This is a genomic window from Natronococcus sp. JC468, from assembly GCF_012163165.1.
GTDB lineage: Archaea > Halobacteriota > Halobacteria > Halobacteriales > Natrialbaceae > Natronococcus > Natronococcus jeotgali.
Genome location: NZ_JAAVUO010000017.1, coordinates 1 through 55,470, shown reverse-complemented (window position 1 = coordinate 55,470; position 55,470 = coordinate 1). Strand labels below are relative to the sequence as shown.

Annotated in this window: 58 protein-coding genes and 1 tRNA gene (1 of these 59 only partly in view); 32 read left to right on the top strand and 27 right to left on the bottom strand. The window is 67.0% G+C overall.

Features of this window, described 5'->3' with window-relative positions; translation table 11 throughout:
- Positions 1-116, bottom strand: partial view of a DUF555 domain-containing protein gene (locus GWG54_RS11775; protein WP_167937958.1) — the beginning only. The gene continues 340 nt to the left of window position 1, outside the view; the window shows 116 of its 456 coding nt (coding positions 1-116); its start codon is at positions 114-116; its stop codon lies off the left edge, out of view.
- A 117-nt stretch (positions 117-233) separates the two neighbouring features.
- Between GWG54_RS11775 and GWG54_RS11770 the strand changes: the two genes are divergently transcribed.
- Positions 234-1,115: a DNA-3-methyladenine glycosylase gene (locus GWG54_RS11770; RefSeq protein ID WP_167937957.1), complete on the top strand. Its 882-nt coding sequence runs from the start codon at positions 234-236 to the stop codon at positions 1,113-1,115.
- A gap of 46 nt (positions 1,116-1,161) precedes the next feature.
- Here the strand turns inward: GWG54_RS11770 and GWG54_RS11765 are convergent, their stop codons facing one another.
- Positions 1,162-1,407 carry a hypothetical protein gene (locus GWG54_RS11765; protein ID WP_167937956.1) on the bottom strand — a complete coding sequence of 82 codons (246 nt, stop codon included), beginning with the start codon at positions 1,405-1,407 and terminating at the stop codon, positions 1,162-1,164.
- Between the two features lie 95 nt (positions 1,408-1,502).
- Here GWG54_RS11765 and GWG54_RS11760 point away from each other — a divergent pair, with 95 nt between their 5' ends.
- Positions 1,503-1,781 carry an acylphosphatase gene (locus GWG54_RS11760; RefSeq protein ID WP_167937955.1) on the top strand — a complete coding sequence of 93 codons (279 nt, stop codon included), beginning with the start codon at positions 1,503-1,505 and terminating at the stop codon, positions 1,779-1,781.
- Here the strand turns inward: GWG54_RS11760 and GWG54_RS11755 are convergent, their stop codons facing one another.
- Complete coding sequence (locus tag GWG54_RS11755) at positions 1,782-2,294, bottom strand: hypothetical protein (protein ID WP_167937954.1); 513 nt, start codon at positions 2,292-2,294, stop codon at positions 1,782-1,784.
- Positions 2,295-2,369: 75 nt separating this feature from the next.
- Between GWG54_RS11755 and GWG54_RS11750 the strand changes: the two genes are divergently transcribed.
- Positions 2,370-3,800, top strand: coding sequence for an NAD(P)H-hydrate dehydratase (locus tag GWG54_RS11750; RefSeq protein WP_167937980.1), 1,431 nt, complete (start codon positions 2,370-2,372; stop codon positions 3,798-3,800).
- Entirely contained in the window at positions 3,793-4,332 is a 540-nt protein-coding gene (gene moaC, locus GWG54_RS11745) for a cyclic pyranopterin monophosphate synthase MoaC (RefSeq protein WP_167937953.1), read from the top strand. Before GWG54_RS11750 ends, moaC begins: the two co-directional genes overlap by 8 nt.
- A gap of 23 nt (positions 4,333-4,355) precedes the next feature.
- On the opposite strand, the gene GWG54_RS11740 is transcribed toward moaC, so the two are convergent.
- The 6 genes from GWG54_RS11740 to GWG54_RS11715 all read right to left on the bottom strand — a co-directional run bounded on the left by GWG54_RS11740 (position 4,356) and on the right by GWG54_RS11715 (position 9,436).
- A complete protein-coding gene (locus tag GWG54_RS11740) occupies positions 4,356-5,525 on the bottom strand; it encodes a S8 family peptidase (protein ID WP_167937952.1) in 1,170 nt (389 codons plus the stop codon).
- A 269-nt stretch (positions 5,526-5,794) separates the two neighbouring features.
- Positions 5,795-6,538, bottom strand: a complete 744-nt coding sequence (locus tag GWG54_RS11735; RefSeq protein WP_167937951.1) for a beta-ketoacyl-ACP reductase — start codon at positions 6,536-6,538, stop codon at positions 5,795-5,797.
- A gap of 126 nt (positions 6,539-6,664) precedes the next feature.
- Positions 6,665-8,050, bottom strand: coding sequence for a class III poly(R)-hydroxyalkanoic acid synthase subunit PhaC (gene phaC, locus GWG54_RS11730; protein WP_167937950.1), 1,386 nt, complete (start codon positions 8,048-8,050; stop codon positions 6,665-6,667).
- Complete coding sequence (locus GWG54_RS11725; protein WP_167937949.1) at positions 8,047-8,592, bottom strand: poly(R)-hydroxyalkanoic acid synthase subunit PhaE; 546 nt, start codon at positions 8,590-8,592, stop codon at positions 8,047-8,049. The genes phaC and GWG54_RS11725 overlap by 4 nt, the downstream gene beginning before the upstream one ends.
- A 41-nt stretch (positions 8,593-8,633) precedes the next feature.
- Entirely contained in the window at positions 8,634-9,119 is a 486-nt protein-coding gene (locus GWG54_RS11720; RefSeq protein WP_049893168.1) for a hypothetical protein, read from the bottom strand.
- Positions 9,116-9,436 (bottom strand): AbrB/MazE/SpoVT family DNA-binding domain-containing protein, encoded by a 321-nt coding sequence (locus tag GWG54_RS11715; protein ID WP_008426166.1) that lies wholly within the window; start codon positions 9,434-9,436, stop codon positions 9,116-9,118. The genes GWG54_RS11720 and GWG54_RS11715 overlap by 4 nt, the downstream gene beginning before the upstream one ends.
- Positions 9,437-9,669: 233 nt before the next feature.
- On the opposite strand from GWG54_RS11715, the gene GWG54_RS11710 reads away from it, so the two are divergent.
- The 7 genes from GWG54_RS11710 (at position 9,670) to cdd (ending at position 17,243) form a co-directional block, all read left to right on the top strand.
- Complete coding sequence (locus GWG54_RS11710; protein ID WP_167937948.1) at positions 9,670-10,299, top strand: MaoC family dehydratase; 630 nt, start codon at positions 9,670-9,672, stop codon at positions 10,297-10,299.
- A 47-nt stretch (positions 10,300-10,346) separates the two neighbouring features.
- Complete coding sequence (locus GWG54_RS11705) at positions 10,347-11,714, top strand: phosphomannomutase (protein ID WP_167937947.1); 1,368 nt, start codon at positions 10,347-10,349, stop codon at positions 11,712-11,714.
- Positions 11,715-11,835: 121 nt separating this feature from the next.
- Positions 11,836-12,888 (top strand): BMP family protein, encoded by a 1,053-nt coding sequence (locus GWG54_RS11700; protein ID WP_167937946.1) that lies wholly within the window; start codon positions 11,836-11,838, stop codon positions 12,886-12,888.
- Between the two features lie 7 nt (positions 12,889-12,895).
- Positions 12,896-14,503, top strand: a complete 1,608-nt coding sequence (locus GWG54_RS11695; protein WP_167937945.1) for an ABC transporter ATP-binding protein — start codon at positions 12,896-12,898, stop codon at positions 14,501-14,503.
- Positions 14,503-15,726: an ABC transporter permease gene (locus GWG54_RS11690; RefSeq protein WP_167937944.1), complete on the top strand. Its 1,224-nt coding sequence runs from the start codon at positions 14,503-14,505 to the stop codon at positions 15,724-15,726. The genes GWG54_RS11695 and GWG54_RS11690 overlap by 1 nt, the downstream gene beginning before the upstream one ends.
- Positions 15,719-16,786, top strand: coding sequence for an ABC transporter permease (locus GWG54_RS11685; RefSeq protein ID WP_167937943.1), 1,068 nt, complete (start codon positions 15,719-15,721; stop codon positions 16,784-16,786). Before GWG54_RS11690 ends, GWG54_RS11685 begins: the two co-directional genes overlap by 8 nt.
- A gap of 55 nt (positions 16,787-16,841) precedes the next feature.
- Positions 16,842-17,243, top strand: a complete 402-nt coding sequence (cdd, locus tag GWG54_RS11680) for a cytidine deaminase (RefSeq protein WP_167937942.1) — start codon at positions 16,842-16,844, stop codon at positions 17,241-17,243.
- 11 nt (positions 17,244-17,254) lie between these two features.
- Here cdd and GWG54_RS11675 read toward each other — a convergent pair whose 3' ends face one another.
- Complete coding sequence (locus tag GWG54_RS11675; RefSeq protein ID WP_167937941.1) at positions 17,255-17,686, bottom strand: DUF488 family protein; 432 nt, start codon at positions 17,684-17,686, stop codon at positions 17,255-17,257.
- Positions 17,687-17,744: 58 nt separating this feature from the next.
- Here GWG54_RS11675 and GWG54_RS11670 point away from each other — a divergent pair, with 58 nt between their 5' ends.
- The gene (locus GWG54_RS11670; protein WP_167937940.1) at positions 17,745-18,569 is read left to right on the top strand and encodes a nucleoside phosphorylase; all 825 of its coding nucleotides are present in this window, start codon (positions 17,745-17,747) and stop codon (positions 18,567-18,569) included.
- A gap of 24 nt (positions 18,570-18,593) precedes the next feature.
- Here the strand turns inward: GWG54_RS11670 and GWG54_RS11665 are convergent, their stop codons facing one another.
- The 4 genes from GWG54_RS11665 to GWG54_RS11650 form a co-directional block, all read right to left on the bottom strand.
- On the bottom strand, positions 18,594-19,358 hold the full coding sequence (locus GWG54_RS11665) for a mechanosensitive ion channel family protein (RefSeq protein WP_167937939.1): 765 nt from the start codon (positions 19,356-19,358) through the stop codon (positions 18,594-18,596).
- A 1-nt stretch (position 19,359) separates the two neighbouring features.
- Positions 19,360-20,172, bottom strand: coding sequence for a diadenylate cyclase DacZ (gene dacZ, locus GWG54_RS11660; protein WP_167937938.1), 813 nt, complete (start codon positions 20,170-20,172; stop codon positions 19,360-19,362).
- 284 nt (positions 20,173-20,456) lie between these two features.
- Positions 20,457-20,541, bottom strand: a tRNA-Leu gene (locus GWG54_RS11655).
- A gap of 46 nt (positions 20,542-20,587) precedes the next feature.
- Positions 20,588-20,761, bottom strand: coding sequence for a hypothetical protein (locus GWG54_RS11650; protein ID WP_167937937.1), 174 nt, complete (start codon positions 20,759-20,761; stop codon positions 20,588-20,590).
- Between the two features lie 252 nt (positions 20,762-21,013).
- Between GWG54_RS11650 and GWG54_RS11645 the strand changes: the two genes are divergently transcribed.
- Entirely contained in the window at positions 21,014-21,322 is a 309-nt protein-coding gene (locus GWG54_RS11645) for a transcription initiation factor IIB family protein (RefSeq protein WP_167937936.1), read from the top strand.
- Positions 21,323-21,441: 119 nt separating this feature from the next.
- Here GWG54_RS11645 and GWG54_RS11640 read toward each other — a convergent pair whose 3' ends face one another.
- Positions 21,442-21,927: a phosphopantetheine adenylyltransferase gene (locus GWG54_RS11640; protein ID WP_167937935.1), complete on the bottom strand. Its 486-nt coding sequence runs from the start codon at positions 21,925-21,927 to the stop codon at positions 21,442-21,444.
- A 127-nt stretch (positions 21,928-22,054) separates the two neighbouring features.
- On the opposite strand from GWG54_RS11640, the gene GWG54_RS11635 reads away from it, so the two are divergent.
- The 3 genes from GWG54_RS11635 (at position 22,055) to GWG54_RS11625 (ending at position 26,284) form a co-directional block, all read left to right on the top strand.
- Positions 22,055-24,310: an NADP-dependent malic enzyme gene (locus tag GWG54_RS11635; RefSeq protein ID WP_167937934.1), complete on the top strand. Its 2,256-nt coding sequence runs from the start codon at positions 22,055-22,057 to the stop codon at positions 24,308-24,310.
- Between the two features lie 108 nt (positions 24,311-24,418).
- Positions 24,419-25,840, top strand: coding sequence for a PQQ-binding-like beta-propeller repeat protein (locus tag GWG54_RS11630; protein ID WP_167937933.1), 1,422 nt, complete (start codon positions 24,419-24,421; stop codon positions 25,838-25,840).
- 72 nt (positions 25,841-25,912) lie between these two features.
- The gene (locus GWG54_RS11625) at positions 25,913-26,284 is read left to right on the top strand and encodes a 30S ribosomal protein S8e (protein ID WP_167937932.1); all 372 of its coding nucleotides are present in this window, start codon (positions 25,913-25,915) and stop codon (positions 26,282-26,284) included.
- 39 nt (positions 26,285-26,323) lie between these two features.
- Here the strand turns inward: GWG54_RS11625 and GWG54_RS11620 are convergent, their stop codons facing one another.
- The gene (locus GWG54_RS11620) at positions 26,324-26,545 is read right to left on the bottom strand and encodes a hypothetical protein (protein WP_167937905.1); all 222 of its coding nucleotides are present in this window, start codon (positions 26,543-26,545) and stop codon (positions 26,324-26,326) included.
- A 383-nt stretch (positions 26,546-26,928) separates the two neighbouring features.
- Here GWG54_RS11620 and pstB point away from each other — a divergent pair, with 383 nt between their 5' ends.
- From pstB to phoU, 6 genes are all read left to right on the top strand, one after another.
- Complete coding sequence (gene pstB, locus GWG54_RS11615; RefSeq protein ID WP_394352926.1) at positions 26,929-27,807, top strand: phosphate ABC transporter ATP-binding protein PstB; 879 nt, start codon at positions 26,929-26,931, stop codon at positions 27,805-27,807.
- Between the two features lie 293 nt (positions 27,808-28,100).
- Positions 28,101-29,075 carry a PstS family phosphate ABC transporter substrate-binding protein gene (locus GWG54_RS11610; RefSeq protein WP_167937930.1) on the top strand — a complete coding sequence of 325 codons (975 nt, stop codon included), beginning with the start codon at positions 28,101-28,103 and terminating at the stop codon, positions 29,073-29,075.
- The gene (gene pstC, locus GWG54_RS11605) at positions 29,072-29,995 is read left to right on the top strand and encodes a phosphate ABC transporter permease subunit PstC (RefSeq protein ID WP_167937929.1); all 924 of its coding nucleotides are present in this window, start codon (positions 29,072-29,074) and stop codon (positions 29,993-29,995) included. The genes GWG54_RS11610 and pstC overlap by 4 nt, the downstream gene beginning before the upstream one ends.
- On the top strand, positions 29,995-30,885 hold the full coding sequence (gene pstA / locus GWG54_RS11600; protein WP_167937928.1) for a phosphate ABC transporter permease PstA: 891 nt from the start codon (positions 29,995-29,997) through the stop codon (positions 30,883-30,885). Before pstC ends, pstA begins: the two co-directional genes overlap by 1 nt.
- 83 nt (positions 30,886-30,968) lie before the next feature.
- Positions 30,969-31,973, top strand: a complete 1,005-nt coding sequence (locus GWG54_RS11595) for an LLM class flavin-dependent oxidoreductase (protein WP_167937927.1) — start codon at positions 30,969-30,971, stop codon at positions 31,971-31,973.
- 82 nt (positions 31,974-32,055) lie between these two features.
- On the top strand, positions 32,056-32,727 hold the full coding sequence (phoU, locus tag GWG54_RS11590; protein ID WP_167937926.1) for a phosphate signaling complex protein PhoU: 672 nt from the start codon (positions 32,056-32,058) through the stop codon (positions 32,725-32,727).
- Here the strand turns inward: phoU and GWG54_RS11585 are convergent.
- The 6 genes from GWG54_RS11585 to GWG54_RS11560 all read right to left on the bottom strand — a co-directional run bounded on the left by GWG54_RS11585 (position 32,717) and on the right by GWG54_RS11560 (position 40,262).
- Complete coding sequence (locus GWG54_RS11585; RefSeq protein ID WP_167937925.1) at positions 32,717-33,103, bottom strand: hypothetical protein; 387 nt, start codon at positions 33,101-33,103, stop codon at positions 32,717-32,719. The two genes, phoU and GWG54_RS11585, sit on opposite strands and share 11 nt — an antisense overlap.
- A complete protein-coding gene (locus GWG54_RS11580; RefSeq protein ID WP_167937924.1) occupies positions 33,103-34,794 on the bottom strand; it encodes an FAD-dependent monooxygenase in 1,692 nt (563 codons plus the stop codon). Before GWG54_RS11580 ends, GWG54_RS11585 begins: the two co-directional genes overlap by 1 nt.
- Positions 34,791-36,446, bottom strand: a complete 1,656-nt coding sequence (locus GWG54_RS11575; RefSeq protein WP_167937923.1) for an electron transfer flavoprotein subunit alpha/FixB family protein — start codon at positions 36,444-36,446, stop codon at positions 34,791-34,793. Before GWG54_RS11575 ends, GWG54_RS11580 begins: the two co-directional genes overlap by 4 nt.
- Before the next feature lie 2 nt (positions 36,447-36,448).
- Positions 36,449-37,312 carry an electron transfer flavoprotein subunit beta/FixA family protein gene (locus GWG54_RS11570; protein WP_167937922.1) on the bottom strand — a complete coding sequence of 288 codons (864 nt, stop codon included), beginning with the start codon at positions 37,310-37,312 and terminating at the stop codon, positions 36,449-36,451.
- A gap of 256 nt (positions 37,313-37,568) precedes the next feature.
- Positions 37,569-38,432, bottom strand: a complete 864-nt coding sequence (locus GWG54_RS11565; protein ID WP_167937921.1) for an acyltransferase — start codon at positions 38,430-38,432, stop codon at positions 37,569-37,571.
- Between the two features lie 147 nt (positions 38,433-38,579).
- On the bottom strand, positions 38,580-40,262 hold the full coding sequence (locus GWG54_RS11560) for an alpha-glucosidase (protein ID WP_167937920.1): 1,683 nt from the start codon (positions 40,260-40,262) through the stop codon (positions 38,580-38,582).
- A gap of 268 nt (positions 40,263-40,530) precedes the next feature.
- Between GWG54_RS11560 and GWG54_RS11555 the strand changes: the two genes are divergently transcribed.
- The 8 genes from GWG54_RS11555 (at position 40,531) to GWG54_RS11520 (ending at position 48,150) form a co-directional block, all read left to right on the top strand.
- Positions 40,531-42,384, top strand: coding sequence for an ABC transporter substrate-binding protein (locus tag GWG54_RS11555; protein WP_167937919.1), 1,854 nt, complete (start codon positions 40,531-40,533; stop codon positions 42,382-42,384).
- An 18-nt stretch (positions 42,385-42,402) separates the two neighbouring features.
- Positions 42,403-43,410 (top strand): ABC transporter permease, encoded by a 1,008-nt coding sequence (locus GWG54_RS11550; RefSeq protein WP_167937918.1) that lies wholly within the window; start codon positions 42,403-42,405, stop codon positions 43,408-43,410.
- On the top strand, positions 43,397-44,383 hold the full coding sequence (locus GWG54_RS21275) for an ABC transporter permease (protein WP_312854280.1): 987 nt from the start codon (positions 43,397-43,399) through the stop codon (positions 44,381-44,383). The genes GWG54_RS11550 and GWG54_RS21275 overlap by 14 nt, the downstream gene beginning before the upstream one ends.
- A complete protein-coding gene (locus GWG54_RS21270; RefSeq protein WP_167937916.1) occupies positions 44,383-45,486 on the top strand; it encodes an ABC transporter ATP-binding protein in 1,104 nt (367 codons plus the stop codon). Before GWG54_RS21275 ends, GWG54_RS21270 begins: the two co-directional genes overlap by 1 nt.
- On the top strand, positions 45,483-46,577 hold the full coding sequence (locus tag GWG54_RS21265) for an ABC transporter ATP-binding protein (RefSeq protein WP_167937915.1): 1,095 nt from the start codon (positions 45,483-45,485) through the stop codon (positions 46,575-46,577). The genes GWG54_RS21270 and GWG54_RS21265 overlap by 4 nt, the downstream gene beginning before the upstream one ends.
- Positions 46,578-46,605: 28 nt before the next feature.
- Entirely contained in the window at positions 46,606-47,670 is a 1,065-nt protein-coding gene (locus GWG54_RS11530; protein WP_167937914.1) for a TrmB family transcriptional regulator sugar-binding domain-containing protein, read from the top strand.
- Positions 47,667-47,855, top strand: a complete 189-nt coding sequence (locus tag GWG54_RS11525; RefSeq protein ID WP_167937913.1) for a hypothetical protein — start codon at positions 47,667-47,669, stop codon at positions 47,853-47,855. Before GWG54_RS11530 ends, GWG54_RS11525 begins: the two co-directional genes overlap by 4 nt.
- Before the next feature lie 91 nt (positions 47,856-47,946).
- Complete coding sequence (locus GWG54_RS11520; protein WP_015320669.1) at positions 47,947-48,150, top strand: DUF5800 family protein; 204 nt, start codon at positions 47,947-47,949, stop codon at positions 48,148-48,150.
- Between the two features lie 62 nt (positions 48,151-48,212).
- Here GWG54_RS11520 and GWG54_RS11515 read toward each other — a convergent pair whose 3' ends face one another.
- Complete coding sequence (locus GWG54_RS11515) at positions 48,213-48,767, bottom strand: hypothetical protein (protein WP_167937912.1); 555 nt, start codon at positions 48,765-48,767, stop codon at positions 48,213-48,215.
- A 100-nt stretch (positions 48,768-48,867) separates the two neighbouring features.
- On the opposite strand from GWG54_RS11515, the gene GWG54_RS11510 reads away from it, so the two are divergent.
- Both GWG54_RS11510 and GWG54_RS11505 read left to right on the top strand, forming a co-directional pair.
- Positions 48,868-49,221 carry a DUF192 domain-containing protein gene (locus tag GWG54_RS11510; RefSeq protein WP_167937911.1) on the top strand — a complete coding sequence of 118 codons (354 nt, stop codon included), beginning with the start codon at positions 48,868-48,870 and terminating at the stop codon, positions 49,219-49,221.
- Positions 49,222-49,405: 184 nt separating this feature from the next.
- The gene (locus tag GWG54_RS11505; RefSeq protein WP_167937910.1) at positions 49,406-50,932 is read left to right on the top strand and encodes a (R)-citramalate synthase; all 1,527 of its coding nucleotides are present in this window, start codon (positions 49,406-49,408) and stop codon (positions 50,930-50,932) included.
- A 47-nt stretch (positions 50,933-50,979) separates the two neighbouring features.
- Here GWG54_RS11505 and GWG54_RS11500 read toward each other — a convergent pair whose 3' ends face one another.
- The 4 genes from GWG54_RS11500 to GWG54_RS11485 form a co-directional block, all read right to left on the bottom strand.
- On the bottom strand, positions 50,980-51,177 hold the full coding sequence (locus GWG54_RS11500) for a hypothetical protein (protein ID WP_167937909.1): 198 nt from the start codon (positions 51,175-51,177) through the stop codon (positions 50,980-50,982).
- Between the two features lie 76 nt (positions 51,178-51,253).
- On the bottom strand, positions 51,254-52,666 hold the full coding sequence (locus GWG54_RS11495) for a 4Fe-4S ferredoxin N-terminal domain-containing protein (RefSeq protein ID WP_167937908.1): 1,413 nt from the start codon (positions 52,664-52,666) through the stop codon (positions 51,254-51,256).
- A gap of 282 nt (positions 52,667-52,948) precedes the next feature.
- Positions 52,949-53,272 carry a multidrug efflux SMR transporter gene (locus GWG54_RS11490; protein ID WP_167937907.1) on the bottom strand — a complete coding sequence of 108 codons (324 nt, stop codon included), beginning with the start codon at positions 53,270-53,272 and terminating at the stop codon, positions 52,949-52,951.
- A 317-nt stretch (positions 53,273-53,589) separates the two neighbouring features.
- Positions 53,590-55,470 (bottom strand): LUD domain-containing protein (locus tag GWG54_RS11485; protein ID WP_167937906.1); only part of this gene is annotated, 1,881 nt, incomplete at its 5' end.

The window sequence follows — 55,470 nt, the reverse complement described above, 5'->3', positions numbered from 1 at the left end:
TTCAGGTCAGGGTTCAACATCTCGCCGGTCTTCGAGATGGCGATACGGATCGCCTCGTCTTCCGTCTCGACGTCGAACACCGGAACGGCAGCCTCGACGACAACCCTGCAGTCCATACGAAAACGTACCGTCGCCTACAGTATCAAGGTTCGCCCCGAGCTCCGTCCCGGCGCGTGGGTCCCGTCGTGGCGGGTCCGAAAGCCCCAAGCCCGCGCTCCCGAAGGGTGGGACAGATGTACTCCGGCGAAGTCGATCTCGAGGCGCTGTCCGGCGGACTCGACCTGTACCGCACCCTCGAGAGCGGACAGACCTACCTCTGGCGGCGAACGGACGGGGCGATGTACGGCGGCGCGCCGGCTCCCGACGAGTGGTACTACACCGTCGTCGACGGTGCCGTCGTTCGCGTCCGAAGCCGGAACGGCGTCCTCGAGTGGGAGTCGTCGACCGAGGCCGGCCCGCTCGTGCGCCGGCTGCTCCGTCTCGAGGACGACCTCGAGGCGATCGTCGCGGCCGCACCCGACGATCCGCTGTTAGACGAGGCCTACGCGACCCACCGCGGGATGCGGCTGGTCGACGACCCGCCGTTCGGAACGCTGATCTCGTTCATCTGCTCGGCCCAGATGCGGGTCGATCGCATCCACGGGATGGTCTCGGCGCTGGCCCGCCAGTACGGCGAGCCCGTCGCGTTCGACGGCGCAACGTACCGCGCGTTTCCGACGCCGGAGCGGCTCGCGGCGGCCACCGAGGACGAACTGCGCGAACTGGGGCTGGGGTACCGCGCCCCCTACGTCGTTCGCACCGCGGAGATGGTCGCCGACGGCGAGGCCCACCCCGCCGAGGCTCGCGAGCTCGAGTACGAAGACGCCCGAGAGTTCCTGAAGCGGTTCGTCGGCGTCGGCGACAAGGTCGCCGACTGCGTGTTGCTGTTCTCGCTGGGATTCGATCAGGCCGTTCCGCTCGATACGTGGCTCAAGACGGCGATCGAGGAACACTACCCCGACTGCGACCGGGGGTCGTACGCGGCGACCTCGCGGGCGCTTCGCGAGCGCTTCGGCGGCGAGTACGCGGGCTACGCCCAGACGTACGTCTTCCACCACCTGCGGACGCAGGACTGATTCGAGTTATCCGTTCACAACGGTTCATTACTCGTTTTCTCTCTCCTCACTCGTAATCTTCTCGCCCGGTAATCGCCCAGTACGCCTGTGAAACGATCGTGATCGCGAAGACGACGGACAGTCCCGCGGCGACGTACAGCGCGATCGTCTCCCCCAGCAGGTACCACGTCAGCGCCCAGGCCGCGAGGACGAACAGGATCGCCCCGACCAGCAGCTCGAGCAGCTCCCGAACGGTCGCACGGCTCGTCGAGACGTCGAGATACTCCTCCTCGAAGCGTTCGATAGGACCCATCTGTCGGTGGGTTGTCGCTCGGGGATGCTTTCAGTGTCGCTTCGTCCCGCGAGCGGACGGCTGGATTTTTCCCGGTCGCCGACGATCCTCCGGATATGACGGACCGAACGCGCGCACACGTCTACGTCTCCGGTACGGTACAGGGCGTCTACTACCGCGCGACCACCCGGGACACGGCCCGCGAGGAGGGCGTCGACGGCTGGGTCAAGAACCTCGAGGACGGGCGGGTCGAGGCGGCGTTCGAGGGCCCCGAGGACGCGGTCGAGTCGATGGTCGAGTTCTGCCACGAGGGCAGCCCCGCGGCCGACGTCGAGGATGTCGCCGTCGAGTACGAGCCGCCCCAGGGCGAAGACGGGTTCGAGATCCGGTACTAGTCAGTCCTCGGCGCGGACGTCCGGGGAGTCGCGGTACTCCTCGAGCCACGGCGGCTCCTCGGTGTGAGCCCAGGTGGCCCACTCGGCCTTCTCGCCGGCGTAGTACGCCCGGTAAGCGCCGACGGGGTCGCCGGGCCGTCTGTACTCCTCGGGCATCGCCTGCGGGCGCGGCGTCGGCTCGTCGGACGGAAAGTCGATCCCGTCGGGGTCGATCCGTTCGATAACCGTCCAGCTGGCGTGGTCGTCGTCCTTCTCGTAGCGCTCGACGAACTCGGCGTTGAGCGCCGCGGCGTGTTCGCGCAGCCGCAGCCAGTTCGCCCGGGACTCGGTCGCCCACACCGTGACGGGGTGGCCGGCGTGGGTCGGGGCGTAGAGAAACTCCCGCTCGTAGCTGTTCTCGCGGGCCGCGGTACACAGCACCTGCGCGGCCTCGAGCAGCAGCTTGTTGACGTGCTCGTCGCAGTGGTAGCGGGCGGCGAGCCGGGGGTCCTCGTCGAGCCAGAAGACGTTCACGGCCGAGGTTGGGACGCGACCCGATTGAGCGTTTCGTCCGCAATCTTCAACGGCGCCCCCCTCGAATCCGGGGTCATGATCACGGGCGAACGGATGGCCGCCGTCGACGAGAACGCCGCAGCGCTCGGCGTCTCGCAGAAACAGCTGATGGAATCCAGCGGGAACGCGGTCGCGCGAGCGGTCCGCGAGGTCGCCGAGCCGGGCTCGAGCGTCGCCGTCGTCGCCGGGCGCGGAAACAACGGCGGGGACGCGTTCGTCGCGGCCCGCTTTCTCGAGCGTGGGTACGACGTCACCACGCTCCTGCTCGGACGCGCCGAGCGCATCGGCACCGAGATCGCCCGCGAGAACTGGGACGCCCTGCAGAACGCGGGCTACGAGACCCGGGAGATCGCGGACTCGAGCGAGTTCGAGCTCCCCGACTGCGACGTCGTCGTGGACGCGATGCTCGGCACCGGGATAAGCGGCGAGCTCCGCGAGCCCGCCGCGACCGCGGCCGAGGCGATCAACGCGGCCGACGCGACCGTCGTGGCCGTCGACGTCCCCTCCGGGTTCGATGCGAACGGGGGCGCGGTCGCCGACAACGCTGTCGAGGCGGATCGGGTCGTCACCTTCCACGACGCGAAACCCGGCCTCGCCGAACTCGACTGTGAGCTCGCGGTCGCCGATATCGGCATCCCCGCCGCGGCCGAGCGCGACGTCGGTCCCGGCGATATTTCGCTTGCACGACCCGACGGGCGCGAGGGACGACCCTACGTCATCGGGGGCGGTCCCTACACGGGCGCGCCGGCGCTTGCCGCCCAGGCCGCGCTGCGGGCCGGCGCGGAACTCTCCTTCGTCGCCGCGCCCGAATCGGTCGCCGGCGAGATCCAGAGCTACGCCGAGGACCTCATCGTCCAGCCCTACGAGAGCGAGATCCTCACGCCCGACGTGGCCGAGGACCTCCTCGAGACCGCCGCGGAGTACGACAACGTCGTCGTCATCGGTCCCGGACTGGGCACCGACGAGGGGACCCTCGAGGCCGCGCGGCGGTTCCTCTCGGGGTACGACGGCCGGGCGGTCGTCGACGCCGACGCCCTCGAGGTCGTCCCGGAGATCGAGACCGACGCGACGCTGGTCTGTACGCCGAACCGCGGCGAACTCGCCCGCATGGGCGGGCCCGACACCGACGACCTCGCCGCCGTCGCCGACGAGATCGAGGACTTCGCCGCGGAACTGGGCCACCTCGTGCTCGCGAAGGGCGAAAACGACGTGATCACCGACGGCGAGCGAACGCGGATCAGTCGCTCGGGGACGGTCGGGATGAAAGTCGGTGGAACCGGTGACACGCTCGCGGGAATCGTCGCCGCGCTGCTCGAGGGCGCCAAACCGATGGACGCCGCCGCGGCGGGCGCCCACGTCAACGGGCTCGCGGGCGAACGCCTCGCCGAGCGCCACGAGCACGGCTTCCTGGCGTCGGAACTGCTCGAGGAGCTTCCCCCGACGCTGTGGGGTGGTGACGATGAGTGACGATCCGTCCCCCGCGGAGGGATCGAACCCGGATCCGCGAAGCGGCGACGATTCGGGCGCCGAGGAACTCACGCACACCACCGAGGAGGGCGAGGTGCAGATGGTCGACGTCGGCGACAAACCCGACAGCGAGCGCCGGGCGGTCGCGGTCGGCGAGATCCGCCTGCAGCCCTCGACCGTGGAGGCGATCCGCGAGGACGAGATCGGCAAGGGCGACGTCCTCGCGACGGCCCGCATCGGCGCCGTCCAGGCGGTCAAACACACCTGGGAGACGATCCCGATGTGCCACCAGATCCCGATCACGAACGTCGACACCGACTTCGAACTGCGCGAGGATCGGGTCGAACTCGAGGTGAGCGTCGAGACCACCGGAAAGACGGGCTGCGAGATGGAGGCCCTCGAGGGCGTCACGACCGGCCTGAACGTCGTCTGGGACATGGTCAAGGCCGTCGAGAAGGACGCCGAGGGACAGTATCCCGACACCGGGATCGAAAACGTCCGAGTGCTCGCGAAGGAGAAACGAACTCGCTGAGTGCCCCGCGGGCGTCGCGGCGCCTAGACGTCCAGCGCGGCGGCGACGTCGAGGAGCCCGTGGCCCTGTTCGGTCTCCTCGAGGCCGATGTCCGCCGCCGTCTCCTGGAGCCTGGCTCGAGCCTCCTCGTTGGTGTAGCCGTTGGCCATGAGCTGTCCCGCCGCACCGGCGACGTGCGGACAGGCCATCGACGTTCCGGAGAGGGTGTCGTAGCCGCCGGCGACCGTCGAGTAGATTCCCTCTCCCGGTGCGGCGATGTCGATCTCGGGGCCTGTCGACGAGAACGCCGCGATCTCGTCGGATTCGGTCGTCGCGCTGACCGCGATCACGTTCGGTTCCGCGGCCGGATAGCTCACGCAGTCGGTGCACTCGCCGTCGTTGCCCGCGGCTGCGACGACGAGGACGCCGTTGTCGTGGGCGTACGCGCAGGCGTCGGAGACGAGATCGGACTGGGCCCCGCCCAGACTCAGGCTCGCGACGTCCCAGCCCTGCTCGGCCGTGTGCTCGATTCCGGCGGCGATGTCCGAGTTCGTGCCGCTGCCGAGACAGTCGAGGACCTTGACTGGATGGAGGGTCGATCGGGTCGCGACGCCGACGACGCCGGTGCCGTCGTCCGGCGCGACGGCCGTTCCGGCGCAGTGCGTGCCGTGGTCGTTGTCGTCGTCCCACGACCGGTTACAGTCGTTTCCGTTACCGCCGAACAGGCAGGCGAACCCGCCGCAGTCGGTGAACGCTGCTCCCTCGCCGAGTACGTCCTGCAGCGCCTCGTGGGTCGAATCGATACCCGTGTCGATGATCGCGACGTCCGCTCCCGATCCGCCCTCGCCGGCGTCGTGTGCTACCGGCGCGTCGACGCGGTCGACGCCCCAGGGCGTAGTTTGCTCGAACGCGTGCATCTCGCCGTTTCGCTCGACGTATCGGACGTTCGGGTTCCGCCGGAGGCCGTTCAGGGCCCGTTCCGGGACGGTGATCGTCATCGCGTCGAACGCGAACTCCCGCCGGACGTCGGTCGCCGCCTCCGCCGCGGCGTTGCGACCGCGGTCGTTCTCGAACCCGACGTTGACCTCGCGCCTCTCGCCGGAATCGGCCGTCGCGACGCCCGCGAGTCCGACGCCGGCGACGGCGCCGGAAGTCGCCCGAAGGATCGATCGACGGCTCGTTCTCGAGTAATCGGCTTCGTTATTTTGCACCATTCAAATATCATTATACTATAATATACTATAATATTTTTCATAATAAAATAAATAACTTGAAACTCAAAGGCATCGAACAGAGCCCGAAATTTTCGAGCCGAACTGATCTGTAAACCGCGAACCGCCGCGTTCGTCCGCGATCCGGTTCGGGAAGTCGACGCCAGGTCGCTCGAAGCGCGTTCTCCCCGCCGGCGGCCGGGAGGAGGTGCCGCTGTCGGCTCCCGCCGAGCCGCGGAGTCGGATCGGAAAAACGGGACGCTACGGCGGGTTCAGAGGTCCATTCCGCCGTTGACGTCGATCACCTCGCCCGTAATGTACGACGACTCCCTGCTCGCGAGGAAGCGAACGACGGCGGCGATGTCCTCGACCTCCGCCAGGCGTTCGAGGGGGATCCCCGAGATGATCCGCTCGAGAACGTGGTCCGGAACGCTCTCGACCATGTCGGTCCGGGTAAAGCCGGGCGCGACGCAGTTGGCCGTCGAACCGCCCTGGGCGAACTCGAGGGCGATCGTCCGGGTAAAGCCGAACATGCCGCTTTTCGCGGTCGCGTAGTTGGCCTGGCCGAAGTTGCCCTGTTTGCCGACGACGCTCGAGATGTTGATCAGTCGCCCCTCGTCGGCGTTCCAGATGTCGTCGTAGAACGTCTGGGTGCAGTTGAACATCCCGCCGAGGTTGACGTCCATCACCCGATCCCACTCCGCGCGGGACATCTCGGTGAACTGTTTGTCGGCGGTGATGCCGGCGTTGTTCACGAGGACGTCGGCCGGGCCGAACGCCTCGTGGCAAACGTCGCGCATGTGCTCGACGTCCTCGGGGACCGAGACGTCGGCCTGGGCCGCGACGGCTCGCCCGCCCGCGTCCTCGATCGCGTCGATGGCCTCGTGTGCGGCCCCCTCCGACGACCGGTAGTTGATGACGACGTTCGCCCCCTCCTCGCCGAGGTGTTCCGCGATCCCGCGCCCGATCCCTCGCGCCGAGCCCGTAATGACACAGGTACGTCCCTCCATGGACATCGTTAGTACACACTGTGCTACCGATGGTTATATAATGACATGCTTGTTTCAAAATTTCCACCTCGGATAAAAGTGGGGACGTCGAATCCCGGGGACTCGACGCGAATCCGCGAGCGCCGACGGGCGTTACCGCTGGGCGGCCTGGTCGATCCAGTCCTCGAGGCGGGCGACGGCGATGTCGGTCTCGTCGGCGAGCTCGTCGGGGTCGGCGTCGGCGAGTTCCTCGAAGGAGGTGATGCCGACCGCAGCGAGGTCGTTCGCGTAGGACTGGCCGACGCCGTCGAGTTCGGTCAGGTCGTCGACCTCCGTCTCCTCGAGGGCTTCCTCCGAGAACTCGTCGAGGCCGGTCTCGTCGCCTTCGACGTCCTCGGCCAGCCCCGCATCGGGCTCGTCGGGTTCGGGCGTCTCCGGCTCGGCCTCGGTCTCGACCGTCGAGCGGGCCTCGAACCAGTCGCAGACGTCGGGCCAGAGCTCGGCGTGGCTCCGGGAAGAGACCGACATTCCGATGTGGCCGGTCGCGAACTCCATGACCTCGGTGTCGTCGGAGCCGACGGCCTCGTTGAACGGTTTCGAGGCTCCCGGCGGGATGAGGTGGTCGTACTCTGCGACGATCTGGAGGACGGGCATGTCGATGTCCGAGACGTCGATTTCCTCCCCGCCCAGCTCGAGTTCGTTCGCGACGAGCTTGTTCTCCTGGTAGATGTCGCGGATGAACTCCTCGTAGGCCTTCCCCGCGACGTCGATCCCCTCGTCGAGCCAGCGCTCCATCCGGCCGAAGTTCTCGACGAAGTCCTCGTCCTCCATGTTGTCGTAGAAGCGGACGTACTTCGTCACGTTGTTGGCGACGGGATCCATCAGCGCGAAGCCGACGTCTAAGAACTCCGCGGGGACGTTGTCGAAGGTCTCGGTAACTTTCTCGGGGTCGTAGTAGTCCTCGGCGCCCCACAGCTCGAGGACGCCGCCGTCGCCCGCAAAGCAGAGGCCGGCGGCCATCAGGGCGAGGTTCTCGACCTTCTCGGGGTGCTGGGCGGCGTACATCGCCGACATCGTCCCGCCCATACAGTAGCCGAGCACGTTGATCGCGTCCTGGCCCGAGCGCTCGCGGACGACGTCGACGCAGTTGTCGATATAGCGGTTGACGTAGTCGTCGAGCCCGAGCTGGCGGTCGAGCTTCGAGGGCTCGCCCCAGTCGATCAGGTAGACGTCGAAGCCGGCCTCGAGCAGCGTCTGGACGACCGAGCGATCCGGCTGCAGGTCGAGGATGTAGGGCTTGTTGATCAGCGCGTAGACGATGAGGATCGGGATGTCGTGTTGCTCCTCGGTCTTCGGTTCGTAGTGGAGCAACTCGAGCTTGTTCTCCTCGTAGACGACCTCGCTGGGGGTCTGGCCGACCTCGATGTTCTCGACGGTCTCGGTTCGGTCGGGCGCGACCTGCGTTTTCTCGGCGAGGTCGGCGGCGCCCTCCCAGGCCTGGCGTTGCATCTCCAGGGCGGTCGCGTACGGGTTCTTCATTGCTCCTCGAGGTGCTCGAGAACGCGGTCGAGTTTCTCCTCGACGGCGTGCTGGCGGCGCTCGAGCTCCACCAGGCGGTCGCCGACCTCGACGACGTCGCTCTCGGTCGGGAAGCCAAGCGAGTGCAGCGTCTCCTCGGCGACCTCGTCGGCCTCCTGCTGGAGCTCGAGGACGTCGCCGACGGTCTCGCCGGTCATCTTCGCGAAGGCGGTCGTCGACATGACCTCCTTGAACGCCTCGTTCGCGGTGTTGAGCCAGACGTCGCGGAACTCATCGAGCTCGACGTCCTCGCCCTCGAGCTGGTCGTTCATCCGTTCGACCATCTGCTGGGAGGCGTTCATCCAGGCCTCGTAGGCGCGGGCGTAGCCCTCCACGCCCTCGGAGAGCTCGGCGTCGTCGCTCATCTCGCCGACCGTCTCGGCCCAGCTCTCGACGAATCGAGCCTGGGCCTCGACGTTGTTCTCGAAGGCCTCGAGGAACTGCTCATTCCACTGTTCGGCGAACGCGTTCCAGTTCTGTGACTGCGGCGGTGTGTCTGTCATTGTGTGGGAAGAGGGGGCGTGTGATCAAAAGGCTGTGGTCGTTACGCCGAGACGTCGAACTCCTCGGCGACGGCGTCGACGTTCTCGGTCATCGCCGACGCGTTCTCCTCGGCCTGCTGGTGGGCCTCGAGGACGGCCTCGAAGCTGGTGTCGACGACCTCGGCGTAGCTGGCGGCGAACTCGTCGTAGGCGGCCTCGGACTCCTGGAGGGCCTCGGCGACGGCCGACAGCGACTCCTGCTGGGCGTCGGTCATCGCGTCGACGTTCTCCTCGAACTGCGCGCGGAACTCCTCGAGGTCGGGGCCGTCCTCGGGCAGCGACGCCTCGACAGCGTCGAAGTAGGCCGCGACGGCGCCCTTGGTGAACTCGGCGTTGGTCTCGACGGCCGAGCTCGAGGACTCGACGGCGTCGACGACGGCGCCGAAGGAGGTTTTCTGGGCCTCGAGGGCGTCGTGGGTGAGCTGCTGGCTCTGTTCGATGGCGGTGCGCTGTGCGGTAAACATGGCGGTGAGTGGGTTCTGTGTCATTGGTCTTCCTCGCGGTTTCGCTTGACGGGAACGACGATCGTCTGGACGATATCGCCCTCCTCGATGTCGAGGGCTTCCCGTTCGGGTTCGGGAATGCTGATCCGACCGCCGCTCTGGACCCGCGCCTTGAACGTCGCCGTCCCCATGTTCATCGGCCCGAAGCTCGAGGCGCTCTCGAGGGGGTTCGCGGAGCCGGCTTCCAACAGCTGCTTCAGCATCTCCTGCTGGGATTCGGCGACCTGTTCGCCGGCGCTTTGCATCTGCTCGGCGAACATCGACGGCGGAAACCAGGGCGATCGGTCGGAGTCGTCCGTCATCACTGGTGTCAACGCGCTCCGGCCTCATAAGCGTTTCCGCTCTGTACCATCGAATGCCATTGAGTGGTTTCAGCTGCATATTAGGGGTTATCGTCGCCCCGTCGTGTGATTTTCCGATCGAGCCCGCGCCGCGGTCGTTCGAAAGCGTCGGTTACCGCCCCGTCGCCTCCGCGGATAACCCCGCATTGTGCGACCAAAGAGGTATAATGGCCTCGTCCCTATAGCGGGAGTAGATGTCCCACCAGAACGCCGGCGAGAACGGGTTTGGCGCCCTGGCCAACGCCTGGTCCACCGCGACCCGATCGGTCCTCCGGAGCGCGACCGCGGCCAACCGCGCGGCGATCGCCGCGATGGATTCAACCGGAACCGAATCGAACGGCGAGCACGCCGACGCCTCGATCCCCTCGCTCGAGTACGCCGATCCCGACTGGACGTTCGAGCGCAGCGTCGAGGATCCGACGGCGCTCGGTCCGGGCGACCACGTCACCTTCGAGAAGGCCCTCTCCGACGAGGACGTCCGGGCGTTCGCCGAGATCAGCGGCGACACGAACCGCCTCCATCTCGACGACGAGTTCGCCGCCGAGACCCGCTTCGGCGGCCGCATCGTCCACGGCACGCTCGTCTCGGGGCTGATCAGCGCCGCGCTGGCTCGGCTGCCGGGGCTGACGATCTACCTCTCCCAGGATCTGGAGTTCGCCGGCCCGGTCGGAGTCGGCGACCGCGTCTCGGCCCGCGTCGAGATCGTCGAGGACCTGGGCAACGAGCAGTACCGCCTCGAGACGGTTGTCCGCGACGAGGACGACGACGAAACCGTCGTCGACGGCGAGGCCGTCGTCCTGATCGACGACCTCCCCGAGGCCTAGCGCGCCCCTTCGAGGCGAATAAGTAGCTCCTCGCGGAACGGCCCATCATGACACTGTTCGGGACCGCGGGGATCCGGGGCCCAGTCGAGGACGTATCGCCAACGCTTGCGCTCTCGGTCGGTCAGGCCGCGGGCGAGCCCGGCACCGCGTTCGTCGTCGGACGCGACGGACGGGAGACGGGGCCGGCGCTGGCCGCGGCGATGGAGGCCGGCCTCGAGAGCGCCGGTGCCGACGTCCGTCGGGTCGGCCGCGTGCCGACGCCGGCGCTGGCGTTCGCGTCGCAGGGACGACGCGGCGTGATGCTCACCGCGAGTCACAACCCGCCGAGCGACAACGGGATCAAACTGTTCGCCGACGGCGTCGAGTACGACAGCGACGCCGAGGCGCTGATCGACGAGCAGGTCGGCGCCGACGAGTCGGGGCTGGCCGCCTGGGAGGAGTGGGGTCGCTCCGAGCGGGCCGACGTCCTCGGCGAGTACCGCGACGCCGTCGCGGACTACGTCCGAACCCGCTTCGAGAGCGAGGCCCCGCTTTCGGGGCTGTCGATCGCGGTCGACTGCGGAAACGGCGTCGGCGCGCTGGCGACGCCGCAGGTGCTCGACGCCCTCGGCGCCGAGGTCGTCGGCGTCAACGCCAACGTCGACGGCCACTTCTCCGGCCGAGAGAGCAAACCGACCCCCGAGACGCTGACGGAGTTCAGCGACTTCCTCGCCGCGGGCTCGTTCGACCTCGGGCTCGCTCACGACGGGGACGCGGATCGGCTCGTCGTCCTCGAGCCCGACGGCTCGGTCGTCCACGAGGACACCGTCCTCGCGGTCGCGGCCGAACACTACGCGGGGGAAAGCGACGTCGAGGACCCAGTCGTCGTCACGACGCCCAACGCCTCGGCCCGGATCGACGAGCGGGTTCGCGAAGCGGGCGGACGCGTCGAGCGGGTCCGTCTGGGCGCGCTCCACGAGGGAATCGCCCGGGAGCGCAAGCGAGCGGGCGAGGACGCCGCGGTCGTCTTTGCGGCCGAACCCTGGAAGCACATCCACGTCCCCTTCGGCGGCTGGATCGACGGGGTCGCCAGCGCCGCCGTCGTCGCCGCGCTCGCCGCCGAGGCCGGGGACGTCGCGAGCCTCCGGGCGCCGGTCACGGAGCGTCCCTACCGGAAGGTCAGCGTCGACTGTCCGGATCGACTCAAGGCCGACGCGATGGCCCGCCTCGAGTCCGAGCTCCCCGCGGCGTTTCCCGAAGCGAGCGTCGACACCGACTACGGCGTCCGCCTCGAGTTCGCGGACGCCTCGTGGCTGCTCGTTCGCCCCAGCGGCACCGAGCCCTACGTCCGGCTCTACGCCGAGAGCGACACCGTCGACGAGCTGATCGACGACGCGGAGACCGTCATCGAGCGGGCGATCGAGACGTCGCGATAGCGTCCCGATCGTCCGCCGGCCCGCGTCGGCGTAGTGGCCGGAATCTGATATAACGCGTATCTGGTCGGTGTAGCAGGCGAATCCACATCATTTAACCCGGTATCGTGCACTACCCGGTACTATGGCACGAGACAGACGGCGCTTCTTGCACGCTGCGGGCGCGGCGGGGCTCGCGACGATTGCCGGCTGCGTCGGCGGATTCGGCGAGGGGGGAAGCGAGACGGATGCCGCCGTGGGGATGGTGTACGCGACCGGTGGAACGGGCGACGACTCGTTCAACGACATGGCCCAGCAGGGGGTTCAACAGGCCGACGAGGAGTTCGACATCACCTACGACGAGGCCGAACCCGAATCCGTCGGCGAGTTCGAGGGTGCACAGCGGGACTTCGCCGCGTCGGGGGACTACGACCTGGTTAGTTGCATCGGCTTCGCGCAGGCGGACGCGCTCTCCGGGAACGCCGAGGAGTATCCGGACCAGGACTTCATTATCGTCGACGCGGCCGTCGAGTCGGACAACGTCCGCAGCTACAACTTCGACGAGCCCGCGGGCTCGTTTCTGGTCGGGACCCTGTCGGCGCTGCTGACTGGCACCGAGTTCGCGGCGGGCAACGGCGAGACCAACCCCGACGAGTCCGTCGTCGGGTTCGTCGGCGGCGAGGAGTCGCCGCTGATCGAGTCGTTCCAGGCCGGCTTCGAGGCCGGCGTCGAGCACGTCGACTCGAGCGTCGAGGTCCTCTCGAGCTACGTCGGCGACTTCAACGACACCGCGAGCGGTCAGGAGACGGCCCGCTCGATGTACAACGACGGCGCGGACATCGTCTTCCACGCGGCGGGTCGAACCGGCGTCGGCGTCTTCCAGGCCGCCGACGCCGAGGGGCGGTTCGCGATCGGCGTCGACGACGACCAGTCCGTGAGCCAGGAGGACTACGCCGACGTCATCCTGGCGAGCATGGTCAAACGCGTCGACGAGGCGGTGTTCACCGCGATCGAGTCCGTCATCGACGACGAGTTCGAGGGCGGCGAGACCGAACGGCTCGGCCTCGAGGAAGACGGCGTCGAGACCGTCTACGGGCAGTCGATCGGCGATCAGATCCCAGACGAGATCACAGAGGAAGTCGAGACGACCAGACAGGCGATCATCGACGGCGAGATCGAGGTCCCACAGGAACTGTGAGTTTCGCATGAACGATTCGGGGAACGACCGAAACCCACGATCGCAGCGGGACCTCGCGGTCCACCTCGACGGGATCACGAAGCGGTTCCCCGGCGTCGTCGCGAACGACGACGTCGACCTCCGCGTCGAACGCGGGAGCGTTCACGCGCTGTTGGGCGAGAACGGCGCGGGAAAGACGACGCTGATGAACGTTCTCTACGGGCTCTACGAGCCCACCGAGGGTCAAGTCGTCGTCGACGGCCAGGAGCGAGCGTTCGACAGGCCGCGGGACGCGATCGACGCCGGCGTCGGAATGATCCACCAGCACTTCATGCTGGTCGACCCGATGACCGTCGCCGAGAACATCGCGATGGGCAACGAACCCCGGAAGTGGGGCGGACTGGCGGTCGACCGCGACCGCATCGATCGGGAGATCGCCGACCTCTGCGATCGGTACGGGTTCGACGTCGATCCGTCGGCGACGATCGAGGAGCTAAGCGTCGGCGCCCAGCAACGCGTCGAGATCCTGAAGGCGCTGTACCGCGGTGCCGACGTGCTCATCCTCGACGAACCGACGGCCGTGCTCACACCCCAGGAAGTCGAGGACCTCTACGGCGTCCTCGAGGAGCTGACCGAGCAGGGGAAGACGATCATCTTCATCACCCACAAGCTCGGCGAGGCGATGCACGCGGCCGACCGAATCACCATCCTCCGGGACGGCTCGTCTGTCGGCACGGTCGATCCGGCGGGGACGACCCGCGAGGAGCTCGCCGAACTGATGGTCGGCCGCGAGGTGTTGCTCGAGACCGGCGGCGAGCCCGTCGAGACCGGACGCCCCATCCTCGAGGCCGCGAACGTGGTCGTCGAGGACGACCGCGGCGTCGAACTCGTCTCGGGGATCGACCTCGAGGTTCGCGCCGGCGAAATCCTCGGCGTCGCGGGCGTCGACGGCAACGGTCAAAGCGAACTGATCGAAGCGATCACGGGGCTTCGGACGCCCGACGCGGGGCGAGTTTCCTTCGACGAGACGGACGTCTCAGCGTGGTCCCGGCGCCGGCGCATCGAGGCCGGAATGGCCCACATCCCGGAGGACCGCCACGAGCAGGGACTGGTCATGCCGTTCGACCTCGTCGAGAACGCCGTGCTGGGCAGCCAGCGCTCGCCGCGGTTCGCCCGCGGCGGCCGCATCGACTGGGCCGGCGTTCGCGACCACGCCGAAGACGTCATCGGCACCTACGACGTTCGCCCGCCCAACGCCGACGCCGACGCCGAATCGTTCTCCGGGGGGAACCAACAGAAGTTCGTCGTCGGACGCGAACTCGAGCGCGACCCCGAGCTGGTCGTCGCGACCCACCCGACCCGGGGCGTCGACATCGGCTCGACCGAGTTCATCCACGAGCGGCTGCTCGAGCTGCGGCGCGAGGGCAAAGCCGTGTTGCTCGTCTCCTCGAACCTCGACGAGGTCCGGGGGTTGTCGGATCGGCTCGCGGTCATCTACGAGGGCGAGTTCGTCGACGTTACCGATCCCGCCGCGGTCACGGAGGAGGAGCTCGGCCTCCTGATGGCGGGGGAGCAGCCGGACGACCGGTCGCGGGAGCGCCCGGCGAGCAACCCCGCCGACGGGGGTGACCGTTGATGCGGAACGACCTCGAGCGACTGCTCGAGCGCCTCGTCCACGCGTCGGTCCTCGAACGCCTCGTCATCAGCCTCGCGGCGCTGGTGGCGGCGATCCTCGTCGGAGGCGTGCTCGTCTTCGTCTCCGGCGCGTTCGCCTCCTGTCGGGCGGGGCTCGATATCGCCGGCGTCACTTTCTGTTACAACCCGATGCAGGTCTACTACGAGCTGTTCCTCGGCTCGCTCGGCCACCCGCTCGAGGGCGGGTGGAGTCCGATGAACTACAGCCTCGCGACGACGCTCCGACAGACGACGCTGCTGATATTCGCCGGGCTGTCGGTCGCGGTGGCGTTTCGGGCGGGACTGTTCAACATCGGAACCCAGGGCCAGCTGGTCGTCGGCGGGCTGGTGACGGCGGTGACGGTGCTGTTCGCGGCGCCGTACCTTCCCGGCGGCTTCGTCGGAACCGTCCTGCTGGTTCCCCTCGGCGTGCTCGCGGGCGCGCTCGGTGGCGGCTTTTACGGCGCGATTCCGGGCGCGCTCAAGGCCTACGCCGACGCGAACGAGGTGATCACCACGATCATGCTCAACTTCATCGCCACCGGCGTCACCGCGACGCTGCTCTCCCGGTGGTTCCAGGACCCCAACAGCGCCAACCCGCAAACCCGCGCCGTTCCCGAGTACGCCGAGATCCCGACCCTTCCCGGCGTGGGATTCAGCGGGCGGATGGACTTCTCCTTGCTCGCGCTCGGGTTCGCGGTCGCGCTCATGATCGCGATCGCCTGGCTGCTCGCCCGGACGACCTTCGGGTACGAGCTCCGGACGACCGGGATCCAGCCCGAGGCCGCGGCCTACGGCGGCGTCGACGAGAAGCGTATGACCGTCGCGAGCATGACGCTCTCGGGAGCGCTCGGCGGGGTCGCGGGCGCGTTCTGGGTGCTGATGCAACACGGCCGCTGGCTCGAGAACGTCCCCGACCTCGGCTTCGACGGGATCGCCGTCTCGATCCTCGCGGGGAACAACCCGCTGGGGGTCGGCGCCGCCGCGTTCCTGTTCGGCGTGCTCGACAGCGGCTCGAGCTCGATCAACACCTCGACGGACGTCCCCCCGGAGCTCGTGGGCGTTCTCTCCGGGCTGTTGATCCTGTTCGTCGCGATGCCCGAGTTCTTCCGGATGATCGGCCGTCGGTTCATCGATACCGACGCCGCCCCGGCGCGGGCCGCGGGAGGTGGTGCCGATGAGTAGCGGACGCTCCCGGCGGACGGTGCTGGGAGCGGTCGGCGCGCTCGCGGTGCTGTGGCTCGTCGCCGGCCTCGCCTTCCCCGACTCCTGGGCGGGCGCCCTGCTGTCGATCGCGGCCAGCCCGAGCACGCACACGGCGATGCTCCGACTCGCGGTTCCCATCGCGCTGGCGGCGATCGGCGGCATCTTCGCCGAGAAAAGCGGCGTGATCAACATCGGGATCGAGGGGCTGCTCATCGTCTCGGCGTTCTCCTCGATCATCGTCACCTTCTGGCTGGGATCGGGCGGGTCGACCCTGGCGCTCTCTCACCACTGGTGGGGGTTCGCGGTCGGCGTCCTCGCGAGCACGCTGTTCGCGCTGATCTTCGCGGTCGTCTGCATCGACTTCAAAGCCGACCAGATCATCGCCGGGCTCGCCGTCTGGCTGATCGCGCTCGGGCTCGCGCCCTTCGCCTCGCGGATCGTCTTCGACAGTCCGAACACGGCGGGCGTGGGTCGGTTCCAGAACGTTACGATCCCGATCCTCTCGGAGATCCCGCTGCTGGGATACCTGCTGTTCGACACGCCGCCGCAGGTCTACATCATGCTCGGAGCGGCCGCCGCGGGCTGGTACCTCCTCAACCGGACGGCGTTCGGTCGGTGGGTCGTCGCCAGCGGCGAGAACCCGAAGGCGCTGGACACCGCCGGCGTCGACGTCCGCAGGGTGCGCTACGCCGCCGTCCTGTTGTCGGGGATCTTCGCCGGCCTCGGCGGTGCCGGCTTCGCGCTGGGCCAGCTCGGTACGTTCGCCGGCGGCGGCGAGACCGCCATCGGCGGCCGCGGGTTCATCGCCATCGCGACCTACCTCTTCGCGAACTACCACCCGATCGGGGCGCTGGGTGGCTCGTTCCTCTTCGCCGGCCTCGAGGCGATGCAGATCCAGCTCCAGAACCTCGGCTACGCCGTCCCGACAGAGCTCATCCGGACGATCCCCTACGCGACGGTGATCGTCGTCCTCGTGTTCGTCGGCAAGACCCAGCTGCCGGAGGCGGCTGGCGAACCCTACGACGGGGACGAGGAGTAGCCGCGCCGTCGCCGCGGGCCGGTGCCTTCTTGCGCCCGGTCGGGCTATCGGGCGTATGGACGAACTGATCGACGCCGCCCGCGAGATTCGGGCGAACGCACACGTCCCCTACTCCGAGTACGCCGTCGGCGCCGCCCTCGAGACGGCCGACGGCGAGGTGTTCGTCGGCTGCAACCTCGAGAACGCGAACTTCAGCAACAGCCTCCACGCCGAGGAGGTCGCGATCGCCGAGGCCGTCAAAGCGGGCCACCGGGACTTTTCCCGGCTCGCAGTGAGTTCGGACCGCCAGGACGGCGTCACCCCCTGCGGGATGTGTCGCCAGACGCTGACCGAGTTCTGCGACGACGACCTCGTCGTCTACTGCGATCTGGGCGACGAGGACGGCGCCCCGTCGGTTCGCGAGTACGCGCTCGGGGAGTTGCTGCCGGATACGATCACGCAGGAGACCCTCGAGTAGGCCGCTCGCTCTCAGTCGCGGTCCTCGAGTCGCTCCCGAAGAATCGTCCGGTGACACCGCTTCTTTTCGGTGTTCTCGTAACAGACCAGCGCCAACGACTCCCCGTCGGCGAGCCGCTCGGCGAGCGCCTCGAGGGCCGCCCGGGCTTCGGGAGACCCCTCGAGGTACGCGCGGTAGCGCTCGTCGAAGTCGACCTGGTCCCAGGCGGCGTTGTGGGCTCCCTCCTCGCAGAGCCCCTGGATCTTGAGGTCGTCCTCGGTGTATCGGATCTCCTCGAGGAGCTCGGCGGGCGGACCCAGCTCGGGAACGTTCTCGTCGACGGCGGCGTGGAACCACGGCGCCGGCTTCCGGACGACGCCGACGCGGGTCGCCCCGGGCGGGAGGTCGGCCAGGTCGTGCTGGATCGCGGCGACGTAGGTGTCCGCGAGGGTTCCGTCTGCCATACCGGGGCTACGGAAGCCCGGCATTTATATACACCGCGGGTGTGAACCGCGGAGCCGAATGCCGGGAGACAGCGAAGACCCGAACGCCGACGTACAGTACCACCTCGAGGTCGCGAGAGAGGACGTCGCCGACACCGTCCTCCTGCCCGGGAATCCGGAACGGCTCGAGGTCATCGTCGACTACTGGGACGACCACGAGATCCGAGCCCACCACCGCGAGTACCGCACCGCGACGGGCAGCTACGAGGGGACGCCGATCTCGGTCACCTCGACGGGGATCGGCAGTCCCTCCGCGGCCATCGCGGTCGAGGAACTGGCTCGCGTCGGCTGCGAGACGTTCATCCGTGTGGGTTCCTGCGGCGCGGTCCAGCCCGAGATGGACGTCGGCGACCTCGTGATCACCACCGGGGGGCTCCGCCAGGAGGGCACCAGCGACGAGTACGTCCGCGAGGACTACCCCGCCGCGGCGGACCACGAGGTCGTCAGCGCGCTGATCGCCGCCGCCGAGCGGCTGGGCTACGACTACCACACCGGCGTCACGATGAGCGCCGACTCCTTCTACGCCGGCCAGGGTCGGCCCGGCTTCGAGGGGTTCGAGGCCGCGGGCTCTCGGGACCTGATCGAGGAGCTCGCCGCCGCGAACGTCAAGAACATCGAGATGGAAGCCAGCGCCATCATGACGCTCGCGAGCGTCTACGGGCTGCGTGCGGGCGCGGTCTGTACGGTGTACGCCGACCGCCAGGGCGGGGAGTTCAGCACCGAAGGCGAGTCCCGAGCCGCCGAGACCGCCACGCTGGCGACTCACCTGCTCGCGAGGATGGACGAGACGAAACGGGAAGCGGGCGTCGACCGCTGGCACGCCGGACTCTCGCTCGAGGACTGAACCCGTCGTCTCGGCCCCGCACCGTCAGTCGCGAACCCGGACGATCCCGTCCTCGAAGACCTTGCGGTTCGGGACGATGTACTCCTCGGAGTCGTCCTCGATTTTCGTCACGAACAGGTCGACCTCCTGGACGATCCCGGTCTGGTCGCCGACCCGAACCCGGTCGCCGATCCCGTACGGTTGGTTGAGCAGCAGGTAGATGCCGGCCGCGCTCGAGACGAGGAAGTCCTTGAAGGCGTAGGCGCCGACGGCGACGATCCCCACGGCGTAGATCGCCAGAAGGATCAACAACGCGACGACGTGGACGCCGACCTGTCCCAGCGCGATGACCAGCGCGACGTACAGCACCGAGTACTTGACGAGTTTCGGAATCACCGAGACCTGCGGGAGTTTGACGCTGCGGAGGTACTCGCCGACGGTCAGCTCCGATTTGTCCGCGACAATGAAGCCGACGATCATCACGAGCACGGCGACGAACACCTGCGGAATGAACTCGGTCACTCGCAGCCAGAACGCGTCGGTGTCGAGCAGCTGTGCGATGTGGATCGCCGTCAGCACGGCGATCCCGTAGATGAACCACGCGCTCAGCCGGGCGACGATCTCGACGGTCGACGTGCCCAGCGACTGGGCGGTGCGCTCGAAGGGGGTCCCCTCGACGGCTTCGGGCACGCCGGAGGCCGTCAGCAGCTCCTCGTTGAGCCGCCCGACCAGGTAGCCGACGACGAGGCCGAGGATCAACACCGCCGCGGCTATCACCGCCGGTTCGTCGATGAGCGTCTGCCAGTCCATGCTAGTACGCCTCCGGATCGACCTCCAGAATGATCTCGCCGGCCTTGAACGCCCGGACGAGACCGTCGCTCTCGGAGAGCACGATCGAGATCGCGTTCGTGTCCCGCGTGATCGCGCCGCCGGCCATGTGCCGGGCGCCCAGGCCCTTCGGAATGTCGACGCCCTCCGCCGAGGGCTCGAGGTAGCGGTACGCCGAGACGATCTTACCCGCGTCGGAGATCACGAACGCGCCGTCGAGCCGCGAGAACTCCTTTAACATTACGTTCACGATCGGATCCCCGACGTGGACGTGGGACTTCTCGAAGGGGTTGTACGACAGCGGCCGGGACTTGTTCATCACCTTCCCCGCGTCGCCGACGACGAACAGCGCCCCGACGGGTTTGCCCTTCTGGCCCTTCTGTCCGAGCTCGATCGCCAGCTCGAGGACCGACTTGACGACCTCCGGGTCGGCGCGGGAGCGAGCGAAGAGGTCGTAGATGCCGGTGTGGTTGTCCGCGTCGGCCCGGACCCGCGAGACAGTATCGATGTCGTCGCCGAAGACGCTCGTCGCACACGCCAACGTGTCGCCGTCGTCGATGATCTCCTGATCGAGCGCGCCCTCGAGCCCGAATCGGATCCGATCCGAGATGTCCTCGAACTCGAGGGGGAGCTCGACGAAGGTGCTCGCGCCGACGTCGTTCTCGGTACCGACGACGATCACCTCGCCGTCCTCGAGGTCGGCGAAGCGCTCGTAGTAGGAGCCGCTCGGTGAGAACAGCGCGACGCCGTCGACGTTCGAAAAGAGGTCCCCGAAGACATCGTCTAACCCGGCCATTGCTCGTATAAGCCGTTCCCGCGCGAATAAGCGTTGTGGAGTGTCTGACGACCGTCTTGCCAACGCGTGGCACGGACGGTCGTTCGGAGCATCGGACCCGGCAGCCGTAGTGTGGTTTTCGTACGCTGCGGAACGGGTTCGTCTCGAGGGACCGTCGGCTCGAGGTGTGGGCAACCGGGACCGGATTCGAACCACGCGAGGACGTGCTCGCAGTGCTGCGCGCGTCCTCTCTCGTTCGAATCCTCGTCGCGATGCTTCTCCTCGCGGAAGTGCTCGGAGAAGCATGCGCGGGACCGGATTCGAACCGGCGGACCCCTACGGGACAGCGTCCTAAGCGCTGCGCCGTTGGCCTAGCTTGGCTACCCGCGCTCGTTCCCTGGTTTTCGCGAACCGAGTAAGAACCTGTCGATCCGGTTCACTCGTGTTTGACCGGTTCTTCGGGCGACCAGTCCGGCGGAACGATGAACGTGACGTGCTCCGAGTCCCGAAGCTGGTGGAGCTCGGCCGCCTGCTCGGCCAGGGACCGATCCCGGTAGGGCATCTCGAGGCCGCATCCGGTACACACCAGCTTGCACGTTGGTTCTTTCATGAGGGGAGGACCGCCGGCTCGATCGGAGCGACGGGCGTCGACCCGAGGTTCGACGGAGCGGTGCTTTAGTAGTCGTATCCTAGCGAAATCGGCGGCGAACGGCCGGTTCGGTGAGTCGTTCGTAGCTGAATGTTGCCGCGCCTAGCCGCGTATTGGGACACGTACCGATCCGTTCCGAGCGGGATTACTGCCCGCACGGCAAGCACGTCGCGGGACCGCAGGTTTATTTCCGCCGACGGGGTACGGGACGGTATGCACAGCGCTCGGGATCGCATCGAGTACGAACCCTGGCTGCAGCGACTCGAGCGGGCCGCCGACCGACTGGAGCTCTCGAGCGAGGCCCGCTCGTGTGCCGCGGAGCTGTTCCTGCTCGATGTCCCGGACGCCGACCGATCGAAGCGGGCGACGCTGGCGGCGAGCCTGTACGCCGGTTCGCTGGTCGCCGGCGACGGCCGCACCCAGAGCGCCGTCGCCGAGGCGGCGGACGTCTCCCGGCTCTCGATCCAGTCGCGGTGGAAGGATCTGCTCGAGGAAGCGGGACTCGAGCCGCCGCGGTGGTGAGTCAGGCGGTACGTTTCACCGCATCTCTCTCGCGTAAGTGTACGATATCGTGCCGAAACCGGAGCGAACGATCGGATCGCTGATCGAACGTCGTGGGAGGTTCCCGCCGGCCGACTCGATCAGTGCCGTTCCGTCTCGGCGTCGGCCTCGAGAACGGTGCCGTGCTCGTCGATCTCGCCGTTGACGATCCGGGTACTCGAGATGATGTCGCCGTCGTCGGCCAGCGCGTGCGGGACGACGACGATCTCGAGGGGGTCGTGCCCGCGCTCGTGGCGGAGTTCGTTGATCCGTTTGCCGCCCTCGATCGTCTCGGGGGAGACGACCAGGTAATCGAACTGCGGCTCGGTCGCGATCCCGGTCGGGTCCTCGAGCGTTCGGACCTCGAACGCCCTGTCGTGTTCCTCGGCGAGGGGTTCGAGTTCGCGTTCGAGCGTTGCCTTTCGCTCCGCGAAGGAGTTAACGTGGCGTTCGACGTGGCGAGTCTTCGGCGCGAGCCCGTCGCTCGTGAGTCCGACGGTTACGTCCCCGAGTTCGAACGCCCGTTCGAACAGCCGGCGGTGGCCGTCGTGAACGGGGTCGAACGTCCCACCAAGCGCGACGTCCATACTCCATCCACTGGAGCGGCGCGTATAAAACGGTCGACTCCGTCAGTGCTTCCGTTCGCACTGCTTTCGACGATCGTCGATTGTTCCTTTCGCATTGTTTTTAGTGGTATCCCGCAGTGGCTCCCGTATGGGACTCGACGAGGATTCACTGGAGTATCATCGGACCGATCCGCCGGGTAAGATCGAAATATCGACCACGAAACCGACGAATACACAGCGGGATCTCTCGCTCGCGTACTCGCCGGGCGTCGCCGCGCCGTGTATGGAGATCGCCGAGGACGAAAACGACTCTTACTCGTACACGGCGAAGGGGAACCTCGTCGGCGTCGTCTCGAACGGATCGGCCGTGTTGGGTCTCGGTAACATCGGCGCGCAGGCGTCGAAACCGGTGATGGAGGGGAAGGGCGTGCTGTTCAAGCGCTTCGCGGATATCGATGTCTTCGACATCGAACTCGACGAGGCCGATCCCGAAGAACTCATCAACGCCGTGCGGATGATGGGGCCGACCTTCGGCGGGATCAACCTGGAAGACATCAAGGCGCCGGAGTGTTTCACCATCGAGGAGCGGCTGGGCGAGGAGATGGATATCCCCGTATTCCACGACGACCAACACGGCACCGCGATCATCTCCGGGGCGGCGCTCGTCAATGCCGCCGACGTCGCGGACAAGGACCTCGAGGAGCTCGAGGTGGTGTTCTCGGGGGCGGGCGCGAGCGCGATCGCGACGGCCCGCTTTTACGTCTCGCTCGGGGTCCGCAAGGAGAACATCACGATGTGTGACTCCTCGGGGATCATCACCCAGCGCCGGGCCGAGGCCGGCGACGTCAACGAGTACAAGCGGGAGTTCGCCCGCGACCTGCCCGGGGGCGACCTCGCGGACGCGATGGAGGGTGCGGACGTGCTGGTCGGGCTCTCGGCGGGCGGGATCGTCTCCCAGGAGATGGTCCGCTCGATGAACGAGGATCCGATCATCTTCGCGATGGCCAACCCCGACCCCGAGATCGGCTACGAGGAGGCGAAAGCCGCCCGCGACGATACGGTCATCATGGCCACGGGTCGGTCGGACTACCCCAATCAGGTCAACAACGTCCTCGGATTCCCCTTCATCTTCCGGGGCGCGCTGGATGTCCGCGCGACCGAGATCAACGAGGAGATGAAAGTCGCCTGCGCCCGCGCGCTGGCCCGACTCGCTCGCGAGGACGTCCCCGACGCCGTCGTCAAGGCCTACGGCGACGAACCCCTGCAGTACGGCCCCGACTACATCATCCCGAAGCCCGTCGATCCGCGCGTGCTGTTCCGGGTCGCGCCCGCCGTCGCCGAGGCCGCGATGGAAAGCGGCGCCGCCCGCACCGAGATCGACCTCGAGGAGTACGAAGAACAGCTCGAGGCCCGTCTCGGAAAGTCCCGCGAGATGATGCGGGTCGTGTTGAACAAGGCCAAGAGCGACCCCAAGCGGGTCGCGCTCGCGGAGGGCGAAAACGAGAAGATGATCCGGGCGGCCTACCAGATCCAGGAACAGGGAGTCGCCGCACCGATCCTGATCGGCGACGAGAGCGAGATCCGTCAGACGGCCGCGAACCTCGGCCTGGACTTCGAACCGCAGGTCGCCGACCCGGCGGTTGGCGACTACGAAGCCTACGCCGATCGGCTCCACGAGCTGCGCCAGCGCAAGGGGATCACGCGAACCGAGGCGGGCGAGCTCGTCGAGACCGATTCGAACTACTTCGGGAGCGTGATGGTCGAACGCGGCGACGCCGACGCCTTGCTGACCGGGCTCTCCCACCACTACCCCTCGGCGCTGCGCCCGCCGCTGCAGGTGATCGGCACCGCCGAGGACGTCGATTACGCCGCGGGCGTCTACATGCTCACCTTCAAAAACCGCGTCGTCTTTATCGCCGACGCGACGGTCAACCAGAACCCCGACGAGGAGGTCCTCGCGGAGGTGACCAAACAGACCGGGAAGCTCGCCCGTCGGTTCAACGTCGAACCCCGGGCCGCGTTGCTGTCGTACTCGAACTTCGGCAGCGTCGACAACGAGGGAACCCGAAAGCCCCGACGGGCGGCCCGACAGCTCCAGGACGACCCCGAGGTCGACTTCCCCGTCGACGGCGAGATGCAGGCCGACACGGCCGTCGTCGAGGACATCCTCGAGGGCACCTACGGCTTCTCGGAGCTCGAGGAACCCGCGAACGTGCTCGTCTTCCCGAACCTCGAGGCGGGCAACATCGGCTACAAGCTGCTCCAGCGGCTGGGCGGCGCCGAGGCGATCGGCCCGATGCTCGTGGGCATGGACGAACCGGTTCACGTCCTCCAGCGGGGCGACGAGGTCAAAGACATCGTGAACCTGGCCGGCGTGGCGGTCGTCGACGCCCAACAGGAGTAGACCGCGGGCAACTGTCCCCGCCAGGCCGGAGCCGAAAGGGAGTGCGATCAACGGACACCGGGGTTCTTTTGTGGATACGTTCCGTCGAATTTTTACGGACCTCCCGATATGCCAGATCGATCTCAGCCCCCGTTCGCCGACTCCGCCGCACCGACCGACGCGTACCGCAGACGGTTCCTTCGCGCCGCCGGGGTCGCCGCGACCGCGGGACTCGCGGGCTGTACCCTGTGGGAGCCGACGGATCAGGAAAACGGCGCCGACGGTAGCGACCCCAACCCCGACGTCGCCGACGACGTCTCGTCGTACGCGAGCCACCCCGACGACGACGTGGCGATGTTTCGCCGCGGCCTGCGACGGCTCGGCTACTACCCCGACGAGAGCGTGCCCGACTCCGTCAGCGTCAACTGGTCGTTCCCGATCAACAACGTGGGCCACACCGCCGCGAAGTCGAGCCCGCTACCGACGCCCGACGGCGAGACGATCGTGATCGCCGGCGACACCGGGTTCGTCCACGGCGTTCGCCCCTCGGGCGAACCCCGCTGGCTGACCGAGACCGGGGCGACCGACCTCGGCTTTCACGGCTCGCCGGCGATCGTCGACGGCACGGCCTACGTCGGCGGCTACGACGGGGACCTGTACGCGATCGACGTCGAAACCGGCGAGATCGTCTGGCATACCCCGTCCCACGAACTCGAGGGGACGCTGGCGATCGGCTCGAGCCCCGCCTACTACGACGGCACGCTGTACGTGATCGCCGAGTACGGCAGCCCCTCCTCGGGCGCGCTGTGGACGTTCGACGCCACCACGGGCGAGCCCACCTGGCACGACGACCGGATCTGGGGCCAGGCCCACCCCTCGCCGACGATCGACCTCGAGGCGGGACGGCTCTGTGTCGGCTCGAACGACGGCGTCGTCTACTGCTGGGAGTTCCCCTCGCTCGAGTTCGCCTGGACGTACCAGACCGGCGGCGAGGGCGGCCCCGACGGCGAGGAGAAAGCCGGCGGCGAGTTCAACCTCGGCGCCCAGATCAAGGGGACGACTGCGGCCCACGACGGCTACGGCTACGTCGGCTCCTGGGACGAACGGTTCCACTGCATCGACCTCGAGGACGGGACCGAGGAGTGGACCTTCGAGTTCGAGAACCGATCGATGGCAAACCCCGCGCTGGATCCCGAGGAGAACGTCGTCTACACCGGAAGCAACGACGACCACGTCTACGCGATCGACTGCGAGACCGGCGAGGAGCTGTGGTCGACGGACGTCAACGGCTCGATCATCGGCGCGGTGACCGCCACCGCCGGCACGATCCTCGTCGGCTCCTACGACTCGCACCTGTACGCGCTGGACAAGGAGACCGGAGAACGGCGCTGGCGGGTCGAGAACCGCGGCCACGTCTCGAGCGCGCCGGTCCCCCGCGACGGCCGGATCTACTACGCCGAGCGGGGCGTCTTCTCGAACTACTGGGACGACGACGCCGAAACGATCCTCGAGGAGCCGGGTCACGCCTACTGCCTCGTTCCCGACGAGTGACCCGCAACCGGCCGGAATCGGCGGTCGATCCGAAAGCGTGGATTCAAGTATCCGCCGGGCCGTTGTCCGGGTATGCAAAACCAGGGACGCTCCACGCGCAAGCGAACCGGTGGCCGACTGAAGAACGTCCGAAAGCGCCGCAAGAACGAGCTCGGCCGACTCCCGACCGAGACCCAGGTCGGCGAGCCCCGATTCCGCGTCGTCGACGTCCGCGGCACCGACACGAAGACCCGCGCGCTCGCGACTAACGTCGCAAACGTCAACAAGGGCGGCGAGACCGTCACGGCCGAGATCGAGGACGTCGTCGAGAACGACGCGAACCCGAACTACGTCCGACGGAACATCATCACGAAAGGCGCCGTCATCGAGACGTCCGAAGGACAGGCCCGCGTGACGTCCCGCCCCGGCCAGACCGGGCAGGTCAACGCCGTTCTCCTCGAGTAGTTCCCGACCGTCGAACCGTTTTCCGCGACGCCGACCCGATCAGCGACGCTCCTCGAGGTCGACGAACGCGGTCGCGTTCGCACTCAGCCAGGCCGTGAGCTTCCGCTCGTCCGGACAGTCCACGGGAAACACCGTCCGGCGGTCAGCCCGATCCTCGTAGCTGACGACGGCGCTGTCGAGCGACGCCGACGTCGGCGCCGAGGACACGGGGTCGCTCGCTCGCTCGCTGCTCGCGTCGTCCTCGCTCGAGAGTTCGCGCATGGTCGTCTCGACGACGGGTCGATACATAGCGGTTGCTAGTTGTACTATTGAGCCGTCCGGAGGCGTCGCGAGACCCCGGTACGACGTCGGACGCACGCGGGGACTCGAAGCGGTCCTCTCGCGGAACGCCGAGTTCCGTGGCAGTCAGCCGGGACCGAGGCGTCGTCAGAATGATCGGGGAGACGACCAATCGGAGACGAGTATATAGGTCTATATAGGAGACATAGCATGGTATTTAGGCGGATCTCGCCTCGAGAGAGGTAATGAGCGACGAGACGAACGGCCGGCTCGACGGACTGCGATCGCAACTCGCATCGATCGGTTCCGCGGACGGGCGTTTCGCAACAGGTAACTTGCTCAGCCCGAATGCTGAGGCAACCGGCATGACTGCGAACACCGGCGAATCCACGGCGGTCGAGAGTCGGGAGCGCGAGGGGGCGTCGACGACGTCGTCGTCGGCCGACGTCGACATGTCGAGCGCCGACAGGCCGTTGGGATCGCCTCGAGTTGACGACGCCGTCATCGAGGCTCGGGATCTCGACGTTTTCTACGGCGACACGCAAGCCCTGAACGGGATCAACATGGACATCCCCGAGAAGCAAGTGACGGCGCTCATCGGCCCCTCGGGCTGCGGGAAGTCGACGTTCCTGCGGTCGATCAACCGGATGAACGACCTCATCGACGTCGCCCGCGTCGAGGGCGACCTCTACTTCCACGGCAAGAACATCTACGACGAGGACGTCGACCCCGTCGCCCTGCGCCGGAAGATCGGCATGGTGTTCCAGAAGCCCAACCCCTTCCCGAAGAGCATCTACGACAACGTCGCCTACGGGCTGCGCGTCCAGGGGAAAGACGACGACGTCGACGAGCAGGTCTACACGGCCCTCGAGCGCGCGGCGCTACTCGAGGAGGTCGAGGACCAGCTCGACGAGAGCGGACTCGACCTCTCGGGCGGACAACAGCAGCGACTCTGTATCGCGCGGGCGATCGCCACGGACCCGGAGGTCATCCTGATGGACGAGCCGGCCTCGGCGCTGGACCCGGTCGCGACCTCGAAGATCGAGGACCTGATCGAAGACCTCGCCGAGGAGTACACGGTCGCGATCGTCACCCATAACATGCAGCAGGCGGCCCGCATCTCCGACAAGACGGCCGTCTTCCTCACCGGGGGGAACCTCGTCGAGTTCGACAACACCAACAAGATCTTCGAGAACCCCGAAAGCGACCGCGTCGAGGACTACATCACCGGCAAGTTCGGGTAACCTTCGCCCCGTCGCGGACGGCGTAGCCGTTCACCCGCCGAACTCGACGGCGAACCGACCGCGACCCTTCGCCCCCCAGTTTCGCGAGCGTCCTATATATTTTCGATCGGCATTCGTTACCGAACGCGAGTAGTCCGTCCGTCGTCGATTCGTTCCGAGTACGTATCGCTCTGTAGCGTCGTAGCGGCTCCCTCCGAGAAGAACCGGGGCTCGAGGGCGTCCGACTGAGGATATATATCTCTATATAGCAATCATAGTAGTATACTTACCTCCGATACGGCTTCTATCCGGTGATGGCGAGAGAAACCACGGCGTCGCTGCCGACCGGTGTCAGTCGGCGTACTCTTCTTGCCGCGGCGGGTGTCGGCCTCTCCAGTAGTTTGGCGGGGTGTAGCAGCGTCTTCGCCGCGGAGGACGACCAGGTGAACATCGCGGGGAGCAGCACCGTCTTCCCCGTGACCGAGGCGATCGGGTCCGCGTTCTCCGAGGAGAACCCGACGGTCAACGTCTCGATCAGTAAGACCGGAACCGGCGGGGGGTTCGGGAACTTCTTCTGTGCGGGACGAACCGACGTCAACAACGCGAGCCGGGAGATCGCCGACGCCGAGATCGACCAGTGCGGGGACAACGACATCACGCCGCTCGAGTTCACGGTCGCGACCGACGCGCTGACGGTCGTGGTCAACCCCGAGGCGGACTGGATCGACTGTCTGACCGTCGAGGAACTCCGCGAGATCTGGCGCGCCGACGGCGCCGAGCGCTGGAGCGACATCAACGAGGACTGGCCCGACGAGGAACTCGAACTCTACGGCGCCGCGACGACCTCGGGGACGTTCGACTACTTCAATGAGGCGGTCCTCGGGGAAGATGTCAACCACAAGAGCGACTACTACGCGACCGAGCGCGACCGAACGATCGTCCAGGGGGTTCAGGGCTCGGAGTACGCGATGGGATACTTCGGGTTCTCCTACTACAGCGAGAACCCGGACTCGATCAAGGCGGTCTCGATCGACGACGGCAACGGCTGCGTCGAGCCGTCGACCGAAACCGCGATGTCCGGCGAGTACACTCCCCTCTCACGACCGCTGTTCATCTACGTCGCCAAGGAGTCACTCGCCGACTCCGCGGTCCGTGACTTCGCACGCTTCTACATGGAACAGGCCGCGACGGACCTCGTCTCGGACGTCGGCTACGTCCCGATCACCGAGGACCAGCGCGACGAGAACCTCGAGCGCCTCGAGGAACGGATCGCCGAGGTGGACGGATGAGCCAGCCGGACTTCTCCCACGACGGGGCTCGAACCGCCCGCGGAACGGCGTTTCGGTACCTCTTCATGCTGTGTGCGCTGCTGTCGATCCTGACGACCGTCGCGATCGTGGCGACGCTGCTCGTCGACGCGGTCGATTTCTTCTCGGACGTCTCCTTCGTCGAGTTCCTCACGGGCACGCGGTGGAGCCCGACGAACGAACCGGTCTCGTTCGGCGTGTTGCCCCTGATCTCGGGGACGCTGGTCATCACCGTCGGGGCGGCGCTCGTCGCGCTCCCGATCGGACTGCTGACGGCGATCTACCTGAGCGAGTACGCCTCCGAGCGCCAGCGGTCGTACCTCAAGCCCGCGCTCGAGGTCCTGGCGGGCGTTCCGACGGTCGTCTACGGCTACTTCGCGCTCGTCTACGTCACGCCGGCGCTGGATACGTTCCTGCCGCTGTCGACGTTCAACGCGCTCTCGGCGTCGATCATGGTCGGGATCATGATTATCCCGATGGTCTCCTCGATCAGCGAGGACGCGATGAGCGCGGTGCCGGACTCGCTGCGCCAGGCCAGCTACGGGCTGGGCGCGACGAAGTTCACCGTCTCCACCTCGGTCGTGGTCCCCGCGGCGCTGTCGGGCATCTTCTCGTCGTTCATCCTCGCGCTCTCGCGGGCGATCGGCGAGACGATGATCGTCGCCATCGCGGCAGGCCAGACCCCGCGGCTCATCGACGTGACCGACCCCGCGGGCCTGTTCCTGAACTCGATCCAGACGATGACCGCGGCGATGGTCCAGATCGGGACGGGCGACCTCGTCGGCCAGGGCCCCGCCTACAAGAGCCTCTTCGCGGTCGGACTCACCCTGTTCGTCATCACGTTCGTCATGAATCTCATCAGTGAATTCGTCGCGTCGCGCTACCGGGAGGTGTACCGCTGATGGCGGCCGATACGTCCGAGGCCGCCGACTCCGAGTTCGGGCAGGTCAGTCGCACGAAAGACACCGCCTTCCGCCTGCTCGCGCTGGCGGCGACGCTCGTCGGGATCGTCTCGCTGGCGGCCCTGCTCGCAAACGTCTCCGTCGACGCCGTCGGCTGGCTCGACTGGGACTTCCTCACGAGCCCGCCCCACCCGGACCCGTTCGAGGCCGGGTTCCTGCCGGCGCTCGTCGGCTCGATCGCGATCATGCTCCTGATCGCGCTGATCACGTTCCCGCTCGGCGTCGGCGCCGCGATCTACCTCGAGGAGTACGCCGGCGACGGCTACCTCACCAAGTTCATCGAACTCAACATCGCGAACCTCGCCGGGGTTCCCTCGGTCGTCTACGGCCTGCTGGGACTGGGGCTGTTCGTCACCCTGCTGGATCTCGGCTACGGGACGATCTTCGTCGCGGCGTTTACCGTCGCCCTGCTCATCCTCCCGATCGTGATCATCTCGGCCCAGGAGGCGATCCGATCGGTCCCCGATTCCCAGCGGCAGGCGTCCTACGGGATGGGCGCGACGAAGTGGCAGACGATCCGAAACGTCGTTCTCCCGCGAGCGATGCCGGGGATCATGACCGGAACGATCCTGGCGCTCGGACGGGCGATCGGCGAAACCGCGCCGCTGATCATGATCGCGGCCCCGACGACCGTCTTCGGCGTTCCCAACAGCTTCCTGAGCAAGGTAAGCGCGATGCCCCTGCAGATCTACAACTGGTCGTCGTACCCCGAGACGGAGTTCCAGTACGGCGTCGTCGCCGCGGGCGTCGTGACACTGCTGGTCGTGTTGCTGTCGATCAACTCCGTCGCGATCCTCATCCGGAACCGGTACCAGCAGGACGGCACCTAGTCCGGGCGTTCCGACGGGGATCGGACGCCGGGCCGCCGTATTCAGGCCGCCCGCTTTCACGCCTCGGGACCGACGTCGTCCGTATGGATATCGGACTCGGACTGCTGACCGCCCAGCGGCGCCCGGACGACGACCGATCGACGACCGAGGTGTACGACGACCTCCTGACGATCGCCGAGACCGCCGACGAGGCCGGCCTCGAGAGCGTCTGGACCTCGGAACACCACTTCACCGACGACGGGTACCTCTCGGGGACCGTGCCGACGCTGGCCGCGCTTGCCGGCCGCACCGACGAGATCACGGTCGGGTCGGCCGTCGGGCTCGCCCCCTTCTACGACTCGGTCCGGCTCGCGGAGGACGCCGCGACGGTCGACGCCCTGTCGGGCGGACGGTTGACTCTCGGGCTCTCGATCGGCTACTGGGACCGGGAGTTCGAGAACTTCGGCGTGCCCAAGGACGAACGGACCGATCGGACCGAGGACGCGATCCGCGTGCTTCGAAACGCCTGGGAGCCCGGTCCGCTCGAGTACGACCCCGACTACCACGCGGTCGATCCCGGGACCGAGGTGACGCCGACGCCGGACGAGGCGCCGCCGATCGTCCTCGGCGGGCTCGCCAAACCCGCGGTCAGGCGCGCGGCCCGGATGGCCGACGGCTGGTGTGCAAACGAGATGCTCTCGCTCGAGGACGTCGAGACCCGGATGGACGACATCGAACGGGTTCGCGAGGAGGAAGGGATCGACGGGGAGTTCACGACGTACGTGATCCGTTACGGCTTCGTCGGCGACTCCGAGGAGGCGGCCTGGGAGCGGATGCGCGAGGGCTACTTCTACCAACAGCGCAAGTACGCCGAGTGGATGGGCGACGAGGACGTCGGCGACGGGCTCTCCGAGGAGAAGAAGGCGGAACTCAGGGAGGACGCGATCGTCGGCACCCCCGAGGGGGTCCGCGAGGAGCTCGCGACCTACCGCGAGCGACTGGGCGACGACGTCCACGTCATCTTTCGGTCGTACTGTCCCGGAGTCGGGACAGACGCCCTCTGCGAGTCGATCGAACGGCTCGGCCGGGAGGTCGCGCCCGAGCTCTGAGCCGAAGCGCACGTCGCGGACCGTCGAACGGCCGGCTCGTCCGAGCACAAGGTATATCTTTGCCCGCACAGGTGGCTGCACCATGGCCAGAAAGTCGTACCAGGAGAAACTCGAGGAGGTCCGCGAGGACGTCCTCTACATGAGCGAGGTCGTCATGGAGCGGCTTCGCATGGGACTGTCCGCGCTCGAGCAGAAGGACACCGAACTCGCCACCGAAGTGATGGAAGGCGACAGCGAGGTCAACGAGCTCTACCTCGAACTCGAGCAGGACTGCATCGAGCTGCTGGCGCTCCAACAGCCCGTCGCGAGCGACCTGCGGTTTATCGCCTCGACGTTCAAGATCATCACCGACCTCGAACGGATCGGCGACCTCGCCGTGAATCTCGGCGAGTACACCCACGACGCCGAACACGACCGGTTCCCCGACGTCGACGTGCAGGCGATGGGCGAACTGACCCTCGAGATGGTCGAGGACGCGATGATCGCCTACGACACCGAGGACACCGACGGCTGCCGGGAACTCGCCGAGCGCGACGACGAGATCGATCGCTTCGCCGAGCGAGCCAGTGAGATCGTCGTCCGGGACCTGATCGAGCGCGAACTCGACTCCCCCGAGGAAGTCGAGCAGATCCTCCAGGACGTCTCGCGGCTGCTGTTGACGATCCGGGATCTCGAGCGGGTCGGCGACCACGCGGTCAACATCGCCGCCCGCACGCTGTACATGGTCGAGAACGACGACGAACTCATCTACTGACTCGCCCCTGCCGTTCGCGCTCGGGCACGCCCGTCAGCAACTGCGCGGTGTCGACGACGTTGCGCGTCTCGAGCAACAGTTCGGCGGCCTGCCGGACCGTAAAGTCGGCCTCGAGGGCGACGCCGTGACACCGCGCGTAACACTCGAGCCAGTCGTTCATCGCCCGCTCGAGGGCCGCGAACTCGGCTTCCGAGATCGGGACGAGCCGTCCGCCGGTTCGGGCCTCGACGTAACACCACACCGCCTGTCCTGCCCCCTCACGGAGGTACTCGCGGGCGGCCTCGGAGTCGGCGGCCGAACCGGCGGCCTCGAGAGCCGCCCGATCCCGCTCGGCCCGTCGGGCGAGCGCGGCGATCCTGGGTCCGTACCGGCTCATCAGCCCTCGCGGAACTCGACGCCCTTCCCACCGCGGGGGTGTTCCCAGGCGGTATCGGCGACGATCGCGCAGGTGCCACACTCCACGCAGGGCTGGGTGTCGAGGCTGACGACGGTCTCCTCGTCGCCGTTGGTCTTCACCTGTTCCGTGCGGTAACAGCCCCCGCCGAACTCCTCGGCGCTGACGGGACAGGCGTAGACGGCGGCCCCGCTGGCCTCGACCGACTTGTCGTGCAGTTCGATGTGTGGGTTGCCGACGTCGGTGTCGTAGGTGAGGTCGCCGATCCGCTCCTCGAGACTGGGGGGCTCGGCGTCGTTCTTCCAGCGGATACTCTTCCCGCGGGTCTCGCCGACGACCGTCGGTACCGTCGTGTACCCGGTGCGGGTGTCGGGCAGCATCGACACCACAAGCGGCGAGTTGTACGCCCGCTCGAGGACGCGGTCGGCCAGCGGGTTCCCGAGCGCGACGCGGCCGATCGGCGACTCGAGGACGCGATCCACGGCGTTCGTGACGGCGTCGCGCTCGGCGACGGTGCGAGCGAGGTCGTACTGCCTGGGTCGGAGCTTGGCCATCGTCCCCGAGTCCTCGAGCAGCTTCGCGTAGCGCCGGCCCGCGGCCTCGGGGTCGGCGTTCCCGCGCGTGATCGCGAAGGCGTCGGCCGCCAGCGCCCCCGCGGTGACGGCGTGGTTCATCCCCTTGATGATCGGGCCCTGGGCCTGCATCTGGCCGGCCGCGTCCCCGACCAGCACCAGGCGATCCCGGTAGGGCTCGCGGTGGGCGACCTTCTTCGAGTCGGGGACGAGCTTCGCGGCGTACTCGCGTTCCTCGTACCCGTCGCCGATCCAGTGGGCCATCACGGGGTGGGTCAGCAGGGCGTCGAGCAGCTCGTGGGGTTCGGCCTGCTGGGCGACGAGGCTGTCGAGGTGGAAGACGGTCCCGATCGACAGCGACTCCTCGTTCGTGTAGAGAAAGCCCCCGCCGCGAACGTCCTCGAAGAGGTCGCCCGAGAACAGGTGGGCGACGCCCTCGTCGTCGCCGATCCCGAACCGGTGGTTGACCGCGTCGGGATCCATGTCGACGACGGCCTTGACGCCCTGGAACCACTCGTCGGGTTCCTCCCAGTCCATGAGGCCCGCGTCGCGGGCCAGTTCGGAGTTGACGCCGTCGGCGGCGACGATCAGGTCGGCCTCGATCGGGTCCAGTTCGTCGCAGGTGACGCCGACGATCTCCCCGTTTTCGCGGAGCAGACCGTTCACCCGCACGTTCGTCAGGACGCCCCCGCCCGTCTCGCTGGTCTTCTCGTGGACTCGAGCCTCGAGCCAGGAGTCCATCTTTCGACGAAGGACGGCGTCACACCAGTCGGTGTCGTGCTCGTGGAGGTCGGTCAGATCGTACGTCTTGACCTTGTCGCCGGCGACGTTGTGGATCCGGTAGTCGGTGACGGGGCGTTCGGCCGCCTCCTCGCGGAAGCCGTCGAAGAGGTCGTCGATCGTGTAGGGTGCCGAGCCCTCGGCGTAGATCAGCCCGCCGGAGACGTTCTTCGAGCCCGCCTCGACGCCGCGCTCTAAGACGAGCGTCTCGACGCCGTGTTCCGCGAGTCGGGCCGCGGCGGCCGCACCGCCGGGACCGCAGCCGACGACGACCGCCTCGTAGTGTTCGTACTCGTTCTCGTGGCTCCCGTTCGCGCTCATCGGTCCTCACCCCCGCTCCCGTCGGCGACGGCCTCGAGTCGGGTCTCGCCGCTCTCGACGGCCTCGGTCAGTCGCGGGAGGATCTCGAAGAGGTCGCCCTCGATGTAGTAGTCGCTGAAGTCCCGGATCCGCGCGTCGGGGTCGGTGTTGATCGCGACGACGGTGTCGGACTCGTCCATCCCGACCTTGTGCTGGACTGCCCCGGAGACGCCCGCGGCGATGTAGATCCCGGGGGCGACGACCTGTCCCGTCTCGCCGATCTGGCGCTCCTCCTTCGAGTACTCCTCGACGTGGCCCTCGAACTGGTAGGCCGAGGTGACGATCCCCCGCGTGATGCCGAGTTCGGCGTCATCGAAGGCGTCGACGAGCTCGAGCCCCAGTTCCATCCCGCGGGTCGGATCGTCGGCGATCCCCCGCCCCAGGCAGACGATCACGTCGTGCCCGGCGAGGTCGATCCCGGCCTCGAGCCGATCCGAGTCGGTGATCTCGACGCGGAACCACTCCTCCTCGAGCTCCATGTCGTGTTCGATCACGAGCCCCTCGCGGTCGTAATTGGGCTCGATCGGGTCGAAGCTACCGGGGATGATCGAAGCGCCCTGCGGGTGGAAGTCCCGACCCGGGTTGTCGAGACAGAGGATCGTCGAGTACTCGAACCCCGAGAAGTCGGGCCGCTTCATGTGCAGGACCTTCTCGAAGGTCTTCTTGACGCCCGGCTCGCCGGTTTTGACCGGATTGGAGACCTCCTCGTTCTCGATGTAGAGGTCCGAACAGTCCGAGGCGAGCCCGGAGTCCAGTTCGGCCTGGACCTTCGCCGAGAAGTCCCGCCCGTTGTTCGTCGCCGGGAACAGGATGTAGCGGGGCTCGTCGTACTCGCGCCAGTCGGTGCTCTCGGTCGTCCCCTCGCCGCGGGCCATGTGGGCCGCGATCTCCGTGTATGGCTCGTGCAGGAATCGCTCGAGGCGGTCGTCGTCGTGGTAGACCGCGACGTCGGCGCCGTAGGCGACGCACTCCTCGGCCAGGTTCTCGCAGTCGTCGCCCATCAGAAAGGCGACGACGCGCTCCTCGTCACCGGAAGACGGAACGTCTTCCGAGCCTCCGCTCGCTTCGCTCGCGGAGACTCCGTAGTCCTCCTCGAACTGATCCATCAGCTCTCGAGCCTTCCCGAGCATCTCCCGCGAGACCTCGAGCAGCTCTCCCTGCTGGGTCTCACAGAACACCCACATGTCGGCGTACTCGCCGTCCTCGAGCGCCCGGACGTGTTTCTTGTCGCGAGTCGGATGCGAGAGGTCGTCGTCTTCCTCCTCTCCCCCCGACTCGTCTCCGTCGCCGTCGTCCTCGGTCGCCGATTCGTCGTCTCCGTCCGCGTCTTCGGCGTCCTCGTCGATCTCGTCCACTTCTTCGCCCTCCGCCTCGTCGCCGACCTCCTCCTTCGTCTCCTCGTACTCGCCTTCCGTCTCGGTCCCCTCCTCGACGCCGTCACCGCCCGTCTCGCCGAGTTCCTCGAGGCGACGGTGGATCGCCTCGCGGGCGGTCTTGCGGTCCCGCCCCGCCTGTTCGGCTTCCAGCACCGTCTGCAGTTCGTCGACGTCGTCGAGCGTCTCGAGTTCCTCGCCCAGTTCGTCGGCCGTGTACTCGTCGGGATCGAGTGCCATCGTCAGTCACCTCCTGCGAACGGCTGTAGTTCCTCGAGGACGGGCTCCATCGCCGCGCCGTCGTCGGGATCGATCATCGTCGCCTCCCGCTCGGAGGGCGCCTTCGGGATCGGGTCGACCGAGGAGACGATCGTCGGCGAGCCGTCGAGCCCGATGTAGTCGGGATCGAGGTTCAGGTCGACGTGGTCCCACGTCGTCAGGTGCTCGTCGTGGTCGGCCGCCCGCTCTCGGGTCCCGGCCCGAAGCTCCTTGTGGGTCAGCCGGTGGGCGGCCTTCCGATAGGTGGGCTCGAACTCCGGGTCCGTGACGACCATACACGGCAGCGGCGCCTCGACGGTCTCGATCTCGTCGACGTCGCCCTCGACGAGGCGCTTCGCCCGGAGTCGGCGCTCGTCGGGGTCGATATCGAGCGCGACGACGTGGGTGACGATCGGCCACTCGAGCGCCCAGCAGGTCTGGGGTCCGGTCTGGCCGGTCTCCCCGTCAGCGGTCTTGAAGCCCGCGAAGACGAGGTCGACGTCGGCGACCTCCTCGCGGTACTTCTCGATCCCCGAACTGACGGTGATCGCCGTCGCCCAGGTGTCGGAGGCGGCGAGTTCCCGGTCGGAGAGCAGATAGGTATCGTCGGCGTACACCGATTCCATCGCCTCCCGCAGGACGTCGCCGTACCCGGGTGGCCCCATGCTCATCGCGCTGACGTGGCCGCCGTGGCGCACCCGCGTCTGGAGCGCGGCCTCGAGCGCGAACGCGTCGTTGGGGTTCATCACCGTCGGGGTCTTCCCCCGCTCGAGATGACCGTCCTCGTCGAAGGAGACCGCACCCTCCGAGAAGTCCGGCACGCCCTTCGTCAACACGATCGATCGCACGATCTCACCCCTCTTTGGTAGTTGCTCACGCGAACCATACTCGAGTGGTTCTAACGGAGCTGACACTATTAAGGATGCGGGTGAAAATCGCCGTGAGAGAGAACGATCGGGCGCGCGATCGATACACGGGACACGGATGGTCGAGCGGCCCGAAAACCGTCGGGACGGTTCGACTTGCCGCCCCCAGGCGATCGAGCCGATCTCGCTCGGACGATTCGGCGGTCGAGAACGCATCCGTACGGCCCGGGATCGCGTCCTACTCGAGGTCGCGTTCGGTCGTCCGCATCGTGACCCCGCCGGCGGCGCGGACCGACCCGTCGCCCCCGGCGCGGGGGCCGAGGGCGAGGTCGCTACAGGAGACGTCGCCGAGGACTCGAGCCCCGGGCTCGACGACGACGTCGCCGCTGCGGGTCGTCAGATCGCCGTGGATGCGGGTCCCCTCGCCGACCGAGACGTCCTCGCGGGCCCGGAGGCTGCCGAAGATATTGCAGTCCTCGCCGACGTCGATCGACTCGGCGCGGATGTTGCCGTGGAGCCGACAGCCGTCGCCGATCGTCGCGGGCGTCGAGACCCGCCAGGCGTCGTCGCTCACCGTCGCGTTGCGGGGGACGATCAGCGGTTCGGCGGTCGGCTCCTCGTCCTCCCCGTCCTCGTCGACGAACTCGGAGACGAGCCGCTGGGCGGCGTCCTCCTCGCCGATCAACAGGAGCTGTTTGAGATAGACAAAGAGGAAGACGATCGTCGGCATCGGGTTCCGGATGACGATCCAGCCGTTGGCCTCGAACCCCTCGTCGATCTCGACGTCGTCGCCGATGTCTAAGTCGCCGGCGACTTTCATCTCGCCGCCGATGTGGACGCGTTCGCCGATGTAGGCGTCCTGGCCGACCAGGACGTTTTCGGCGACGTCACACCACATGTCGAGCCGACAGTCGCCCTCGGCCTCGATGTCCCCGCCGAACTCGACGCTCTCGCCCGCGAGGACGTTCCGGCCGCGGACGCCGAACTCGACGGACGAGCGGGCGCCGACCAGCACGTCTCCGTCGGTCTCGAGGGCGACCTCCTTGGCTTCGGTCCCGTCGGGGACGACGAGTTCGTCGAGCGGATCCCTGCGAAACGCCACGTTCGAAACCAATGTGAGCGCCGGGTAATAAACCTCGCGCGATTCGACGGCGGGCGCGGTGGGTATACACCGGGACGGACGGAGCGTTTCGCTTTCGAGCACTCACACGAATCGATCCGTGAGGCTCCTGGACCGTTCGAGTGCGGTCTACAGCTCGTACACACGCGCCTCGTACGGCCGAAGCTCGAGTGCGCTGTCACCCGGCTCGCCGGCTCCGTAGTTGCCGACCACGAACTCGAGTGCCTCGATGTCGGTGAGTTCCGGCAGGTCGACGGTCGGCTCGCCGTCGAAGAAGTTACAGATCACGAGCAGCGTCTCGTCCTCGAGCGTGCGCGTGTAAGCGAACACCTCGGGATGGTCGGGCAGGAGCAGGTCGTACTCGCCGTAAACGAAGATCTCGCACTCCTCGCGCAGGTCGATCAGGTCGCGGTAGTAGTGCCAGACGGAATTCGGGTCCTCGCGGGCTGCCTCGACGTTGATCGCCTCGTAGTTGTCCGTGACGTCGATCCAGGGTTCGACCTCGCTGAACTCCGCGTGTTCGTCGTCGGACCACTGCATCGGCGTCCGAGAATTGTCACGGCTCCGCGACTCGACGATCGGTCGGATCTCCTCGTAGGAATCGTACTCGCCGGATTCGAGGCTCGATTCGACGAAGTTCTCGGCCTCGACGTCTCGGATGTCGTCGGGAGTTTCGAACGTCGTGTTCGTCATCCCGATCTCCTGGCCCTGGTAGACGAACGGTGTTCCCTGCAGCGTAAAGAGGAACGTCGCGAGCATCTTCGCCGACTCCTCGCGGTACTCGCCGTCGTCGCCGAACCGGGAGACGGCACGCGGCTGATCGTGGTTGCTCAGGTAGAGGCAGTTCCACCCCTCGTCGGCAAGGGTCTCCTGCCAGTCAGTGATGATCTCCTTGAGTTCGAGCAGATCGAGGTCCGCGACGTCCCACTTGCCGCCGTCGCCGGTGTCGACGCCCATGTGTTCGAAGTGGATCAGCATCGACAGCCCACAACCGTCCTCGCCGACGTACTCGAGGGCGGTGTCGGCGTCGACGCCGATCATCTCGCCGACGGTCATCACGTCGTACTCCGCGAGCGCGCGGTTGCACATCTCGCCGATATACTCGGTCGAGCGGGGGCCGTCGACGAAGTGCTCCGCGCCGGTCATCTCGTCATCGGGGTCGCCGTCCAGAAGCCCCTCGGTTTTCGAGACGAGGTTGATGACGTCCATCCGAAAGCCGTCGATCCCTCGCTCGAGCCACCAGCGCATCATTTCGTAGACCTCTTTGCGGACGGTTTCGTTGCGCCAGTTCAGGTCCGGCTGTTTCTCGTCGAACAGGTGGAGGTAGTACTCGCCGCGTTCCTCGTCGTAGCTCCAGGCGGAGCCACCGAAAAAGGAGTCCCAGTTGTTCGGCGGGCCGTCGTCGCCTTCCCGCCAGTAGTAATAGTCCTCGTACTCGGCGTCGCCCTCACGCGAACGGCTGAACCAGTCGTGCTCGTCGGAGGTGTGGTTGACGACCAGATCCATGATCAGGCGCATGTCTCGGTCGTGCAGTTCCGCCAACAGCCGCTCCCAGTCGTCCATCGTTCCGAATCGCGGGTGGATCGAGCGGTAGTCCGCGATGTCGTAGCCATTGTCCGCCATCGGTGACTCGTAGACGGGGTTGAGCCAGACGACGTCGACGCCTAACTCCTCGAGGTAGTCGACCTTTTCGATGATACCGGGGATGTCACCGATTCCGTCCCCGCTCGAGTCGTTGAAACTCCGCGGGTAGATCTGGTAGACGACCGCCTCCTTCCACCATCGTCGGTCGCCGTGTTCCGTGGTAGTCATCGTCACGTCAGTCGTGACGGCCTGGCAAAAGAACGTCGAATTATTTCTACAGAGAATTGTCGATCCGATCTAAGCTCTCGGAAAGAGTCGTTCGCAACGTTTCGCCACTTCGAGTGAACCGCCGAAAGATCCGTGCGAGTGGATTAACCACGATGCTATATAGTTAAACTTTAATCTAATATAATACAAGATAAATAGTAGAGAATAGAAATCTAGAAGTAATATTTCGACCTAATTTTTATTATGTAGTGTTGTGTTGCCCCCTCTCATGCGCAAGGAAGACATTCACAAGGCATCGAATCTGGGGATCGCGCGTCGTCGGTTCATCAAGGGGGTCGGCACCGCGGGCGGCGCGGCGATCCTGGCCGGCTGCGGCGGTCAGGAGGCCGGTGACGACGAGGAGGGCGACGGCGGTAACAGACACGAAGCAGGATCAGGGATCGAAGCCGGAGAGGAGGAACTCGCCCAGATCCAGGAACTGGCCTGGATCACGAACCAGGACCTCCCCGTCTTGCCGCTGATGGAGAAGTTGGCGCAGTCGTTTCAAACGACCGACGACTGGGAGGTTCCGGGATCCGACAGCACCGACCTCATGTACTACTGGCCTACGGAGTGGCTCCCCCGGTTCGGTCAGTGGGGAGCCACCGGCGACGACGACACGCTGACGCTCACCCAGTGGGCGGTTCCCGAGGACTCCCAGTACAACCCGTGGAACGGCGTGGAGTACGCCGAACCCCGACGGATGCTGTTCGACCGGTTCATGGCGTACAACATCGTCGACGCCGAGTACGAGGGGTACGCGATTTCCGACTGGGAAATCGACGGCGAGTCGATCACGCTGACGGTCAGGGACGGACTCACCTGGCACGACGGTGAGGATGTCGTCGCTCAGGACGTCGTCAACCAGCTGAAGCTCGACATGTACAGCGGCGGGACGTTGCGCGACTTCGTCGACGACGCGTCGAGCAGCGTCGAAGCCGTCGACGAGCAAACGGTCGAACTCACGCTCTCGGAGCCGGTCAACAGCGAGATCGTCCTCGGCCTGCTCCAGCCGACGCGACTCGTTGCGAAGGACAGCGAGTACGGGGAGTACGTCGAACGACTGGACGATGCCGACGGCGACGACGAGGAAGTCGAGATCTACGGCGAACTCACGGATTGGGCCGTCGACGAGCCGATCGGCTGCGGTCCGTTCCAGTACGAGGAGGCAGACTCCCAGCGGACGCTGCTCACGAAGTTCGAGGACCATCCGGATGCAGACAACATCGACTTTGAACAGGTCGAGAACCGGCACATGCCGTCGAACGACGCGCGCTGGAGCGCGCTCCAGAACGACGAGATCGACGGCGACGCGACGCTGTTCATGCCCCAGAACCAGGTCAATCAGCTCCCCGATCACGTCCAGATCGCAGAGATTCCGCGCCACTGGGGGATGGGGCTAATCTTCAACTACGAGGACGAGCACTTCGGCCAGCGCGAGGTGCGACAGGCGATCGCCCACGTCATCCAGCGCGACCTGGTCGCCGAGAATTCCGGTGCCGGAACCGGGTCGAAACTCGGCGTGAAGTACCCCAGCGGGATCACCGGCGACTTCACGAATCGCGTCGAGGACGAGTGGCTCGATGGCGTCGTCGACGAGTTCGAACCATACGACCACGACGAGGGACGCGCCGAGGAACTCCTGGAGGAAGCAGGCTACGCTAAGGAGAACGACGTCTGGGTCGACGGAAACGGCGACCCGATCGAGATCCCGATCAAGGTCCCGAGCGGTTTCTCTGACTGGGTATCGGCAGTTGAAACCGTTGTCGACCAGCTCCGTCAGTTCGGATTCGAGTCGGAGATGCTTACCCGGGACGTCGGCACCTACTTCGGACAGGACTTCCCGGACGGGGACTTCGTCGCCGGCGTTGAGGGCTGGGCGAACTATGACCAGGCCTACCCCTACTACCACTTCGATCACCTCTACACGGGCGGGGAGGGGAGCATCCAGGCCGCCGCGAACTTTCCGGACGAGTTCGAGGTGGCACCCCTTCACGACGAGGTGCGTGACGGCGACGCGATCGACCCGACCGAGATCATCGACGAACTCGCACGGACCGGCACCGAGGAGTCGGACGAGTAACCGAACCCGCCACCAGCAATGAATTACGTACTCAAACGAACCGCGCAGGCGATATTCACCGTCTTCGCGACGATCTCGCTTACGTTCGGCCTCGTTCGGCTGCTCCCGGGGGGCCCGGTCGACTACCTCCGGGCACAGATGCTCCAACAGGGCGGCGACCTCACCACCGAACAGATCAACCGGCAGATCGAGGCCCAGACGAACATCGCCGTCGACGAGCCGCTGTACGTCCAGTACATCGACTACATGGCGAGCATCCTCATGGGCGACTTCGGCGAATCCACGTGGCACGGCGATCCGGTGGTCGACATCCTCGGCAGCGCGATCCCCTGGACGATCTTCATCATGTCGGTCTCGCTGTTCCTCGCGTTCGTCATCGGGATCAGCCTGGGCTCGTTCATGGCCTACCGGGAGGGGAGTCGCTTCGACGTCTCTTCAACGATCGTGGCGCTGCTGTTGAACTCGACGCCGAGCTACGTCGTCGGGCTCCTCGCACTGACGTTTCTCGCCTACCGCGGCGGGCTGTTCCCGACAGGCGGACACTACGCCTCCGGGCTCGAGCCAGGGCTGAGCCCCGAGTTCCTGCTCAGTGTGGCCCACCACGGCGCCCTGCCGATTCTCTCGATGACGGTCGTCGCGTTCGGTGGCTGGGCCCTCGACATGCGCGGCAACAGCATCCGGGTGCTCGGCGCCGACTACCTGCACGTCGCCCGACTCCGCGGGCTGCCGGAGCGGCGAATCGCGCTCCGGTACGTCGCCCGAAACGCCATCTTGCCGATGTATACCGGCCTCATGATCGCCATCGGGACAATGATCGGCGGCGCGGTCATCATCGAGGAGATCTTCTCCTATCCGGGCGTCGGCTACTATCTCGTCAGCGCGATCGACCAGCGGGACTACCCGGTGATGATGGGCGCGTTCATCCTGATCACCGTCGCCGTCGTTATCGGCATCTACGTCGCCGACCTGACCTACGGCAAACTCGACCCCCGCGCCAAGCGAGGTGAGTCCCGTGAGTCGTACTGAGACCTCCGACTTCGAGACGCTCTCGGAGACGCAGCTCACGCGATCCGAGCGGTACCGCCAGCTGGTCGACGAACTCGTGCTCGCGCCGATACGAATCGTCTGGCACGACTGGCGGGCCCGCATCGCCGTCGTCATCATCTCGGGGTTCCTCTTCCTGGGCACCGTCGGCGTCCGTCTCGTCGAGGAGCCCCGGACGAACCAAGGCGGTCGGCTCGTCGGCGCCTTCCGGACGCTCGAGCACCCGCTCGGGACCACCGCTTCCGGTGTCGACATCCTCTCGCAGATCACGTATGCCACGGTCCCGATGCTTCAGATGATCACCGCGGGCGCGGTGTTCTCGGTAATCATGGCGACGGTCATCGGCACTACATCCGGCTACAAGGGTGGGCTCGTCGATCGCGTCCTGATGACGCTGACCGACGTGTTACTGACGATCCCCGGGCTGCCGCTGGTGATCGTCCTCGCGGGCGTCCTGCCGATCGCGGGCAACCCCTACGCCATCGGCGTCCTGCTGTCGATCAACGCGTGGGCCGGGCTCGCCCGCGCGCTGCGCTCGCAGGTGTTGACCCTGCGCGACGCCGAGTACGTCGAGGCCTCGCGGATCATGGGGATCTCGACGCCCAAGATCCTCTCGGCGGACATCATCCCCAACCTGATGCCCTACATCACGATGAACTTCGTCCAGCAGGCCCGGGCCGTCATCTTCGGCTCGGTCGGACTGTACTTCCTGGGGATTCTGCCGTACAGCCGCACTAACTGGGGGGTTATGATGAACGACGCCGTCAGGCAGGCCGGCGCGACGTCGTCGGCCACGGCGTTCCACTGGCTGTTGATGCCGATGCTCGCCGTAATCCTCCTCTCGATGGGGCTGACGCTGTTCGCACAGTCGGCCGACCGGCTGTTCAACCCGCGGGTGCGCGCCCGCCACGCGAAGTCGATCGGCGGAGACGATACTGACGAGGTGAGTTCCTAATGGCAGACGCGACACAACGATCCGCAGCGGCACAGCACGACCGGAACGACGAGCGAGCGGACGACGTCGTCTTCTCGCTCGAGAACGTTAGCGTCGAGTTCGATATGGAGCGGGGAACCTCCCGCGTCGTCGACGATGTGGACTTCGAGGTCCACCGCGAGGAGATCATCGGCATCGTCGGCGAGAGTGGCTCCGGCAAGTCGATGCTCGCGAACGCGATGCTCGATGCCGTCGACGAACCGGGTCGGCTCGCGGGCGACGTGACCTATCACCCCGCGGAGGGCGATCCGATCGACGTTCTGGAACTTTCGGACCGCGAGCTCAAGGCGTTCCGCTGGGAGGAGGTTTCGATGGTCTTCCAGGGAGCCTCGCGGTCGTTCAACCCGACGATGACAATCCGGGGCCACTTCGAGGAGACGCTCGACGCCCACGGCGCCGACCGCGGGGTCGGCATGGAGCGCGCCCGCGAACTGCTCTCGGATCTGTACCTCGACGCCGAGCGCGTACTCGACTCGTACCCGCACGAACTCTCCGGCGGGATGTCCCAGCGCGCGCTGATCGCGCTGAGTCTGATTCTCGAACCCGAAGTGCTGGTGATGGACGAGCCGACCGCCGCGCTCGACTTGCTGATGCAGCGGTCGATCCTCAGCCTGCTGTCGGATCTCCAGGAGAAGTACGACCTGACGGTCGTGTTCATCACCCACGACCTCCCGCTGGTCGCGGGGCTGGCCGACCGGCTCGCGGTGATGTACGCGTTCGATCTCCGCGAGGTCGGACCGACCGAAGCCGTCGTTCGAAACCCCTCCCACCCCTACACACGGGCACTCCTCAAGGCAGTCCCCAACCTCGACGCACCGCTCGAGACGATGCAGCCGATCGAGGGTTCGGCGCCCGATCCGGTGAACATCCCGCGGGGGTGTACGTACGCGCCACGGTGTCCGATCGCGACCGAGGAGTGTCGGTCGACGAAGCCGCACTTCCAGGCGGTCAACGACGGGGCCGACCACGAGGTGACCTGCTTCCACTGGGAAGACGCCGACGAGGCCGTCGACCTCGACGCGCGGGCCGGGACGGCCGACGAGGGGAGGGAGGTGAGTCGATGACCGTCGACCCGTTCGTTTCCCTCGAGAACGTCGAGGTCCACTTCGAGAAGGAGCAGGGGCTCGTCGAGGGGCTGTTCAACGACCCCGACCGGGTCAAGGCCGTCGACGATGTCTCGCTCGAGATTCCAGAGAACGACGTCGTCGCGCTCGTCGGCGAATCCGGCTGCGGCAAGACTACGCTCGGGAAGGCCGCTATCGGGGTTCAGCGCCCGACGGGCGGCAGCGTCCGGTACCGCGGTCAGGATATCTGGGCGGCGAAGGACGGAATGGGCGAGATCCCCTACGAGCGGATCCGCAAGTCCCTGCAAATCATCCATCAGGATCCCGGCGGCTCGCTCAACCCGAACCGAACGGTGATGAAGAGCCTCACGACCCCGCTGTCGCGGTGGCAACCCGACATGGATAGCGAGGACCGCCGGGCTCGCGTCCTGCGGATGCTCGAACGGGTCGGGATGAAGCCGCCGGGCGACTACGCGAGTCGCTACCCGCACCAGCTCTCGGGGGGCGAACAGCAACGCGTCGCGCTCGTCCGGGCACTGTTGATGAACCCGGATCTCATCCTGGCCGACGAGGCCGTCAGCGCGCTCGACGTCTCGCTGCGGGTGGAGACGATGGACCTGCTGCTCGAACTCCAGGAGGAGTTCGGCACCTCGTTCCTGTTCATCAGTCACGACCTCTCGAACGCTCGCTACCTCGCGGAGAACGCGGGCGGCCGCCTCGGGGTGATGTATCTCGGCGAACTCGTCGAGATCGGCCCCGCCGAGGAGGTGCTCCAGAACCCGAAACATCCCTACACGAAGGTGTTGCGGTGGGCGACCGCCGACGTCGACCCCGACGGCTGGGAGGCCCAGGAGCCGCCGGTTCGGGGGATCGACATCCCCGATCCGGTAAACCCGCCGTCGGGCTGCCGGTTCCACCCCCGCTGTCCGGAGGCCAGGGAGATCTGTACCGGCGAGACGCCCGCACTCTCGGACGAATCGGCGGCGAGCCGCGACCACTGCGCGAAGTGCTTCCGGGACGATCCGAACCACGAGTACTGGTCCAGCGAGCCCCTCGAGGGAACCGAAGCCACACACCTTGAAACCCACTGAGATCCTTTCCCCCAGCACGGGGAACGGTATGCAAGAGACGAAACTCAGATCGCAGTTAGCCGCGTTTGGACTCTCCGAGAAAGAAGTTGATACCTATCTGACGCTGCTCGGGCTCGGCGAGGCGAAGACGAGCGCGATCGCCGACGAGTCCGGCGTCTCCCAGCGCTACGTCTACCAGATCGCCGAGGACTTGGAGGAGCGCGGACTGGCGATTGTGAAGGATCACGCGACGCCGACAACGATCGCCGCCGTACCGCCGGAACAAGCCGTCGAGGGACTCGTCAGCCGACTTCGGTCGCTCCAGCCGGGACTGGAGAGTCGGTTCACCGAGGCTGCAACGCAGACGGCCTCGTTCAACGTGGTCAAGAGCCGTCAGACGGCGCTCAAGGAGATCCGACGGATCGTTAACTCGGCCAGCGAGGAGGCGTTCCTCGCGCTCCCGCACTACGCCGTCGAGAAGTTCGAGGAGGACCTCGAGGCTGCGTTCGATCGCGGCGTGATGATCGTGTTACACGAGGGCGCCATCGAGCCCCAGTCGCCGGAAGTCGCCGAGCGGCGGTTCGACGGCCTCGCACACGTCGTACGCCAGTGGCACCACGACATGTCGTTCGTCGCGACCGCCGACTCGACGTCCGGTATCGTCGGCGGGCGGCGGCTTCTCCGGAACGACGACAACGACAGGGAGGCCGTCGTGGTCTCGGAGTCCCACGTCGTCGGTTCGATGTTCGGCTCCTTCCAGGGCGGTTTCTGGGCGGCCGGCGAGGAGGTGTACATCGGCGAGCCCGTCTCGTTCCCCGCGAGCTACACGATGGCTCGTCCGACGGTACTTAATGCGGTGCTCGCACAGCTCGGTGGCCGCATGCTCCAGGCGGAGGTCTCGGGGTACACGACAGATACGGAGGAATCCCGGACAGTGACGGGCCGAATCGTCGAAATCCGGCAAGGACTCGTCGAACCGTTCACGAACTCGTTCCCCGTCGAGAACAGCCTCACGCTCGAGACGGACGACGGGGAGCGACTCACCGTCGGCGGCGCCGGGGCGTTCGTCGAGGATCTCCGGGCGAACAAGACGACGCTCCGTCCGGTCGAATGACGACGATTTGGCGGGTCATGTTCACGATGAACGCGATCCTGCTGGCCCTGCTGGCGCTCAGCTGGCCGTTTGTCGAACCCAGCTCACCGGCGGCGACGATCGCGCTCGTCAGCCTTGGATTCATCGTCGCCTCGATGCTCGGCCTCGCGGCGATTATCCGCTTGGAGTGGGAGCCGTTCCGGTAGTTCCGCTCGGGGACCGCGACGACCCTGCTCGCTGCCCGACCGCGCGAGCACAGCCGTCCGGTTTTTATCGGGGGATCGCCTACGGTCGGCCATGACGACGCTTGCGTTCGACGACGAGGGTGTCGACGTCGTGTACGAAGGGACCGAATTCCGCCTCGAGCGCGAACTCATCGAGGAGGCCACGGAGAAATCCTACTACGACGTGACCGACCACGAGGTGCTCAAGATCGTCGCCGAGCAGCCGAACCTGCAGGGCGAGCCCCGACGGGTCGGCGACATCCTTCCGAAGAACTGACGCGTCCGACGGCTACGCGTCTCGGATCCTCACGGCGTCCGCGTCCCGGTCGGCAGCGACGGCTACGCGTCGTCGCCGTAGCGCGTTGCCGCGGATTCGAACCCCAGCTCCGTTCGCTCGCGGCTGCGTCGCCCCTCGAGTTCGGCGATCGCCTCCGGATCCGGGGTGGCGTCGTCGTCGATCCGCGCCCACGAGCCGTGGACCCTGGCGTGGCACCACCGACAGAGGTACACCGTGATCTCGTGGGAGCGCTCGTCGGCCTCGGCGTCCCCGCTGGCCGACCCGCTTCCGTCGGCGTACGAGAGGTGGTGTTCCTCGAGCAGCGGGCGCTCGTCGTCGTGGGCGAGCCGTTTCTCCTCGAGGCCACAGCGCACACACTCCCGATCGCGGTTTCGCGACCGGAAGTGCGGGCAGTCGGCCGGCGTCTCCTCGCGGTCGGGATCGTGGACGGGACAGGCGTACTCCTCGGCCGCCCGCTCGCGGGCGAACGCCGGGTCGTCGTCGGGACGTTCGAAGGCGTACCGACACCGTCCGTCGTCGGTACAGCGGTCGCAGACGCCGGCGAACGCGTAGGGGTCGTCGACGCCGACGGACGTTCCTCGCGGCGTTTTCTCCATTGCCGTCCCGTTGGCGAGCGCGACGTTTCAACCTCTCGCCCCGAACTCACCGCTCGAGTTCGACGGGAAGCTTTTACCGCCGCGGTGGGCACTCGAGGGCGTGCGACTGCGCCACCACCCGAAATCCGGCGTCGCCCGCCGACTGGCCGCGACCGTGGAGACGGCCGACTCTACGCTGGCCCAGTTCCGCGGGCTCACCTTCCGCCGTTCGCTGCCCGAGGGGTACGCGCTCGCCTTCCGGTTCGGGTCGGCGCGGCCCCGCGACGTCCACATGCTGTTCGTGTTCGTGCCGCTGGACGTGATCTGGGTCGAAGAGGGCGTCGTACGGCGCGTCGAGCGTCTGCGGCCCTGGCGGGGGATCGCCCGCGAGCGAGCCGACCTGCTGCTCGAGCTGCCCGCGGGGGCGGCCGACGGCGTCGAACCCGGCGACGAACTGGTCCTCGAGCGGACGTAACCCTTCCGCCTCGAGCGCGTTCGGCCGCAGAAGATGCCGAGACCGGCGAGGTTAAGTCGCCCCGTCGGAATAGGTCGGGATACGATGGCACGAGATTCGTTCTCAACGCCGGAGTCCGAGGATAGAGGAAGTCGGGGCAACCCGGCTGGGCGCGAAATTCCAGGGCCGAGATAACCCTTCCTTCGTGACTACGACTCCGGAGCAGACGATCGCAGCCGACCGTACAGTGCGCCTTCTCGATACGACGCTTCGCGACGGCGAACAAGCCCCGGGTGTCTCCCTGTCGCCCGACGAGAAGGTCGAGATCGCCCGCGGGCTCGAGCGAGCTGGCGTCGCCGTCATCGAGGCCGGCAGCGCCTGTACGGGCGCGGGCGAGCGACAGGCGATCTCGCGGGTGACCGACCTCGACCTCGACGCTCGCGTGACGAGCTTCTGTCGCGGGATGACCAGCGACGTCGACCTCGCGCTCGAGTGCGACGTCGACGGCGTCCATATCGTCGTCCCCGCCAGCGACCGCCACGTCGAGGGGAAGGTCGGCACCTCCCGCGAGGACAACCTCGCGAAGACGGCCGAGCTCGTCGAGTACGCTACCGACCACGACCTCTGGGTCGAGGTCATCGGCGAGGACGGCTCCCGGGCCGACCTGGACTACCTCGAGGAGCTGATGGGCGCCGCCCTCGAGGCCGGCGCCGACCGAACCTGCTTCGCCGACACCGTCGGCCACACGGGTCCCGAGCGCACCGCCGAGGCGGTCTCCCGGCTTGCCGAACTGGGTCCCGTCAGCGCCCACACTCACGACGACCTGGGGCTGGGCGTCGCGAACGCGATCTCGGCGGTGTCGGCTGGCGCCGATCTGGTCCACTGCACCGTCAACGGGCTCGGCGAACGAGCCGGCAACGTCGCCTTAGAGGAGGTCGCGATCGCGCTCGAGCACGTTTACGACGTCGAAACCGTCGAGCTCGAGGAGCTGTACGACCTCGCACAGCGGGTCTCGCGGGCGACGGGCGTGCCGCTGGCGCCGAACAAGGCCGTCATCGGCGAGAACGCCTTCACCCACGAGAGCGGGATCCACACCGACGGCACCCTCAAGGACGACAAGATGTACGAGCCCTACGCGCCCGAGACGGTCGGACGCGAGCGACGGCTCGCGCTCGGCAAGCACACGGGCCGGGCCGGCGTGGCGGCGACGCTCGAGGAACACGCGGTCGAGGCCGACCCCGACGAGGTCGCCGAGATCGCGACCCGCGTCACCGAGCTCGGCGACCGGGGTCGCCGCGTTACGGACGCCGACCTGCTCGCCATCGCCGAGGACGTCACTGGCGACGACCGCGAGCGGGTCGTCGAGCTGCTGGATCTGAACGCCACCAGCGGCGGTGCCGTCCCCACCGCGAGCATTCGCCTCGAGGTCGAGGGTGAGGAACGGGTCGCCAGCGGCACCGGCTCTGGACCCGTCGACGCCGCCGTCTCCGCGGTGCGGGAGGCGCTCGGGTCGATGGCCGACGCCGAACTCGAGTCCTACCACGTCGACGCCGTTACCGGCGGGACCGACGCCGTCGTCACCGTCGAGGTGACGATGGTCCGAAACGACCGCTCGGTGACTGTCGCCCGCAGCGAGGCCGACATCACGCGTGCGAGCGTCGAGGCGATGGTCGACGCGCTCGATCGGTTGCTCGGGCGGGACGCGCAGCCGCTCGCGCCCGCGGACGACTGACGCGTCGCTTGACGCGTCTCTTTTCCGGCTCTGTTCCGATTCGGCGCTCAGTGAAACGGCTGTCGATCGAGCACGTCCCAGGGATCGAACAGGTAGACGCTCGCGAGAAAGAGCGCGAGGACGACGACGAACAGCCGGGCCGCCGCACCGACCGAGATCGACGAGATCGGAAACAGCGTCGACGCGATCAGCGCCGCGACGCCAATCCAGAGCGTCCCGACGACGAGTCGCTGACGGAGCTCCATACCGGGCGATCGCGCTCGAGCGGTATGAATGTGGGTTATCTCGATCGCACCGGGGACCGCGAAGGGCCGTCGTCGCTCACAGCGACAGGTCGGATCCGCCGAACGTCCCGTCGTCGAGGGCGTCCTTGCGGACGTCGAGCTGGCCGACGTCCTCGTAGGCGACCGGCCCCGGGACCTGCTCGGCTTCCGGTCCGGGCTCGTTGCCGATGTAGAGGACGTTCGGATCGGTGTTGTATTCCTCGAGGAGCTTGAACGTCGACTCGGCGTCCCCGTACTCGCCTCGCAGGAGCTGCTCGGCCTCGTCCTCGGTCAGTCCGTCGCCGCCCTCCTCCTCGGCGGGCTCCTGGTCGCCCTCGAGGACCGCGATCGCCTCCTGGAGCTCCTCGTCGTCCGGATCGGCCTCGAGCGCGCGCGCGAGGGGAACGTTCTCGGCGTAGCGCTGGGGATCGCTCTCGGGGTCGTTCATGTCGCCGAACTGGATGGCGCCCGGCGGGCAGGCGTCCTCGCAGGCCGTACGGCCGACGAACTCCTCGCCCCGGTTGCCGTCCTGGCGGGCCGGGTCGAAGATGCACTTCTCCATGACGCCGCGGGGACCTCGGCCGCTAACCCAGCGGCCGCGTTCGTCGTACATCATGTCCTCCCCGAGATCCTCCGATGGAGCGTCGACCTCGGGCTCGCTCCACTGGAAGTAGTTGACCCCGTAGGGACAGGCGACCTGGCAGTACCGACAGCCGATACAGACGTCGTAGTCGGTGAGCACGAGCCCACCCTCCTCGCGGGTGTGACGGGCCGTGGTCGGACAGACCTTCTCGCAGGGGGCGTCCGTGCAGTGCTGACAGGGGCGGATCAGCATGTTGAAATCGCGCGGGCTCTCGAAGTCGTCGGTATCGGGCGACTCGACAGTGCCGTCGTCGTAGGCGAGGATGTACATCCAGTTCGCCCCCTCGTTCCAGTTGTGCTCCTGGTTGCACGCGACCACGCAGGAGAGACAGCCGTCGCAGACTTCGAGATCCAGGGTCATCCCCCACTGGGTCCCCTCCTCGTCCTCGGCTTCCTCCTCCGCCACGGCCGGGGCGGGATCGGGCTCGTCACCGCCCTCGGCGGTCCCCCACGCGCCCAGGCCGACCGCGGCCGCGCCGACGCCCATCTTCTTCATGGTCTCGCGGCGCGATCCCGTTCCGTCGCCCGCGAAGCGCTCGAGCATCCCCCCGAGCGTCCCCTTCGCTTCCTCCATTGCGTTCTCGTAGGCCTCCTTGGTCGGGCGCTCGTCCTCGCCGAACTCCGCGAGGACATCCTCGTGGTACCGTTCGTGGAACTCGGCCTCCGAGAGCTCCCCCTTGGTAACCCGCAGGGCGTCCTCGGCCATCGCCATCCCGAGATCCGCATCGTAGTCGGTCTCCTCGAGCATGGCCCGGTACTCCTCCTCGGCGGCCTCCCCGAAGGGGTGAAACGGCTCGTTCTCGGGACCGCCCTCCTCGTCGGCGGTCATCGCGTCCGCTCACCCCGTCTCGTCGTCGGGACCGTACTGTGCTGTGACACCATGTCGGTTCGGAACTCCCTCCCATAGCTGCGGGGATAAAGCGGTTCCCTGCGAGGGATGGGCACTCATACCACGGGAAAAGAGCTCTAGAACGGACGAACGGTCACGGCTCCGTTCGAACGGGGGTCGGCGCGAGCGGCGGACTCGAGTTCTAGCGCCGAGCGGAAGTGCTGAACCGCGCGAGAACGTATCGGCCCCGAAATTCGGCGCACAGACTGCGCCGGCAACGGGTCAGTGGCTACCGGACGCGAGGTGGAGACCGACGATACCGACGACGATCACACCGATACACGCCACCCGAGCGAGCGTGGCCGGTTCGTCGAACAGGACGATCCCGAGCGACGCGGTTCCGACGGCACCGACGCCCGTCCACACTGCGTAGGCCGTGCCCACGGGGAGGTCCTTGACGGCCTGTGCCAGCAACACCATACTGATAACGAGGGAAACGACGGTTCCGAGCGTGGGCCACGGTTTCGTGAGTCCGTCGGAGTACTCGAGTCCGACCGCCCAGCCGATTTCGAACAGTCCGGCGAGCAACAGGAGATACCACGACATTTCACTCTCCGTCTTCCGACTCGACCGGGCTATAGTTTCGGTTCTCCGCCGATCCGCCGCGGCTCGGGGGTCGAGTACTCGCTGCCCGATGTCCGCCGCAAGTCCGTCCAGAGTCGGGCCGACGACGCCACGGCCGATCCGGACTGACCGACGACGACTCCCGAACCGATCGGCCGGGATGCGGGCGGTCGCCGCGAGAGTCGCACCTTCGAGCGGGGTCCGACCGGCGGAACGGCCACCGCACACCGACGCCGACCGCGAGTAGCTCGTACCCGCTCGCCAGGGATCCAGCGCGCTCGCGCCGACGCCGATTCCGACTACCGCGTATCGAGTAGCCGCACCGGATGTGCGGGTCGACGCGTGAGCAGCGCGTCGAGTTGCTCGAGACACGACGTGCCGCTGGCGACGACGGTGCGGTCCGCGGTGTTTTCCGTCGTGAACTGATCGACGAGCGCTTCGCCGACGTCCACGCTGAGTTCGTAGTACTCGGACTTGTACCCGAAGCTCCCGGCCATCCCGCAACACTCCACGTCCGAGGTCGTGACGTCGAACCCGCAGTCCTCGAGAACTGCTACCGTATAGGGCTCGAGATCGAGCGTGCGCTGCTGGCAGTGGCTGTGGTAGGCGATCCGCGTGTCATCCCCCTCGGGGAGCGCGTCGAGGTCGGCGCCGTTTTCCAGCAGACCGTAGACGTACTCCATGACCTCGTAACTGTGGTCTTTCAGCGCGGCGTAGTTGTCCTCGGGGAGGAGTCGCTCGTACTCCCGGTGGAACATCGCGAGGTCCGATGGCTCCACGACGACGACGTCGTGGCCCGCGGCGACGGCGGGTGCGAGAGCATCGTAGACGTCCTCGGCGTTGGACTGGGCGGTCGCCACCATCCCCTGTGAGAGCGGTGCACGCCCGCTCTCGCCGGCAGCCGGGACGTCGACGCGGACGTCGAGCGCCTCGAGGACGCGGACGGCGGCCTTCCCGCGCTCGGTGCGCACGTAGTTCGTGTACGCGTCGGGATAGAGCGCGACCTGACGGCGCGCCTCCTCGGGTTCGACTCGCGGTCCACGGTTCTCGAACCACTCGACGAGGGATTCGCGCTCGAACGCCGGGAGTTCGCGTCGGCTATCGACGCCGAGAGTCCGCTCCAGCAGGGAGCGGGCGGGCCCGGTCTGTGCGACCCAGTTCGAGAGCGGTGCGAACGCCGACCCGAGTTTCGCCAGCGTATCGAAGTTTCCGAACAGGCGCTTTTGCAGGTCGACTCCGCCGGGTTCCTCGTCGGGTGTGAGCCCGTCTACGAGGAAGTCGAGATCCCCGTCCGTGCCGCGGTTGATGCGGTCGCGGACGACGGTGTTGATCCACGGGATGTCGATCTTCACCGGACACTGATTCACGCACCGACTGCACCCCGTACAGAGGTCGTTAAACTCCGCGGCGCTGTCGGCGCCGTGGACGCCGGCTTCCCAGCCGGTAGCGATACCGCCCGAGTACGTCTCGCCGCCGAAGGCGTGGCCGCCGACGTGCTGGAAGTTCGCACACGAGTTCGCGCACGCGGAACACCGGATGCAGTACAGCGTCTCCCGGAGCTGGTCGTCCTCGCGCATCTCCATGCGGCCGTTGTCGATGAGCACGAGGTGGAATTCGCGATCGTCGCTGGAGCCGAGTTCACCGTCCCCATCGAAGATCGGCGAATCGCCGGGCGGCGTGAAAAGCGAGACGTAAGAGGTGATGTCCTGTCCGGTCCCCGACCGACCGATGAGTTCGACGAACGGCTGCAGGTCCTCGACGCGGGGCACGAGCTTCTCCACGCCCGCGACCGCGATGTGGGTGTCCGTCGCCTGCACGCACTTGCGAGCGTTGCCCTCGCTCGTAACCAACGCGAGCGTGCCGGTGTCCGCCGTGACGAAGTTCGCCCCGGTCATGCCAACTTCGGCGTCCACGATCTTCTCACCGAGATACTCGCGGGCGAACTGTGTCAGTTCCTGGGCGGTTTCGAGGGGTTTCTCCGGATCGAAATACGCGTTGAACAGCTCCGCGATCTCCTCGCGAGACTTGTGGATGGCCGGTGCGACGATGTGCGAGGGCGCCTCGTCGGCGACCTGCAACACGAATTCGGCGAGGTCGGTCTCCCAGACGTCCGACCCGCTGGCCTCCAGGGATTCGTTTACCTCGATCTCCTCGCTGGTCATCGACTTCGATTTTACGAC

Coding starts and splice junctions, on each gene's coding strand:
- GWG54_RS11635 (WP_167937934.1), top strand. CDS start 22,055: ATGGGACTCGACGAGGATTCACTGGAGTATCATCGGACCGATCCGCCG.
- GWG54_RS11550 (WP_167937918.1), top strand. CDS start 42,403: ATGAATTACGTACTCAAACGAACCGCGCAGGCGATATTCACCGTCTTC.
- GWG54_RS11595 (WP_167937927.1), top strand. CDS start 30,969: ATGGATATCGGACTCGGACTGCTGACCGCCCAGCGGCGCCCGGACGAC.
- GWG54_RS11555 (WP_167937919.1), top strand. CDS start 40,531: ATGCGCAAGGAAGACATTCACAAGGCATCGAATCTGGGGATCGCGCGT.
- moaC (WP_167937953.1), top strand. CDS start 3,793: ATGAGTGACGATCCGTCCCCCGCGGAGGGATCGAACCCGGATCCGCGA.
- GWG54_RS11495 (WP_167937908.1), bottom strand. CDS start 52,666: ATGACCGCCGACGAGGAGGGCGGTCCCGAGAACGAGCCGTTTCACCCC.
- GWG54_RS11525 (WP_167937913.1), top strand. CDS start 47,667: ATGACGACGATTTGGCGGGTCATGTTCACGATGAACGCGATCCTGCTG.
- GWG54_RS11695 (WP_167937945.1), top strand. CDS start 12,896: ATGAACGATTCGGGGAACGACCGAAACCCACGATCGCAGCGGGACCTC.
- GWG54_RS21270 (WP_167937916.1), top strand. CDS start 44,383: ATGGCAGACGCGACACAACGATCCGCAGCGGCACAGCACGACCGGAAC.
- GWG54_RS11640 (WP_167937935.1), bottom strand. CDS start 21,927: ATGGACGTCGCGCTTGGTGGGACGTTCGACCCCGTTCACGACGGCCAC.
- GWG54_RS11520 (WP_015320669.1), top strand. CDS start 47,947: ATGACGACGCTTGCGTTCGACGACGAGGGTGTCGACGTCGTGTACGAA.
- GWG54_RS11725 (WP_167937949.1), bottom strand. CDS start 8,592: ATGACAGACACACCGCCGCAGTCACAGAACTGGAACGCGTTCGCCGAA.
- pstC (WP_167937929.1), top strand. CDS start 29,072: ATGAGCCAGCCGGACTTCTCCCACGACGGGGCTCGAACCGCCCGCGGA.
- GWG54_RS11700 (WP_167937946.1), top strand. CDS start 11,836: ATGGCACGAGACAGACGGCGCTTCTTGCACGCTGCGGGCGCGGCGGGG.
- GWG54_RS11750 (WP_167937980.1), top strand. CDS start 2,370: ATGATCACGGGCGAACGGATGGCCGCCGTCGACGAGAACGCCGCAGCG.
- GWG54_RS11620 (WP_167937905.1), bottom strand. CDS start 26,545: ATGCGCGAACTCTCGAGCGAGGACGACGCGAGCAGCGAGCGAGCGAGC.
- phoU (WP_167937926.1), top strand. CDS start 32,056: ATGGCCAGAAAGTCGTACCAGGAGAAACTCGAGGAGGTCCGCGAGGAC.
- GWG54_RS11685 (WP_167937943.1), top strand. CDS start 15,719: ATGAGTAGCGGACGCTCCCGGCGGACGGTGCTGGGAGCGGTCGGCGCG.
- GWG54_RS11760 (WP_167937955.1), top strand. CDS start 1,503: ATGACGGACCGAACGCGCGCACACGTCTACGTCTCCGGTACGGTACAG.
- phaC (WP_167937950.1), bottom strand. CDS start 8,050: ATGAAGAACCCGTACGCGACCGCCCTGGAGATGCAACGCCAGGCCTGG.
- cdd (WP_167937942.1), top strand. CDS start 16,842: ATGGACGAACTGATCGACGCCGCCCGCGAGATTCGGGCGAACGCACAC.
- GWG54_RS11645 (WP_167937936.1), top strand. CDS start 21,014: ATGCACAGCGCTCGGGATCGCATCGAGTACGAACCCTGGCTGCAGCGA.
- GWG54_RS11705 (WP_167937947.1), top strand. CDS start 10,347: ATGACACTGTTCGGGACCGCGGGGATCCGGGGCCCAGTCGAGGACGTA.
- GWG54_RS11515 (WP_167937912.1), bottom strand. CDS start 48,767: ATGGAGAAAACGCCGCGAGGAACGTCCGTCGGCGTCGACGACCCCTAC.
- GWG54_RS11610 (WP_167937930.1), top strand. CDS start 28,101: ATGGCGAGAGAAACCACGGCGTCGCTGCCGACCGGTGTCAGTCGGCGT.
- GWG54_RS11710 (WP_167937948.1), top strand. CDS start 9,670: ATGTCCCACCAGAACGCCGGCGAGAACGGGTTTGGCGCCCTGGCCAAC.
- GWG54_RS11740 (WP_167937952.1), bottom strand. CDS start 5,525: ATGGTGCAAAATAACGAAGCCGATTACTCGAGAACGAGCCGTCGATCG.
- GWG54_RS11670 (WP_167937940.1), top strand. CDS start 17,745: ATGCCGGGAGACAGCGAAGACCCGAACGCCGACGTACAGTACCACCTC.
- GWG54_RS11690 (WP_167937944.1), top strand. CDS start 14,503: ATGCGGAACGACCTCGAGCGACTGCTCGAGCGCCTCGTCCACGCGTCG.
- pstB (WP_394352926.1), top strand. CDS start 26,929: ATGACTGCGAACACCGGCGAATCCACGGCGGTCGAGAGTCGGGAGCGC.
- GWG54_RS11585 (WP_167937925.1), bottom strand. CDS start 33,103: ATGAGCCGGTACGGACCCAGGATCGCCGCGCTCGCCCGACGGGCCGAG.
- GWG54_RS11575 (WP_167937923.1), bottom strand. CDS start 36,446: ATGGCACTCGATCCCGACGAGTACACGGCCGACGAACTGGGCGAGGAA.
- GWG54_RS11630 (WP_167937933.1), top strand. CDS start 24,419: ATGCCAGATCGATCTCAGCCCCCGTTCGCCGACTCCGCCGCACCGACC.
- GWG54_RS11675 (WP_167937941.1), bottom strand. CDS start 17,686: ATGGCAGACGGAACCCTCGCGGACACCTACGTCGCCGCGATCCAGCAC.
- GWG54_RS21265 (WP_167937915.1), top strand. CDS start 45,483: ATGACCGTCGACCCGTTCGTTTCCCTCGAGAACGTCGAGGTCCACTTC.
- GWG54_RS11530 (WP_167937914.1), top strand. CDS start 46,606: ATGCAAGAGACGAAACTCAGATCGCAGTTAGCCGCGTTTGGACTCTCC.
- GWG54_RS11560 (WP_167937920.1), bottom strand. CDS start 40,262: ATGACTACCACGGAACACGGCGACCGACGATGGTGGAAGGAGGCGGTC.
- GWG54_RS11500 (WP_167937909.1), bottom strand. CDS start 51,177: ATGGAGCTCCGTCAGCGACTCGTCGTCGGGACGCTCTGGATTGGCGTC.
- GWG54_RS11665 (WP_167937939.1), bottom strand. CDS start 19,358: ATGGACTGGCAGACGCTCATCGACGAACCGGCGGTGATAGCCGCGGCG.
- GWG54_RS11765 (WP_167937956.1), bottom strand. CDS start 1,407: ATGGGTCCTATCGAACGCTTCGAGGAGGAGTATCTCGACGTCTCGACG.
- pstA (WP_167937928.1), top strand. CDS start 29,995: ATGGCGGCCGATACGTCCGAGGCCGCCGACTCCGAGTTCGGGCAGGTC.
- GWG54_RS11650 (WP_167937937.1), bottom strand. CDS start 20,761: ATGAAAGAACCAACGTGCAAGCTGGTGTGTACCGGATGCGGCCTCGAG.
- dacZ (WP_167937938.1), bottom strand. CDS start 20,172: ATGGCCGGGTTAGACGATGTCTTCGGGGACCTCTTTTCGAACGTCGAC.
- GWG54_RS11770 (WP_167937957.1), top strand. CDS start 234: ATGTACTCCGGCGAAGTCGATCTCGAGGCGCTGTCCGGCGGACTCGAC.
- GWG54_RS11720 (WP_049893168.1), bottom strand. CDS start 9,119: ATGACACAGAACCCACTCACCGCCATGTTTACCGCACAGCGCACCGCC.
- GWG54_RS11490 (WP_167937907.1), bottom strand. CDS start 53,272: ATGTCGTGGTATCTCCTGTTGCTCGCCGGACTGTTCGAAATCGGCTGG.
- GWG54_RS11715 (WP_008426166.1), bottom strand. CDS start 9,436: ATGACGGACGACTCCGACCGATCGCCCTGGTTTCCGCCGTCGATGTTC.
- GWG54_RS11625 (WP_167937932.1), top strand. CDS start 25,913: ATGCAAAACCAGGGACGCTCCACGCGCAAGCGAACCGGTGGCCGACTG.
- GWG54_RS11735 (WP_167937951.1), bottom strand. CDS start 6,538: ATGTCCATGGAGGGACGTACCTGTGTCATTACGGGCTCGGCGCGAGGG.
- GWG54_RS11580 (WP_167937924.1), bottom strand. CDS start 34,794: ATGAGCGCGAACGGGAGCCACGAGAACGAGTACGAACACTACGAGGCG.